A 57,671-nucleotide genomic window follows, 5' to 3' on the forward strand; every position below is an offset into this window, starting at 1 on the left:
AGATTCCGCCCTTGGGTGCGTCGGGGTTCACGTAATCGAAGTGTTTGAAGTCGGCGGGGTATTTCGGCGGCTCGTTGTACAGGGTCACGGCGTGTTGCGGGGCGGCACAAGCCAGCCCGGCGAACAGCAGACCGCTGGCCTGCACAAGCAGGGCGCGGATAGGCTTCATCGATCTTTCTCCGAAGATTTCAGCCACCACGCGCTCAGGCCCAGGGTGTAGGGCGGCGTGGTGACGAAGGCGAACCGGTTGCGGTACGCCAGACGGTGATAATTGAGGTACCAGTTGGGAATGCTGTAGTGCTGCCAGAGCAGCACGCGGTCCAGCGCCTTGCCGGCGGCGACTTGTTCGTCGCGGGTTTGCGCGGCGAGCAAGTGTTCAAGCAGATGATCGACCACCGGATTGGCGATGCCCGCGTAATTCTTGCTGCCCTTGACGTTTACCTGGCTGGAGTGGAAGTACTGCCATTGTTCCAGGCCCGGGCTTAAGGTCTGGCCTAGCGTCATCGAGATCATGTCGAAATCAAATTGATCGAGGCGCTGTTTGTACTGCGCGCGATCGACGGTGCGCAGGCGCGCCTCGATGCCGATACTGTTGAGGTTCTCGATGTACGGCTGATAGAGACGCTCCAGGCTGGGATTGACCAGCATTAGCTCGAAGCGCAGCGGCTGGCCGGCGGCGTTCTGCAGGCGCTGGCCGTTGAGCTTCCAGCCGGCGTCAGCCAGCAACGCCAGGGCTTTACGCATGGTTTCCCGGGGGATGCCGCGCCCGTCGGTCTGCGGCAGCGTGAACGGTTCGGTGAACAGACGCGCCGGCAGTTGATCCTTGTACGGCTTGAGCATCAGCCATTCATGGCCGACCGGCATGCCGACGGCGCTGAACTCGCTGTTGGGGTAGTAGCTGGTGGTGCGCTTGTAGGCCTCGCTGAACAAGGCGCGGTTGGTCCACTCGAAGTCGAACATCAGGCCGAGGGCTTCGCGGGTCTTGACGTCAGCGAAGGTCGCGCGCCGGGTGTTCATGAACAGACCCTGGCTCTGGGTCGGGATCTGGTGCGGGATCTGCGCCTTGATCACGTCGCCACGGCGCACGGCCGGGAAGTTGTAGCCATTGGCCCAGTTCTTCGCCTGATGCTCGATATAGATGTCGAACTCGCCGGCCTTGAACGCTTCGAAGGCCACATCGCTGTCGCGGTAGAACTCGACTTCCATGCGATCGAAGTTGTATTTGCCGCGATTGACTGGCAGGTCCTTGCCCCAGTAGTCCTTGACCCGCTCGAAAATCAACTGCCGGCCCGGTGTGACCGAGGTGATGCGGTACGGCCCGCTGCCCAGTGGGGGCTCGAAGGTGGTGGCCTTGAAGTCGCGGCCCTTCCAGTAATGCTGGGGCAGCACCGGCAATTCGCCCAGACGCAGGATCAGCAACGGATTGCCGCTGCGCTTAAGCACAAACCGGATGCGCTGCGGGTTGAGGATGTCGACGCGCAGCACTTCCTGAAGGGCGGTGCGGTACAGGGGATGACCCTCCTTGAGCAGCAAGCGGTAGGAGAACGCCACATCGTAAGCGGTGATCGGCGTGCCGTCGTGGAAGCGCGCTTGCGGGCGCAGGTTGAACACCACCCAGCTGCGATCTTCGCTGTACTCCACCGACTGGGCGATCAAACCGTAACTGGACGCCGGTTCGTCACCGGACGGCGCGTATTGCCCGGTGCCGACCATCAGCGGCTCGTTCAACTCGTTGATGCCGTATTGCAGGAAATTCGCCGTGGTGACCGGGCTGGTGCCCTTGAACGTGTAGGGGTTGAGCGTATCGAAGGTGCCAAACGCCATCACCCGCAACGTACCGCCCTTGGGCGCTTGCGGGTTGACCCAGTCGAAGTGGGTAAATCTGGCCGGGTACTTGAGCGTGCCGAACTGCGCATAACCGTGGCTTTCGGTGATCGTCGCGCTGACGGGGGAGCTCAAGGCCAGGCTGATCAGGAGCAGGAGGAGGGGACGCTTCAAGTCAGATCCGATCCAGGCGGCTTGGGCTTTGTGGGCCGTACAGTAACAGCTTGTATGGACAGGAAAAAGACAGAGGTTAATGTGGGGTTAATCGGCAAGGCCAAGAGCCCCTCACCCTAGCCCTCTCCCGGAGGGAGAGGGAACTGACGGCGATGTCTTGCGTGATACATCGACCTGAAAAACCGAGTCGATTATGGATTCAAAGCAAGTCGTTCAAGTCGGCGTAGATCTCCAATATCCCCGGATCGGTCCCCTCTCCCTCCGGGAGAGGGCTAGGGTGAGGGAAGGCTTTTGATCCAGGCGAAAAAAAGCCCCTGAAATTCAGGGGCTCCTGGTCAGTGCGGCTGGTAGACCGTGAGCATCTGCCCAGGCTTGAGCGCCTTGCCGGCGCCCGGGTTCCAGCGCTTGAGGTGCTGCATCTCGACGTTGAAACGCTTGGCTACCACGTACAGCGTGTCGCCGCGTTTAACCTTGTACTGGGTCTGTTTACCGTCGTCCTTTTCTCTGGTCTTGCTGCTGGTCTTGCTGTTGGCCGCGATGACCGTGTTGATGCGCCCTCCACTGCTGCGCGCCGGCGTGCGCTTGCTGGTGTCCTGCATGACCAGGGTCTGGCCGACCTTGAGGTTCTTGCCGGTGAGCTTGTTCCAGCGTTGCAGGTCCTTGACCTCGACCTTGTTGGCCTTGGCGATGGAGCCGAGGTTGTCGCCACGCTTGACCCGATAGGCACGCTTGGCCTGGGCGATCTCGCTCGGATCGGCGCCTTCGAACACCGGTTTAAGCGAGCGCGGGCTGATCAGTTCGTCAGGGCGCATGGTCTGCAGGCTGGCGGTCAGCAGCTGCGCCTTCGAGGTCGGCACCAGCAGGTGCTGCGGGCCGTCGATGGTGGTGCGCTGCTTGAAGGCGGGGTTGAGCTGGAACAGCTCGTCTTCGTCGATGTTGGCCACCGCCGCGACCTTGGACAGGTCCATGCGCTGATTGATTTCGACGACCTGGAAATACGGTTCGTTGGCGATCGGGTTGAGGTTCACGCCATAGGCTTCAGGCGTCAGGACCACTTGCGAGAGCGCCAGCAGTTTCGGCACGTAGGCTTGGGTTTCCGCTGGCAGCGGCAGGTTCCAGTAGTCGGTCGGCAGGCCCAGCTTTTCGTTGCGCTCGATGGCGCGGCTGACCGTGCCTTCGCCGGCGTTGTACGCGGCCAGTGCCAGCAACCAGTCACCGTTGAACATGTCGTGCAGGCGGGTCAGGTAGTCCATCGCTGCCGTGGTCGAGGCAGTAATGTCGCGACGGCCATCGTAGAAACGGGTCTGACGCAGGTTGAAATAGCGCCCGGTGGACGGGATGAACTGCCAGAGGCCCACCGCGTCGGCCCGGGAATAGGCCATCGGGTTGTAGGCGCTTTCGATGACCGGCAGCAGCGCCAGTTCCAGCGGCATGTTGCGTTCTTCGAGGCGCTCGACGATGTAATGAATGTAGAGGCTGCCGCGTTCGCCGGCGTTCTCGAGGAAGGAAGGGTTACTGGCGAACCACAGGCGCTGTTGCTCGATGCGCGGGTTCACGCCCAGACCTTCCTGCAGCTGGAAGCCGCCGCGCATGCGTTCCCAGATGTCCTGAGGCACCTGCGGGCTGGGCTTTTCCGACAACCAGATGGGCTTCTGCTTGGCTCGCGCAGCAATGTTCGGCGTATGTGTCGCTTCAGTCTGCGGAGCATGGCTGGAACAGCCCGCCAGTGTGGCGGACACAGCCACCGCGATGGCCTGCGCCAGGCGGGTCAATGCATCTGAATTGACGGACTTACGTATGGATGACGACATTGGCTGGAAGTAAGTTCCGGGCAAAAATGTCGGGCGATTCTAGAAAGCGCACCCCCTGCGGTCAACCATTCAGAATTTTTGTACCAGGCAGGGAGCCACTTAGAACGTATCTTTCCATGCCCGCAGAGCCGCAAAAACCTCACTCGGCGCCCGGTTTTGAGGGCCGTTCCGTTCGTCCACTTTTTGTGTAACCAATATTTCACCGGTGCGCAAAAACGGGTTTGTGAGCTTTTCCAGCGCAAGGGTCGAGGGCAGCGTCATCACGCCATTCGCACGTTGCTGGCTGACTTTTTCCAGACGGGCGGCGATGTCCCGGTTGCCCGGCTCCACGGCGGCGGCGAATTTCAGGTTGCTCAGGGTGTACTCGTGGGTGCAGTAGACCAGGGTGTCTTCCGGCAGCGCCGCCAGACGGCTCAACGACTGGTACATCTGTTGCGGCGTGCCTTCGAACAAACGGCCGCAGCCGGCAGCGAACAGGGTGTCGCCACAGAACAGCAGGCCATGATGGTAGTAGGCGATGTGTCCCAGGGTGTGGCCGGGCACGGCATGGACGTCGAAGTCCCAGCCGAGTACGCGCACCGTGTCGTTGTCCTTGAGGGCCACGTCGCGCCCCGGAATACTTTCGCTGGCCGGTCCGTAGACCGTGGCACCGGTGGCCTTTTTCAGCGTCTCGACGCCGCCGACATGGTCGTGGTGATGGTGAGTGATGAGGATGTCGCCGAGCACCCAGCCCGGATGCGCGTCGAGCCACGCCTGCACGGGGGCGGCATCCCCCGGATCGACCACCGCGCAACGCTGGGTGGCATGATCCTGTAACAACCAGATGTAGTTGTCGGTGAAGGCGGGCAGGGCACTGATCTGTATCATCGTCGAATTCGCCAAGCGGGTAACATTGGCGCATCTTAGAGGTTCCTGGCGTGTTGGAGAATGCAATGATCGATAAAGCGTTCGCTCAGGCCGATCCTGACTGGCTCGCGCTGATCGGTGCAGCCCGTGAATGGCTGTCCGGCCCCCTCGGGCAATTTCTGCTGGACGAAGAACGGCGCATGCTCGAAGACGAGCTGGGCCGGTTCTTCGGTGGCTATCTGGTGCATTACGGCCCGTCCGCCGAAACGCCGCCGTCGGCGCCGCAGGTGCAGCGCAACGTGCGGCTGGGCGCGCCCTTGCCGGGCGTGGAGATCGTCTGCGAAGAACAGGCCTGGCCGTTGAGCGAGCACGCCGCCGATGTGGTGGTGTTGCAGCACGGCCTGGATTTCTGTCTGTCGCCCCACGGTCTTCTGCGCGAAGCGGCCAGCAGCGTGCGCCCCGGCGGGCATCTGTTGATTGTCGGCATCAACCCCTGGAGCACCTGGGGGCTGCGCCACGTGTTCGCCCATGACGCCTTGCATCAGGCGCGCTGTATCTCGCCGTCGCGTGTGGCGGACTGGCTTAACCTGCTGGGCTTCGCGCTGGAGAAACGCCGCTTCGGGTGCTATCGTCCGCCGCTCGCGTCACCCAAGTGGCAGGCCCGTCTGGCCGGCTGGGAACGCAAGGCCGGCGATTGGCAACTGTCGGGCGGCGGCTTCTATTTACTGGTCGCGCGCAAGATCGTGGTCGGCCTGCGTCCGGTGCGTCAGGAACGCCGCGAGCCGATGGGCAAGCTGATTCCGCTGCCGATGGCCAAGGTCAACCGCCGGCGCATCGAACCGTAAACCTTCTTTTATTTATGGCCGGGTATATCCCGGCCTTGGCCATCGTCGATCCGTGATCGGCGAGGCCACGCATTTTTTCTGGATAGACTGGCATGAGCGAAAGCGTCGATAGCGTAGAACTGTTCACTGACGGCGCCTGTAAAGGCAACCCCGGCCCCGGCGGCTGGGGCGCCTTGCTGGTGTGCAAGGGTGTTGAAAAGGAACTGTGGGGCGGCGAAGCCAACACCACCAACAACCGCATGGAGTTGCTCGGCGCGATTCGCGGCCTCGAAGCCCTCAAGCGTCCGTGCGAAGTGCTGCTGGTCACCGACTCGCAATATGTGATGAAAGGCATCAACGAGTGGATGGCCAACTGGAAGAAACGCGGCTGGAAAACCGCTGCCAAGGAGCCAGTCAAAAACGCTGACCTGTGGAAGGAGCTGGATGAGCAGGTCAACCGCCACAAGGTCACCTGGAAATGGGTCCGCGGCCACATCGGCCACCACGGCAACGAACGGGCTGACCAGTTGGCCAACCGTGGGGTGGATGAGGTCCGCGGTTACAAGCAGGATTGATCAAAGCATCAAAATGGCCGTGGCCAGTTGCAGGTCGGTATAGGGCTGACCTGGCAGCAGGCTGCGAATTCGCGTCAGCGCCGCTTCCATCTGTGCGCCACGAATGTCCCCGTCGCTGGCAACGAACGCCGCGGCGTCATCCTTGGCCGCCAACACGATCTTGTCGTCCTTGAACGAACCGCTGGTGCCTTTGCTGGAGCTGAGCGTAAGGCTCATGGTGATGTCGGTGCTGATGACGAAACTGGTAGCCTGCGCTTCGGCCGCCACCAGGCAGCCGCCGAGCATTAAAACGTATGCAGTCTTCATGACGCGCTCAAATCCGCTGGAAACAAGCCGCGCACGCTAACAAGGCGGTTTGCCGCCGACTTTATGAACATTGCTAATGATTGTTAAAAACTGCATGAGCGCCGGTCACCTGACGGCGCGCGACGCGTACCGCGAGCGTGTTAACATCGCCGCTTTTGCACGATTGACCCCGTTGAGAGCTGAACACTGATGGCCACCAGATCCGTTGTACTCGATACCGAAACCACCGGCATGCCAGTGACCGACGGCCACCGGATTATCGAAATCGGTTGTGTCGAGCTGATCGGTCGACGTCTGACGGGCCGGCACTTTCACGTTTACCTGCAACCGGATCGCGAGAGTGATGAAGGCGCGATCGCCGTTCACGGCATCACCAACGAATTCCTGGTCGGCAAGCCGCGCTTCGCCGAAGTGGCCGACGAATTTTTCGAGTTCATCAACGGCGCGCAGCTGATCATCCATAACGCGGCGTTCGACGTTGGCTTCATCAACAATGAATTCGCCCTGATGGGCCAGCAGGATCGCGCGGACATCACGCAGCACTGCACGATCCTCGACACCCTGATGATGGCCCGGGAACGTCACCCGGGTCAGCGCAACAGCCTCGATGCCCTGTGCAAACGCTACGGCGTCGACAACTCCGGCCGTGAGCTGCACGGCGCATTGCTCGACTCGGAGATTCTCGCCGACGTCTACCTGACCATGACCGGTGGCCAGACCAGCCTGTCGCTGGCCGGCAACGCCTCCGACGGCAATGGCACGGGCGAGGGCGCGGACAACTCGGCCACCGAAATCCGCCGTCTGCCGGCAGATCGCAAACCGGGGCGGATCATTCGCGCTACCGAAGCCGAGCTGGCCGAACACCAGGTGCGCCTGGAAATCATCGCCAAATCGGCCGGTGCCCCGGCGTTGTGGACTCAACTGCAGGAAGCCGAAGCTCAGGCGTAAGGCAAAAAAGGATCGCCCGAACATCCAGGCCGTGTTCAGGCGATCCTTTGTTTTTGGCAGTACTGACAACTGGCCACCCTCGCCACATCCGCTCCGACCCTCTACCCTGAGGACATTGGCAGATCACTCTCCGCCGCCTCAGGACACTGAGCCTCATGTACAAAGATTTGAAGTTCCCGGTGTTGATCGTCCACCGCGATATCAAGGCCGACACGGTTGCCGGTGAACGCATTCGCGGCATCGCCCGAGAGCTGGAGCTGGAAGGTTTCAGTATCGTTTCGGCTACGGACTACACCGAGGGCCGGCTGGTGGCGTCGACCCACCATGGTCTGGCGTGCATGCTGATCGCCGCCGAAGACGCCAGCACCAACTCCCACCTGTTGCAGAACATGGCCGAACTGATCGGTCTGGCCCGGGTGCGGGCGCCGGATCTGCCGATTTTTGCCCTCGGCGAGCAAGTCACCCTGGAAAACGCCCCGGCCGATGCCATGGCCGAGCTCAATCAGTTGCGCGGCATTCTCTACCTGTTCGAAGACACGGTGCCGTTTCTCGCCCGGCAAGTGGCGCGGGCGGCACGCAAGTACCTGGACGGCCTGCTGCCGCCATTCTTCAAGGCGCTGGTGCAGCACACCGCCGATTCCAATTATTCCTGGCATACCCCGGGCCATGGCGGCGGGGTGGCTTATCACAAGAGTCCGGTGGGGCAGGCGTTTCACCAGTTCTTCGGGGAAAACACCCTGCGCTCGGATCTGTCGGTCTCGGTGCCGGAGCTGGGCTCGTTACTCGACCACACCGGGCCGCTGGCCGAGGCGGAAGCGCGAGCCGCGCGCAATTTCGGCGCCGATCACACCTTTTTCGTGATCAACGGCACCTCGACCGCCAACAAGATCGTCTGGCACTCGATGGTCGGGCGCGATGATCTGGTGCTGGTGGATCGCAACTGCCACAAGTCGGTGTTGCACGCGATCATCATGACTGGCGCGATTCCGCTGTACCTGTGCCCGGAGCGCAACGAGCTGGGCATCATCGGCCCGATTCCGCTCAGTGAATTCAGTCGCGAATCGATCCAGGCCAAGATCGATGCCAGCCCGTTGACCAAGGGCCGCGAACCGAAAGTCAAACTGGCGGTGATCACCAACTCCACCTACGACGGCCTCTGCTACAACGCCGAGCTGATCAAGCAGAGCCTGGGCAACAGTGTCGAAGTCCTGCATTTCGACGAGGCCTGGTACGCCTACGCCGCGTTTCACGAATTTTTCGCCGGTCGTTACGGCATGGCCACCTCGCGCAGCGAGGACAGTCCGCTGGTGTTCACCACCCATTCCACCCATAAACTGCTGGCGGCGTTCAGTCAGGCTTCGATGATTCATGTGCAGGACGGCGGGGCGCGGCAGCTGGATCGCGACCGGTTCAACGAAGCGTTCATGATGCACATCTCGACGTCGCCGCAGTACAGCATCATTGCTTCGCTGGACGTGGCTTCGGCGATGATGGAGGGGCCGGCCGGACGTTCACTGCTGCAGGAAACCTTTGACGAAGCCCTGAGCTTTCGCCGGGCGCTGGCCAATCTGCGCCAGCACATTGCCGCCGACGACTGGTGGTTTTCGATCTGGCAGCCGCCGGGTGTCGAAGGCATCGACCGGGTGCAGACCGAGGACTGGCTGCTGCAACCCGACGCGGACTGGCACGGTTTCGGCGAGGTCAGCGACGACTACGTACTGCTCGACCCGATCAAGGTCACCCTGGTTATGCCGGGGCTGACCGCTGGCGGCGCTTTGAGCGACAAGGGCATCCCGGCGGCAGTGGTCAGCCGTTTCCTCTGGGAGCGCGGACTGGTGGTGGAGAAAACCGGCCTGTACTCATTTCTGGTGCTGTTCTCCATGGGCATCACCAAGGGCAAGTGGAGCACGCTGCTGACCGAACTGCTGGAGTTCAAGCGCAGCTACGACGCCAACGTCAGTCTCGACACCTGCCTGAAGTGTGTCGCCCAGGAAGATCCTGTGCGTTATCGCGGCATGGGCCTGCGCGATCTGTGCGATCAACTCCACGCCTGCTATCGCAGTAACGCCACCGCCAAACACCTCAAGCGCATGTACACCGTGCTGCCGGAAATCGCCATGAAACCGGCCCACGCTTACGATCAATTGGTGCGTGGTGAAGTCGAGGCGGTGCCGATCGATGAACTGGAAGGCCGGGTGGCGGCGGTGATGCTGGTGCCGTACCCGCCGGGCATTCCGCTGATCATGCCTGGCGAACGTTTTACCGAATCCACGCGCTCGATCATTGAATACCTCAGGTTTGCCCGAACCTTCGACGCAACTTTTCCGGGGTTTGTGGTCGATGTGCACGGTCTGCAACACGAAGATGAGGGCAATGGACGGCAATACACCGTCGATTGCGTCAAGGAATGAGGGCTTTTCCGAGTATGCAACCGGTCATGAATCCGAAATACCCAGGGTTGTCGGTGCGAGTCGCCGACGACGGTTTTGCCGCTTACATCTGGGGCAGCGATTTCAGCTTCGAGGTGGCCGCCTACGGCACGGCCGAAATCGGCAAACCCGTGGCGCAATGGGCCGTGACGCCCATCGTGCCGTATCGCAAGTGCTACGGCATCGATCCGGAGGAGTTCAGCAGTTTTCGCGATGCTGCCGACAGCGCGATTTTCATGGCGTACCTGGAGGATGAGCCGGTCGGGCACCTGGTGATCAGTACCAACTGGAACGGCTTCGCTCATATCGATGAACTGGCGGTGCACGCCCCGGCGCGGCGCCATGGGGTGGCCAAGGCCCTGCTCGACGTGGCGCAGTTCTGGAGCCGCAAGAAAAAGCTGCCGGGAATCATGCTGGAAACCCAGAACAACAACCTCGGCGCCTGCCGCCTATATGAGCGTTGCGGGTATGTGATCGGCGGCATCGACCACTTGCGTTATCGCGGCATCGATCCGAACACCGCCGAAGTGGCGTTGTTCTGGTATCGATTGTTCGATAACCCGCTGGAGCATCCGATCAGTTCGCCAGCATCGCCTCGGCTTGTTCCGTGACGATCCCGAGCAGCGTCTGAATCGCCGCTGACGGCGTGGCGTGTTTGAAGGTCAGGGCATAGAGGCTGATCGGCACCGCCGGCGACAACGGGCAGACATCGAGACCGCCCGCCCGCGCACCAATGGCGGTGAACGGGTCGACGATCGCCAGGCCTTCGCCGGCCTCGACCATGCTGCGCATCATCTGGTGGGTCTGCACCCGGGTCTGGATAGTCGGCGCCGGGCGCAGGGCCTGGAGCTTGTTTTCCAGGGCCGGGCTCAGCGGGTCCTGGCCTTCGAGGCCGACCATCGCCTGGCCGGCCAGATCCTGCAGGGAAATGTATTTCTGCTTCGGTTGCAGCCAGCCGTGGGGCGCAAGCAATTGCAACTTGCCCTGAGCCAGCGGCTGGCAATGGATATCGGGGTGTTGTGGATCGTGCAGGCTCAGGCCCAGATCGCTGTCGCGCAGCAGCAGATGTCGGACGATGTCGCGGGTCGGTTCGCTGAGCAGGGTGCAGGGCACGTCGGGCAGGCGCCGACGCAGGGCGGCGAGGCTTTGCGGCAGCAGTTGCTGGGCCAGCGGCGGGGTGCCGATGATCCGCAAGGGTGGGGCGAGATATTGCTTGAGGCTGCTGGCCAGCCGTTGCACCGGTTCCAGCGCTTCATAGATGTGGCCGATCTCGACTTGCAGCGCCCGGGCCTCCGGGGTCGGCTGAAGTCGTCCGCGTACGCTGGCGAACAGCATGAAACCGAGCTGACTCTCGGCTTCGCGCAAACGCTCCTCGACCTCGGGTGCCGCTAGTTGCAGCCATTCGGCGGCGGTGCCCACGTGACCGGTCTGCAAAAGCGCCTGAATCACTTCGATATGACGTAAACGCATGCGTGAAGTCCATGTCCGGCCGTTGGGGTCAGTGGCTGAATCCTACCCCAACTCGGCGCGGATGACTTCTGCTCATAACGATCGGTTATGAAGCGACCGATGGCTCGGGTTCGCGGATCAGGGTGATGCCCGATTGAACCAGCAAAAACTCGTTGTCGTCGATCTTGTTGACGCGGTCGCCAATCGCCAGCTTGTAGGTGGTAACGGGCTCCGTGCCGGTGAAGCCGTCTGCCGACGGGTTGGATTCCTGGAACTCATGCACGGAATAAACGCGGCCTTCCGCATCTCTTGCATGGAACTGACCGACGAGTACTGCTGCCATCTGCTTAGAACCTCTGGAGATAAAACGCTTGATTTGCGGCTTGGTAGACCGTCATCGAGCTTGGTAAGTTTTCCTACAGGAAAAAAATATTCCAGACGCGGGAAATAACCTTCGGCGTCTGGTGGAATCGTCATCGGATCATCTATAACTACTGGCTCCTCCCACGGACAGTCGAGAGTCTTCCAATGAGCAATGTCTATAACGTCGCAGTAGTGGTCGGCAGCCTGCGCAAGGCGTCCATCAACCGCAAGGTCGCCCTGGCGCTGGCGGAACTGGCACCGGCCAATCTCAAGCTGAACATTGTCGAAATTGGCGATCTGCCACTCTACAACGAAGACATCGACGGCGATTCACCGCCGGCAGCCTACAGCACTTTCCGGCAAAAAGTGGGTTCATCCGACGCTCTGCTGTTTGTCACCCCGGAGTACAACCGCTCGGTGCCGGCGCCTTTGAAGAACGCGATCGACGTCGGTTCGCGGCCCTATGGCAAGAGTGTCTGGAGCGGCAAGCCGGGGGCGGTGATCAGCGTTTCGCCAGGTGCCATCGGCGGTTTTGGCGCCAACCAGCATCTGCGTCAGTCCTTTGTTTTCCTCAACGTGCCTTGCATGCAGCAGCCGGAAGCCTACCTGGGCGGCGCGGGCACGGCGTTCGATGAAGCGGGCAAGCTTAACGAGTCGGTGAAGCCGTTTCTGCAAAGCTTCATCAATGCGTTTGGTGAGTGGGTGGCGCAGCACAAGAAGTGATTCGCTGAATTTTCTGACAAGATATTGCCCCTGTGGGAGCGAGCCTGCTCGCGATCTCGGTGTATCAGCTGGCACATCAGTTGAATGACACACCGCCATCGCGAGCAGGCTCGCTCCCACAGGTTTTGTGGTGTGGCTCAATTTTTCCCTTTTATTGAAGGCTGTCGCGAATGCTCGCTGCGTCACTGATTTTCCTGCTGACCATTACCCTGGTGATCTGGCAACCCAAAGGCCTCGGGGTCGGCTGGAGTGCAACGTTCGGCGCCATCATCGCGCTGATTTTCGGCGTGGTGCACCTGAGCGACATCCCGTTGGTGTGGCAAATCATCTGGAACGCCACCGGCACGTTCGTGGCGCTGATCATCATCAGTCTGCTGCTCGATGAAGCCGGTTTTTTCGCTTGGGCGGCCTTGCACGTGGCGCGCTGGGGGCGGGGCAGCGGGCGCAAGCTGTTTGCCTTTATGGTGCTGCTCGGCGCGCTGGTGTCGGCGCTGTTCGCCAATGACGGTGCGGCGCTGATCCTCACGCCTATCGTGATTTCCATGCTGCTGGCCCTGCGTTTTTCCCCGGCGACGACTTTGGCGTTCGTCATGGGCGCGGGGTTCATTGCCGACACCGCGAGCCTGCCGCTGGTGGTGTCGAACCTGGTGAATATCGTCTCGGCCGATTTCTTTCACATCGGATTCAACCGGTATGCGGCGGTGATGGTGCCGGTCAACTTTGTCAGCGTCGCTGCCACGCTGGGCATGTTGCTGTGGTTCTTCCGCCGCGACATTCCCAAGGCCTACGACCCGGAACAGCTTGAACACCCGCAAACCGCCATCCACGACAAAGCCACGTTCTACGCCGGTTGGGCGGTGCTGGTGATTCTGCTGATCGGCTGTTTCGCGCTGGAGCCGCTGGGCATTCCGATCAGTGCGATCTCGGCGGTGTGCGCGGCGCTGTTGCTGGCGATTGCCGCGCGCGGGCACAAGATCTCCACGCGCAAGGTGATGAAAGAGGCGCCGTGGCAGATCGTGATTTTCTCGCTGGGCATGTATTTGGTGGTCTACGGGCTGCGCAATGCCGGGCTCACCGATTATCTGGCCGGGTGGCTCAATGTATTCGGCGATTACGGTGTATGGGGAGCGGCGATGGGCACCGGGGTGCTGACGGCCTTGTTGTCCTCGATCATGAACAACCTGCCGACGGTGCTGGTCGGTCTGCTGTCGATCGATGCCAGCCAGGCCAGCGGTGTGGTGAAGGAGGCGATGATCTACGCCAACGTGATCGGCAGCGACCTGGGGCCGAAAATCACCCCGATCGGCAGTCTGGCGACCTTGCTCTGGCTGCATGTGCTGGAGCGCAAGAACATCAAGATCGGCTGGGGGTATTACTTCAAGGTCGGGATCGTGCTGACGGTGCCGGTTCTGTTGGTGACCTTGGCGGCACTCGCCGTGAGACTTTCCATTTAGACCGAGTCGGCTCAATCGCTGCGGTGCGACGACTCGACTTGCCAGCGAAGGGGCCGGATCAGACGGCACAGAAATCAGGATTGGCCCGGCACATTCGGCCACAGGTCCGACACCAGAAACAGCCGCTCGGCTTCTTCCCACTCGCCCCGGGCATTTTCGGTCAGGCGCACCATCAGTTGCGCCGGGGCCAGCGGTTCGAGTTCATCGAGCCAGGCCTGCAAGTGCCCGTTGCTCCAGGTCTGCTCCGCCGGGTAGTGCGCCGGCGCCAGCCAGGCGTGGCGGGGCAGGGGTTGCCAGCGTCCGGCCGGGCGCTGGGCGACAAACGCCGGCCAGTCTTTCTGATGCAGCCAACTGCCACGCAAATGCTGAGGATGGGCGCCGCTGGGTGGCACCGACTGGCCGGGCCACGGATACAGCAAGTATCCGCCCAGCCACAGTTGCGCACTGAACGACCCGACATCCAGCGCCGCCAGCACTTCGCGGCTTTCCGGGCGCGCGGAGATCGGCAGCTGATGTTCGCTCAAATGCGCCAGTTTGCGATCCAGTCGATCATGACAGCCCGGCCCCAGCCACGACGCCGGATCATGCCCGTCGCCGTTCTGTGGGCCGAGGTAGAGCTTGATCGCCAGTTCCAGGTGATGCACGCCGTCGCGGTCGCGCAGCAGCATGTCCAGCTCGCCGAGGGTGTGACCGTCGCGGCGGATCGGCAGGTTGGCGGCGATCAGCTCAATGCCCGGCGCGTGTTCCACCGCAAATTGCCACAACCGCTCGTAATACAGGCCCAGGCGCCGGGTACGGGCCTGGGACAGCCAGTGCAGCAGGCCGTAACTGTCGCGATCAAGCTGGCGCAACCAGTGTTCCAGCCGCTCGGGGTCGCTGACCCAGTCGCTGCCCGCCAGCGGATGGCGCTGCGGCCACGGGGTGGCGGCGAGCATCGGCGGGGCGAGGATCACCCACGCCAGATCACGCACCTCGGGGTGGCGTAACTGGTGGGGCAACTGCAGCAAATCGGGAAATAGGATCATCTTGCGAGCATAGCCTCAAACACCGGTGCAGCCTCGGGGCTGAAAGGATTTTGTCTATCCGGCGCTTTCGCCCATAATCGTGCTTTTCGCCGTCTCAGTCCCCCGCAGGAGTCCCATGGAGCAATTTCGTAATATCGGCATCATCGGTCGCCTGGGCAGCTCCCAGGTGCTGGATACCGTCCGCCGACTGAAACGCTTCCTGCTCGATCGTCACCTGCATGTGATTCTCGAAGACACCATCGCCGAAGTCCTGCCGGGCCATGGCCTGCAAACTTCGTCACGCAAGATGCTCGGCGAAGTCTGCGACATGGTGATCGTGGTCGGCGGTGACGGCAGCCTGCTCGGCGCGGCGCGGGCACTGGCCAAACACAATATTCCGGTACTCGGGATCAACCGTGGCAGCCTCGGCTTTCTCACCGATATTCGCCCCGACGAGCTGGAAATCAAGGTCGCCGAAGTGCTCGACGGCCATTATCTGGTGGAAAACCGCTTCCTGCTGCAGGCCGAAGTCCGTCGTCACGCCGAGGCCATCGGCCAGGGCGATGCGCTGAACGACGTGGTGCTGCACCCGGGCAAATCGACGCGGATGATCGAGTTCGAACTGTACATCGACGGCCAGTTCGTCTGCAGCCAGAAGGCCGACGGCCTGATCGTCGCCACTCCGACCGGTTCCACCGCGTACGCACTGTCCGCCGGTGGCCCGATCATGCATCCCAAGCTTGACGCTATTGTGATTGTGCCGATGTACCCCCATACCTTGTCGGGCAGACCGATCGTGGTCGATGGCAACAGTGAGCTGAAAATCGTCGTGTCCAAAGATATGCAGATCTACCCGCAGGTCTCCTGCGACGGGCAGAACCACTTCACCTGCGCGCCGGGCGACACCATCACCGTCAGCAAGAAAGCGCAGAAGCTGCGGCTGATCCATCCGCTCGACCACAACTACTACGAAGTCTGCCGGACCAAGCTCGGCTGGGGCAGCAAGTTGGGTGGTGGAGGCGACTGATGCTCGATCCCGCGCGCAGTTATGACCTGATTGGTGACGTGCACGGATGCGCCCTGACCCTGGAACACCTGCTGGACCGTCTCGGTTACCACAAGCAGGGCGGAGTCTGGCGGCATCCGTCGCGCATGGCCGTGTTTGTCGGCGACATCATCGACCGCGGCCCGCGGATTCGCGAGGCGCTGCACATCGTCCACGATATGGTCGAGGCCGGTCAGGCGTTGTGCATCATGGGCAACCACGAATTCAACGCGCTCGGCTGGAGCACTCCGGCACCACCGGGCAGCGGCAAGCAGTTCGTCCGTGAACACACCCCGCGCCATGCCCGCCTGCTGCATGAAACCCTGACCCAGTTCGAAAACCATCCGGGCGACTGGCACGATTTCCAGCAATGGTTCTACCAACTGCCGCTGTTCGTCGACGCCGGACGTTTCCGCGTGGTGCATGCCTGTTGGGATGCCGGCCTGATCGAGCCGCTGCGCGCGCTGTTCCCCGATGGCTGCATCGATGAACACTTCCTCCAGGCATCGGCCGTACCGGGCAGTTTCGCCTGCACCGTGTTCGATCGCCTGCTGCGCGGCACCGACATGCGCCTGCCGGATGGCCTGACCATGACCAGCGGCGATGGCCTGGTGCGTTCGTTCTTCCGCACCAAGTTCTGGGAAGACGACCCGCAGACCTACGGCGACATCGTGTTCCAGCCAGATGCGCTGCCGGAGCCGGTGGCGCAGAAGCCGCTGACTTCCAGCGAAAAGAATTCCCTGCTGCGCTACGGCGTCGATGAGCCGTTGCTGTTCGTCGGTCATTACTGGCGCAGCGGCAAACCGGCGCCGATCCGGCCGAACCTCGCGTGCCTGGATTACAGCGCGGTGCTCTACGGCAAACTGGTGGCCTATCGTCTGGATCAGGAAACCCGCCTCGATCCGCATAAATTTGTCTGGGTCGACGTCGAGCGGCCGGAGGTGCTGCGATGAGTGCCATAGCGGTCTTGCGTGTGCCGTTGGCGGCGGACCTGAGTGGGTTCGTCAAACTGCTGCAACGCATGCAAGTGCCCCATCGTGTCAGCGAAGAGGCGGGCGAGCAGGTGTTGTGGGTGCCCTCGGAAATCAGCGACGACGTGCGCTCGCTGTACGAGCGTTTCCCGGCGGGCGACCCGGATCAGCAGCTGGAAATTCCGTCGGCGCCGACGCTCAAGCGCCCGAGCTTCGCCGAGCAACTGAAACATGCCAAAGCCACCGGGTTCATCCTGCTGCTGAGCCTGATCGTCGGCGGGTTGACCTTCCTTGGCGATAACCTCGACACCATGCGTTGGCTGACCTTCCTCGATTTTCGCGTGGTCGGCGACTACATCCACTTCACACCACTGGCCGACAGCCTGGCAGCGGGGCAGTGGTGGCGCCTGTTTACGCCGATGCTGATCCACTTCGGCATCCTGCACCTGGCCATGAACGGCATGTGGTACTGGGAGCTGGGGCGGCGCATCGAGTCGCGCCAGGGCAGCGTCAACCTGATCGGTCTGACGCTGCTGTTCGGCCTGGTTTCCAACTATGCGCAGTTCGCATGGGGCGGCCCGAGCCTGTTCGGCGGCCTGTCCGGCGTACTTTACGGATTGCTCGGTCACTGCTGGATCTTCCAGTTGCTGGCGCCGAACCCGGCCTATCGCCTGCCGCGCGGCGTGCTGGCAATGATGCTGGTGTGGTTGCTGGTGTGCATGTCCGGGCTGATCTCGATGATCGGTTTCGGCGAAATCGCCAACGCTGCCCACGTCAGCGGGTTACTCATCGGATGCTTAACCGGTTTGTTGGGCGGTTTGTACAACCGCCGTAAACTGGCCGCCTGAATTTTTTGAATAAAGAGCACGGAGACCCTGATGTCCTCTTTTAACGATTTGATCAAGAACATCACCCCGGACATCTACCAGAGCCTGAAACTGGCGGTAGAGATCGGCAAATGGTCCGACGGCGGCAAACTCACCGCCGAGCAGCGCGAGCTGTCGTTGCAGGCAATGATCGCCTGGGAAATGCAGAACCTGCCCGAGGAAGAGCGCACCGGTTACATGGGCCCGCAGGAATGCGCGTCGAAGTCGATCGAAGTGCCGAACATCCTGTTCAAGTCGGACGCCCTCCATTGATCGAGATCGGCCGCGGTGCAATCAGCAAAATGTCGGCGCGCCTGGACGGGCCGAACGTGCAGTACGCGTTTCGTCTGGATGACGTCGAGGTGCCGGTCAACCCGTTGATCGGCAGCACGGTGCGTCTGGAATACCTGGGGGCGATTCACTGCACCCATTGCGGGCGCAGGACCAAGACCAGTTTCAGTCAAGGCTACTGCTACCCGTGCATGACCAAACTCGCCCAGTGCGACATTTGCATCATGAGCCCGGAGCGCTGCCACTTCGAGGCCGGCACCTGCCGTGAGCCGGAGTGGGGCGAGAAGTTCTGCATGACCGACCACATCGTCTACCTGGCCAATTCGTCGGGGATCAAGGTCGGCATCACTCGCGCCACCCAGTTGCCGACCCGCTGGCTCGACCAGGGCGCCAGTCAGGCGCTGCCGATCATGCGCGTTTCGACGCGGCAGCAGTCGGGCTTCGTCGAAGACCTGTTCCGCAGCCAGGTGGCGGACAAGACCAACTGGCGCGCCTTGCTCAAGGGCGACGCGGCGGCGGTGGATCTGGCGCAGGTGCGCGATCAACTGTTCGAAAGCTGCGCCCCGGGTCTGCAAGGTTTGCAGGAGCGATTCGGTCTCCAGGCGATTCAGACCATCGCCGATGTCGAGCCGCTGGAAATCCGCTACCCGGTCGAGCAGTACCCGGCCAAGATCGTCAGCTTCAACCTGGACAAGAACCCGATTGCCGAAGGCACGCTGCTGGGGATCAAGGGCCAGTACCTGATCTTCGACACCGGCGTGATCAACATTCGTAAATACACGGCCTACCAGCTCGCCGTGCATCAATAAGGACTTCAGCATGCGCACCGAACAACCGAAGATGATTTACCTGAAGGACTATCAGGCGCCCGAGTACCTGATCGACGAAACACACCTGACCTTCGAGTTGTTCGAGGACCACAGTCTGGTCCACGCGCAACTGGTGATGCGCCGCAACCCGGCCCGTGGCCCGGGCCTGCCGCCGCTGGTGCTCGATGGCCAGCAGCTGGAGTTGCTCTCGGTGACCCTGGCCGACCAGGAACTGAGCGCCGCCGACTACCAGCTGACGGAAAATCACCTGACCCTGCAACCGGCCAGCGAAACCTTCACGGTCGACACCAGCGTCAAGATCCACCCGGAAACAAACACCGCACTGGAAGGCCTGTACAAGTCCGGCACGATGTTCTGCACCCAGTGCGAGGCCGAAGGTTTCCGCAAGATCACCTATTACCTCGACCGCCCGGATGTGATGAGCAAGTTCACCACCACCGTGGTCGCCGAGCAGCACAGCTATCCGGTGCTGCTGTCCAACGGCAACCCGATCGCCAGCGGCCCCGGCGAAGACGGCCGGCACTGGGCGACCTGGGAAGACCCGTTCATGAAACCGGCGTACCTGTTTGCGCTGGTGGCCGGTGACCTGTGGTGCGTTGAAGACTCCTTCACCACCATGACCAACCGCAATGTGGCGCTGCGCATCTATGTCGAGCCGGAAAACATCGACAAGTGCCAGCACGCCATGAACAGCCTGAAGAAGTCGATGCGCTGGGACGAAGAGGTCTACGGTCGCGAGTACGATCTGGACATCTTCATGATCGTCGCCGTGAACGACTTCAACATGGGCGCGATGGAGAACAAGGGTCTCAACATCTTCAACTCCAGCGCCGTGCTGGCCCGCGCCGAAACCGCCACCGACGCCGCGCATCAGCGGGTCGAAGCGATTGTTGCCCACGAGTACTTCCACAACTGGTCGGGCAACCGCGTGACGTGCCGCGACTGGTTCCAGCTGTCGCTGAAGGAAGGCTTCACGGTGTTCCGCGATGCCGGTTTCTCCTCTGACATGAACTCGGCCACGGTCAAGCGCATTCAGGACGTGGCGTACCTGCGTACCCACCAGTTCGCCGAAGATGCAGGTCCCATGGCCCACGCCGTGCGCCCGGACAGCTTCATCGAGATTTCCAACTTCTACACCCTGACCGTGTACGAAAAGGGCTCGGAAGTGGTCGGCATGATCCACACCCTGCTGGGCGCCGAAGGCTTCCGCAAGGGCAGCGATCTGTACTTCGAACGCCACGACGGCCAGGCCGTGACCTGCGATGACTTCATCAAGGCCATGGAAGATGCCAACGGCGTCGACCTGACTCAGTTCAAGCGCTGGTACAGCCAGGCCGGCACACCGCGTCTGGCGGTGAGCGAGTCTTACGACGCCGCCGCGAAAACCTACAGCCTGACCTTCCGCCAGAGCTGCCCGGAAACCCCGGACAAGGTTGAAAAGCTGCCGTTCGTGATTCCGGTCGAACTGGGCCTGCTCGACAGCCAGGGCAACGAGATTGCCCTGCGTCTGGCCGGCGAAGACTCGGCTCAAGGCACCACCCGGGTGATTTCGGTGACCGAAGCCGAGCAGACCTTCACCTTCGTCGACATCGCCGAACAACCGCTGCCGTCCTTGCTGCGTGGCTTCTCGGCGCCGGTGAAACTGAGCTTCCCGTACAACCGCGATCAGCTGATGTTCCTGATGCAGCACGACACCGATGGTTTCAATCGTTGGGATGCCGGCCAGCAACTGTCGGTGCAGGTGCTGCAAGAGTTGATCGGCCAGCAGCAGAAGGGCGAAAGCCTGGTGCTCGACCCGCGTCTGGTTTCCGCGCTGCGCACCGTGCTGTCGGACGAGTCGCTGGATCAGGCGATGGTCGCGGAAATGCTCTCGCTTCCAAGCGAAGCCTATCTGACCGAAATCAGCGAAATCGCCGACGTGGACGCGATCCACACCGCCCGCGAGTTCGCCCGTCAGCAACTGGCGGAGAACCTGTTCGAACCACTGTGGCTGCGTTATCAGGCCAATCGCGACCTGTCGAAGCAAACCCCGTACGTGGCCGAAGCCGAGCATTTCGCCCGTCGCGCATTGCAGAACATCGCGCTGTCGTATCTCATGCTCAGCGGCAAGCCGGAAGTGCTGGCAGCAACCCTGGAACAGTTCGACAGCTGCGACAACATGACCGAACGCCTGACCGCGCTGGCGGTGCTGGTCAACTCGCCGTTCGACGAGCAGAAAGCCACCGCACTGGCCAGTTTCGCCGAGCACTTCAAGGACAATCCGCTGGTCATGGATCAGTGGTTCAGCGTCCAGGCCGGCAGCACCTTGCCGGGCGGTCTGGAGCGGGTGAAAGCGCTGATGCAGCACCCGGCGTTCAACATCAAGAACCCGAACAAGGTGCGTGCGCTGGTCGGTGCGTTCGCCGGGCAGAACCTGATCAACTTCCACGCGGCGGATGGCTCTGGTTATCGCTTCCTCGCCGATTTGGTGATTGAGCTGAACGGCTTCAACCCGCAAATCGCTTCGCGTCAATTGGCGCCGCTGACCCGCTGGCGCAAGTATGACGGCGCTCGTCAGGCGCTGATGAAGGCGGAACTGGAGCGGATTTTGGCTTCGGGGCAGCTGTCCAGTGATGTGTATGAGGTGGTTAGCAAAAGCCTTGCCTGACGCTGGTTCAGGGCAATAAAAAACGCCGCTCGATGAGCGGCGTTCTTTGTGGATGGATGAAAAAGGTTTATTGGCGCAAATCAAACCGATCCAGATCCATCACCTTCGCCCACGCAGCAACGAAGTCGTTGACGAACTTTTCCTTCGCATCGGAGCTGGCATACACCTCGGCCAACGCCCGCAGTATCGCGTTGGAACCGAATACCAGATCGACCCGGGTCGCCGTCCATTTCACGCTGCCGGTTTTACGGTCGCGGCCTTCGAACTCGGTTTTCGACGTCGGTTTCCATTCCACACCCATGTCCAGCAGGTTGCGGAAGAAGTCGTTTGTGAGGGAGCCGGGTTTGTCGGTGAACACCCCGTGTTTCGTCTTGCCGACGTTGGTGTCCAGCACCCGCAGACCGCCGATCAGCACGGTCATTTCCGGGGCGGAAAGGGTCAGCAGTTGTGCCTTGTCGATCAGCAACGCTTCGGCCGGCACGCGATAGGTGTTGGCGGCGTAGTTGCGGAAGCCGTCGGTGTGCGGTTCGAGGAAGCCGAATGACTCGACATCGGTTTGCTCCTGAGTCGCATCGGTGCGCCCCGGATTGAACGGCACAGTCACCGTATGCCCGGCGTTTTGCGCCGCTTGCTCGACACCGGCGTTACCGGCCAGCACGATCAGGTCCGCCAGCGAGACTTGCTTGCCTGTCGCTCCAGTGTTGAACTCGTTTTGAATGCCCTCGAGGACTTTCAGCACCTTGTCCAGTTGCTCAGGCTGGTTGGCCTGCCAGAATTTCTGCGGTGCCAGACGCAGACGCCCGCCATTGGCGCCGCCGCGCTTGTCCGAACCCCGGAAGGTCGATGCGGCCGCCCAGGCGGTGGAAACCAGTTCCGAAACGGACAGCCCCGACGCCAGTATTTTGCCTTTCAGCGCCCTGATATCGCTGTCGTCCACCAGTGGATGCGTGGTCTCGGGAATCGGGTCTTGCCACAGCAGTTCTTCCTGCGGCAATTCCGGGCCGAGATAGCGTGACAGCGGGCCCATGTCGCGGTGAATCAGTTTGTACCAGGCGCGGGCGAAGGCATCGGCCAGTTGATCGGGATTGGCCAGGAAGCGCCGCGAAATCTTCTCGTAGGCCGGGTCGAAACGCAGGGCCAGGTCGGAGGTGAGCATGGTCGGGTCGATGCGTTTGTTCGGGTCGTGGGCGTGGGGAATGGTGCCGGCCCCGGCGCCGTTTTTCGGTTTCCACTGATGGGCGCCGGCGGGGCTCTTGGTCAGTTCCCACTCGAAGCCGAACAGGTTTTCCAGGTAGTTGTTGCTCCACTTGGTCGGGGTGGTGGTCCAGGTCACTTCCAGGCCGCTGGTAATGGTGTCGGCGCCCTTGCCGGTGCCGAAGCTGTTCTTCCAGCCCAGGCCTTGTTCTTCGAGGCCGGCGGCTTCCGGTTCCGGGCCAACGTTGTCGGCGGGGCCTGCGCCGTGGGTCTTGCCGAAGGCGTGACCACCGGCGATCAGGGCGACGGTTTCTTCGTCGTTCATGGCCATGCGGCCGAAGGTTTCGCGGATGTCCTTGGCCGAGGCCACCGGGTCGGGATTGCCTTCGGGGCCTTCCGGGTTCACGTAGATCAGGCCCATCTGCACCGCGGCCAGCGGGTTCTCGAGGTTGCGTTCGCCCTGATTGGTGCGGCTCTCTTCATTGCCGTGCTCGGCGGGTTCGGCCACCAGCGTGCCTTCGCCCGGCGGCTGCATGGATTCCGGATCCTTGCCGTAGCGGTTATCGCCGCCCAGCCATTTGTTTTCCGAGCCCCAGTACACGTCTTCGTCCGGTTCCCATACATCCGCGCGGCCACCGGAGAAACCGAAGGTCTTGAAGCCCATCGATTCCAGCGCGACGTTGCCGGTGAGCACGATCAGGTCGGCCCAGGAAATGTTGCGGCCATACTTTTGCTTGATCGGCCACAGCAGGCGGCGGGCCTTGTCGAGGCTGACGTTGTCCGGCCAGCTGTTGAGCGGGGCGAAGCGTTGCTGGCCGGAGCCTGCGCCGCCACGGCCGTCAGCGGTGCGATAGGTGCCGGCGCTGTGCCAGGCCATGCGGATGAAGAGCGGGCCGTAGTGGCCGAAGTCCGCTGGCCACCACTCCTGGGAGTCGGTCATCAGCGCCGTCAGATCGCGTTTGAGGGCCTGGAAATCCAGGCTCTTGAAAGCCTTGGCATAGTCGAAGTCCTTGCCCATCGGATCGGATGCGGGCGAGTGCTGACTCAGGATTTTCAGGTTCAGTTGATTCGGCCACCAATCGCGGTTCGTCGTGCCACCGCCGGCGGCGTGATTGAACGGGCATTTCGATTCATTTGCCATGTTCGGGATCCTTATCAGGTCTTCTGCGGCCGGCTCGTGCCGACTTCGGACTAGTAAGGCTAGACCCGACTTGGCAAGTCAGCTAATAGGCCGACTATTGGTGCCTGATAGGCATAGTCTCTCACGCGAAGTGTAGGGAACCTGCAGGGGCAGGGCGCTGAAATGCCCGTGCTTGAGCGCTGGTTTGCATGTGTCTGGGCGAAACGGGATAGTCATTGGAAATGTTATTGTATAACATAAAAATGATTTCATCTGATCGGTGCCGGTAATACACCCTGTGTAGCGCTGGCATTGATCCTCAATTTTCTGCCTGACGGATTCCTGAAATGCCTTCCCGCTTCCACACCTTCCAACCCCGCCTGACGCTCATGGCCTCGGCGCTGCTGATCGCTTCGCCCGCATTCGCCGCCGACCCGCTGGAACTGCAACCGCAAGTCATCACCGGCAATCCGCTGGGCAGTCAGACCCTGGCCTCGCCCTCGACCGTGTTGAGCGGCGATGACCTGACGCTGCAGCAAAAGGGCAGCCTCGGCGAAACCCTGAACAAGCAGCCGGGCGTGTCGTCGTCCTACTTCGGCCCGGGTGCCAGTCGGCCGATCATTCGCGGGCAGGACGGCGATCGCATTCGCATCCTGCGCAACGGCGTCGGCGCGCTGGACGCCTCGTCGTTGTCCTACGATCACGCAGTGCCGCTGGACCCGGTCAATGTCGAGCGCATCGAAATCGTCCGTGGCCCGGCGGCCTTGCTGTACGGCGGCAGCGCCATCGGCGGGGTGGTCAACACCTTCGACAACCGCATCCCGACCGAAGCCATCGACGGCATCCACGGTGCCGGCGAGTTGCGCTATGGCGGCGCCGACACCACCCGCAGCAGCGCCGGCAAGCTTGAAGCCGGTAACGGCCAGTTCGCCTTGCACCTGGACGCCAGCGCCCGCGAGTTCAATGACCTGAAAATCCCCGGCTACGCCAAAACCGGCCGTGAACGGGCGAATGACGATGGCGATTCGAAAAAGCATCGGCTGGCCAACAGCGACGGTCGTCAGGACGGCGGTGCGGTGGGCGGGTCGTACACCTGGGATGACGGTTACGCGGGGCTGTCGTACAGCAATTACGATTCGAACTACGGCTCGCCGGCCGAAGACGATGTGCGCATCCGCATGGAGCAGGAGCACTACGCGTTCGCCTCGGAAATCCGCAACCTCGACGGCCCGTTCAGCTCGGTGAAACTCGACGCTGGCTACACCGATTACCAGCACCGGGAAATCGAGGGCGGCGAAGTCGGCACCACGTTCAAGAACAAGGGCTACGAGGCGCGGGTCGAGGCCCGGCATCAGCCACTGGGTCCGTTCAACGGGGTGATTGGCGCGCAAGTCAGTCGCAACGAATTCTCGGCGCTGGGCGAAGAAGCCTTCGTGCCGCACACCGATACCGATGCCGGTGCACTGTTCATTCTCGAAGAGCTGCAAGCCACGGATCGTCTGCTGTTCACCCTCGGCGGACGCCTTGAGCACACCACGGTCGATCCGGACGCCAAAGGCAACGAGCGTTTCGCCAATGCCGATCGCTCCAGCAGTTTCACCGCCGGCAGCCTGTCATCCGGTGCGGTGTACACGCTGACGCCGATCTGGTCGGTCGCCGCCACGCTGGGCTACACCGAGCGCGCGCCGACGTTCTATGAGCTTTACGCCAACGGCGCCCACGTCGCCACCGGCACTTATGAAGTCGGGGACGCGGGACTGTCGAAAGAAAAAGCCGTCTCCAGCGACCTCGCCCTGCGTTTCGACAACGGTACGCACAAGGGCAGCGTCGGCGTGTTCTATAGCCATTTCTCCAACTACATTGGTCTGCTCGGGACGGGGCGCACGCTCAACGACGAAGGCGAGGAAGACGCCGACGGCATTCCTGAATACACCTACTCCGGCGTACGGGCGCGCTTCAGCGGTATCGAAGCGCAGGATCGCTGGACCCTTGGCGAAAACGCCTACGGCAAGTTTGCGCTGGAGCTGTCGGGCGACTACACCCGCGCCAAGAACCTCGACAACGGCCAGGACCTGCCGCGCATCGCGCCGCTGCGGTTAAACACTGGGTTGTTGTGGGAGCTGGATCGCTGGCAGGCGCGGATCGATGTGGAACACGCCAGTTCCCAGCACCGGGTGCCGGACAACGAAAGCAGCACCGACGGCTACACCACGCTGGGGGCCAATGTGGGTTATCACTTTGATGTTGGTCAGAGCAAGTGGCTGGCCTTCGTCAATGCCGAGAACCTGACCAACCAGACCGTGCGTTACGCCAGCTCAATCCTGCGGGATATTGCGCCGGCAGAAGGGCGCAGCATTCAGGTAGGGCTGCGCACCACGTTCTGATCGGTCACATCGGGCAGGCGCCAGCGTCGTTGCGACGCTGGCGTCGACCTCAACTCGATTGAGCGGTGTCTTCCTCCGGGATCTCGTCCAGCAGATCCTGTTGCCCCGGCAGTTCGGTGATCACGCTGAAATCACTGACTTCCACGGCGCCCAGCCCATACCCCAGCAAGTGAAACGAGAACGCCTTGCGCGGTTGCGGGTTGTCGAAGCTGAAATCCATCTCCAGCGGCTGATCCGCCGTGGCGACCATCTCGGTCGGCAGGCCCAGTTGCACGTCCTGTTCGAACTCCTTGGCCTTGAGCTGAATGTACGCTGCCTGCTGCGGATCGACCGAACGTACGGTCAGGCGCACGCGGGTATGGGAGCCCTTGGGCATTTCCAGATACTGCGCGCCGATCAGGTTGTCGGCCCAGTCGTCCTTGATCTGCGCTTGCAGCGGGATGACGTTGGCGCTGCCGAACTGATAACGCTGGTTGAGCGGGGTGCGCAGCAGCGACAGATCCAGGGCCGAGGCGCGGGCGGCGATGTCCCGGGCGTTCTGGCTGCTGGCGTTGCCCTTGAACGTGGCGCTTTCGGCGATGAAACCTTGGCTTGCGTAATTGCGGCAACGGCGCGGCATGTCGCATTCGGTCAGCAGGCCGCGACCGTCGTGGTAACGCAGCTTGCCGTTGGTGAACGACATGATTTCGCGGCCCGAATCGTAATCGCGAAACAACGAGCGACCGCTGAGGGCGGAGGGCACCGGAAAGTCGAAGTAATCCAGAATCGACGCGCTCAGATCGACGTGACCATAGACCCCGGCGTTCAGGCGCGGCAGTTGCGCCTGTTCCGGCGCGAGGGTCAGGTTGAAGCCCCAGGACGACGCGAGGCGTACGCCGTCGATGCCGTGGGATTCGTCCGAGGTGATCACCACCAGCGTGTCTTTCAGCACGCCCTGGCGTTCGAGGCCGCTGAGAAACTGTTCCAGTGCATCGTCCAGATAACCGACGGCGGCCTGCTTGGGCGTGTCGTAGCGTTGCAGGTAATCCTCCGGCGCGGAGTAGGGCTGGTGGGTGCCGACGGTCAGCAGCGTGAGCATCCACGGCTGTTTCTGCTTCTTCAGTTCGCCGACGTATTTCAGTGCGCCTTCGAAAAACGCCTTGTCATCCTTGCCCCACGGGAATTCCAGGTAGTTGGCGTTGGTGAACCATTCCAGGCCATGGGTCGCATCGAACCCGATGTGCGGCATGATCTTGTCTTTGGCCATGAACCGCAGCCCTGCGCCTTGCAGGTAGTGAGTGGCAAAGCCGTGCTGACGCAACTGGGCCGGCAGGCACGCCTGATTGCGCTCGTGCTGGGTCAGCATTTCCACGCCTTTGGGCGTGCCGTTGTCGAGCTTGTCGTAATCGCCACAGAGCATGGCGTACAGACCGCGAATGGTCTGGTGGGTGTGCAGCACGTAATCCGGGGTGTTCATGCCGCGCTCGGCCCAGCGGCTGAGGTTGGGCATCAGGTCTTCCTGATAATGGCTGCCGATGGCCTGGCGATTGGCGCCGATGTAAGCGCCGGGAATGCCTTCGAGGGCGACGATCAACACATTGCGCGCCTGGCCCTTGGCCGCCAGCAACGGGTGACCGTTCAGATCGACATCGGTGAGACCGGCCATCGGTGGGGGAGCGACCTGGGTGCCGCCGTCCAGCCATTCTTCAGCCTGCATCTGCATGTCGGCAACCTGCGCGGCCAGCAGTTGGTGCGGCAGGTTGTACAGACGCCACGGGTCGGCATCGCTCGGGTTTAAGTGCTGCGCGCCCCAATACGCGGAGAACAGCAGCACCGGCGTCGCCCAGGTTGCACGGGGCAGAGCGCGAACCGGTGTCGCACGTCGAGTCCAATGACTGAGCAGCCACAAGGCCAGAGCCAGCAGCAGCGCAACCGCCACGCCAGGATGGGCGAAGCCGCCGCCGGTGGAGTTCTCCACGAACTGCGGGTCGATCAGGTAATGCAGGTCCGCCACGGTCGGCAGGCGACCGACCGCGCTGACCAGTTCCGCGGTCGCCACCGCCAGCAATCCCCAGAACAGCAGCACCGGCAGCGCCAGCCACCAGGGGCGGCGGTGCAACACCACCACCAGCAGACTGCCGATGGCCAGGTCCGACAGGTAACCAAACAGGCTCGACCAGCCGAGTGCCGCCCGCAGGCACACCGGCACGATCAGTACCAGAAAAACCAGAGAGAGAAGGCGGGCATCCAGGCACCGCAGCCGTTGAAAAAGAGCGCTCACAAAAAAAGACCTTCCAGCCATTAAACCGTCATAAAAGTGTGGGCGATGATACCAAGGGTGGGCTGTCTGATCGCCTTTTTAAACGGCTGGGTGATCTGCTCCCCGGAGGGTGCTGTTAGCCACCCGGATGAGCCGGGGCCTTGATCGGCGACCGTCCTGGCGGTTTTCCGGTCTGAACGCGGTGGCGGTTTTATTGTTTCAGGCTGTTTAACCGGCATTCACCTGCGTGTGACATTGGCCTTCCGAAGCGGTCAGCTTAAAGATGTCGCCGAGCAGCTGGCTGCAGCGGTGTCGATGGCTAGGGCGCGGACTTGCGAGCGTTTCTGCAAGTCTGACGTTCAGGTGATATCAATATGCGATAACGGTATTTAAATTTCGTTTTTTATAGCGATAGAGTCCGGCCTCACAGATTTCTCTATAAATCGTTGCGAGGTTGTCATGGCCCTACCGTTCAAACGTTCTGCACTGACGCTGCTGGCGGCCTCGCTGGCCGGCGCGTTGCTCGGCAACACTGCACAAGCCGAAGGCAAGATCAGCATCGCCCAGCAATTCGGCATCGGTTATCTGATTCTGGATGTGGTGCGCGATCAGCAATTGATCGAGAAACACGGCAAGGCCCAGGGGCTGGACATCAAGGTCGACTGGAACAGCATTTCCGGCGCCACCGCCATGAATGAAGCGCTGCTCACCGGATCGCTGGACGTGGTCTCGGCGGGCGTGCCGCCGATGCTTACCGTGTGGGATCGCACCAAAGGCAAACAGAACGTCAAGGCCATCGCTTCGCTGGGCTCGATGCCCAACTACCTGTTGACCAATAACCCGAACGTCAAAACCCTCAAGGACTTCAGCGACAAGGATCGCATCGCCGTGCCGGCAGCGGGTGTGGGCTTCCAGTCACGCACGCTGCAGATCGAAACGGCCAAGGAATTCGGCAATGACCAGTACAAGAAATTCGACGACATCTCCGTCAGCCTGCCGCACCCGGATGCCACGGCTGCACTGATCGCTGGCGGCTCGGAAATCAACGCGCATTTCTCCAGCCCACCGTTCCAGTATCAGGCGCTGCAGAATCCCAACGTGCACAAAGTGCTGAGTTCCTACGACGTGCTCGGTGGCCAGGCCACGTTCAACGTGCTGTACACCACGGAAAAATTCCACGACGAAAACCCGAAAACCTACAAGGCGTTCTACGACGCCCTGGCCGAGGCCGAGAAGATCATCAAGGCCGACAAGCCTGCGGCGGCCCAAGCCTACATTCGTGTCGAGCAGTCGAAGTTGCCGCTGGCGCTGGTGGAGAAAATCGTCACCGATCCGGAAATCGATTTCACCGTGGTGCCGCAACGCACCTTTATCTATGCAGAGAAATTGCAGGAACTGGGTGTGCTGAAAAACAAGGCGGACAGCTGGAAGGATTATTTCTTTGAAGAGGCGCATGGTGGGGCGGGGAGTTGAACGGCCGTCATTTCTGAACAACCCGTACGTCCATTGCCCGAGTGAGCGACAAACCCGCGTCTATAGTGAGAGGGCTGTGTGAAACCGGTGGCGCACCTCAAGGCTGCGACGGGAGGCGCCGAGTGAACAATCTGCTGTTTTTCATTCAGGAGATCGCCATGAGTCAGATCGAAAAAGTGCTCTACACCGCGAAAACCCACACCACCGGCGGACGTGACGGCGCCTCGCGCAGTTCCGACGGGATCCTCGATGTAAAACTGTCGTCGCCCGGTTCCAGTGGCGGCGGGACCAATCCGGAGCAATTGTTTGCCGCAGGCTGGTCGGCGTGTTTCATCGGCGCGATGAAAGCGGTGGCGGGGCAGCAGAAAATCAGCCTGCCAGCGGACCTGGCGGTGGATGCCGAAGTGGACTTGGGTACCAACTCGGGAGGGTATCTGTTGCAGGCGCGACTGAATGTAAGCCTGCCGGGCATGGAGCGCGGCGCGGCGCAGCAGCTGGTGGATGCGGCGCATCAGGTGTGCCCGTACTCCAAGGCCACGCGCAACAATATCGAGGTCGAATTGAAACTGGTCTGACATCCAGATGCAAAAGGGGCGGCATGATCATCGATCATGCCGCCCCTGTTGTTTTTTTGAAGGCGTAAATCTGTCAGTCAGCGATCAATGCATCTTGCTGTGATCGTGGCCTTCCATGGTCAGCGCCTTGACCGGCGCTTTCACTTCCACGGTTTCCTTTTCGCCCTTGGCGTTTTCGACGGTCAGGGTCAGCGGCACGCTGTCGCCTTCCTTCAGTTGAGCGGTCAGGCCCATCAGCATTACGTGGTAGCCATTCGGATCGAAGTTGACGGCTTTGCCCGCCGGCAGGTCGACCGACTTCACCGGGCCCATGCTCATCACGTCGTTCTTCATGCTCATCTCATGAATCTGCACGTCCTTGGCCGCCGGCGAAGCAACGCTGAGCAGCTTGCTGTCGCTGTCGGCGGTGACGCTCATGAACGCGCCGCTGGCCGACTGGTTCGGCACGGTCGCACGCACCCAGGCGTCGTCGACCCTGGTCTGCGCCGATACCTGGAACGCCAGGCCCAGCAGGGACAGGCCCAGTGCGGCACGTTTGATGTGGTTCAGAAAGGGGTTCATCAGCAGACCTCCATGACGGTAAGCAAATCTTCCGTGCACTCTTGTGCAGAAAGCGATTGAGACAGACCCACGCGCAACGTGCCCCGGGTGTCGTAGACGTAGCTGGTGGCGGTGTGGGAAAGGGTATAGGTGTCGCCGGCCGGGACTTTTTCGTAGAACACGTCGAATTCCTTGGCGGTGGCCTTGGTTTCTTCGAGGGTGCCGTACAGCGCGACGAAGCTTGGATCGAAGGTCTTGACGTAGGCGTCGAGGATTTCCGGGGTGTCGCGTTCCGGGTCGAGGGTGATGAACACCACTTGCAGGATGTCACCGTCCTTGCCCATCAGCTTCTTGATTTTCGCGGCGCGGGCCAGCGTCGTCGGGCAGATCGCCGGGCACTGGGTGAAGCCGAAGAAGATCATCGGCATCAGGCCGCGAAAGCTCGACAGCGTCACGGTGTTGCCTTCGGTGTCCTTGAGCTTGAAGGTGCGTCCGAGGATCTTGTCGCTCAGATCCTTGCCGTACTTGTACGACAGTTCGCCGCGGGTGTCGCAGCCGGCGAGCAGGCCGAGACCGAGTACGCCCATTCCCGCAAGCACCTTGCGGCGAGTCAACAAAGCCGTCATTTCATACCGCCCTTTGGAGCCCGCCGGTCGGCAGGACAGGCGGGGGGTTAACCGTAAAAGCGGCGCATGATACCAAAATGATCCGGCAGGTCTGTTTTTGATCACCTGTCAATGTCGGAACAGGCGACAAAAGGTGTAAGAAAACATGACTCAAGGTGCTGGCGGTGGCGGCTCGACCGGGCTCCAGCCGCCGCCCAGCGCGGTGTACAGATTCACTTGCGCCACCAGCTGCGCCAACCGGTCGGTAATCAGCCCTTGCTGAGAACTGAACAACGAACGCTGGGCATCGAGGAACGTCAGGCTGCTGTCGACGCCGCTGCGATAGCGATGCTGCGCCATGTCGTAATAATCCTGGGTCGCCTGCACCAGATCGCGCTGGGCCTGGAGCTGTTGTTCGTAGGTCTGGCGCGCCGCGAGGCCGTCGGATACTTCCTGAAATGCCGTCTGAATGGTCCTTTCGTACTCGGCGACGCTGATCTCTTTTTGCAGCTTCGCGTAGTCCAGGCTGGCGCGCAGACTGCCGGCGTTGAAGATCGGCAGGTTGATCTGCGGCTGGAACGTCCAGGCCCCGGAGCCGCCCTTGAACAGCCCGGACAGGTCGCGGCTGGACGTCCCGGCATTGGCGGTCAGGCTGACACTCGGGAAAAACGCCGCCCGCGCCGCGCCGATGTTGGCATTGGCGGCGCGCAGCTTGTATTCGGCCTGGAGAATGTCCGGCCGACGTTGCAGCAGATCGGACGGCAACCCGGCCGGCACGGATGCCACCAGATCACTGTCCAGCGGACGCGCCGGCAGATGCTCGGGCACCGGCGCGCCCACCAGCAGCGTCAGGCTGTTCAAGTCCTGGGCGACCTGACGCTGATAACGAGCGAGGCTTGCGCGGGTGCTGTCGACGCTGGTCTGCGCCTGAATCTGGTCCAGCGCCGAGGACTTGCCGGCCTCGCGGTTGCTGGTGGTCAGGTGCAGGCTTCGTTCGTCGGCGGCCAGCGTCTCCCGGGCCAGCGCCAGCAACTCCTGATCGGCGCGCCAGGTCAGGTAAGCGTTGGCGACGTTGGCCACCAGACTCAATTGCGCACTGCGCCGGGCCTCTTCGGTGGACAGCCAGGTCAGCAATGCCTGCTCGCTGAGGCTGCGCACCCGGCCGAAGAAATCCAGTTCATAGGCGCTGATGCCCAGACTCACCGAGTAGGTCGAGGTGATCGCCGCTTGGGTGCGGGTCACGCGGGACGGCACCCGCTGACGCAGTTCGTTGGCGTTGGCCGACACCGCCGGCAGCAGATCGGCGCGCTGGATGCGGTATTGCGCCTGAAACGCCTCGACATTCAGCGCGGCCACCCGCAGATCGCGGTTGTTGACCAGCGCGCTTTCAATCAATTGCTGCAACGCCGGGTCATTAAACAGCGCACGCCAGTCCTCGGCGCGGGGTGTGACCGAGGACGGCGCAGCATACGCCGGACCTTGCGGATACTGCGCGGCACTCGGCGATGCCGGTCGCTGGTAATCGGGAATCAACGAACAACCGCCCAGCAGTATCACGGCGGACAGCAGGGAAATCGGCAATCTGAACATCAAACAGCCTCGTTCACGAATGAGGGCGGACGCCGGGCGCCCGGAATGAGAAAAATGCCGGATCAGGCCCCGGCCATCCATTTCGCCAGACCGTGTCGCCCGCTGACCCCAAGCTTGGCGGCCGCACGTTTGAGGTAGGTCTCGATCGAGCTGTTCTTGACCCGCAACTTTTCCGCCATCTGCGGCACGGTGCCGCCGGTCAGCAGGCCCAGGCAGACTTCTTTCTCGCGCACCGACAAGGTGATGTCGCCCAACGCCAGGCGTTCGTCGAACACCTGTTGCAACGGCGTCTGGGGGTGATCGGCTTGTGGCGCGCGGAGTTGACGGGCGGTGACTTGGCGACTGATGTGCGCGTGGCGCTCGATCAATGGCAACAAGGTGTCGGACAGGCGCTTGAGGAACGACAGTTCCGGCAGGGAAAACACCCGATGCGTGTGGGGGCGGTAAAACGAGATGACGCAACGGCGGTTGGACGTGCGCGATACCAGATTGCATTGGTGAACGCTGTGGTGCGGGTGTCGATGCTGGAGCGAGGCTTTCAATTGAATCAGTAGCGAGTCGTTCATCTCGATCATCTTTTGCAGCAGCGGGTGGTCGTCCGGGTGCTGCAACGGGGCCGGGGGCGGGAAGGTGTCCGGCAAACCGGCGCTGCCCAACGCCTTGATCTCGACCACGCTGGATTCCCGTTCGTCCAGGGTCCACTCACTGAGATCGACGCGATTGACCGGAACGAGGTTGTCGACCAGCTGGAACATGTTGGTGGCAAAACGCTCGTTGCCGGTGCTGGCGATCAGTTCACCCAGTTGCCAGTAAAAGTGCGGATTTTCCATGTTGCGAAGACTGCCGGTCAGATTCATATCCTTGTCATCCTTGATTTAGAGCCATTGCCGAATCGTCTGCCGTGCATGCACCCGTGAAACGCCCACCCAGTTGTTTCTCCTGAAAATCGATCTGGAACGGGATTTAAGCCTATGCATTTGTCCTACGTCTGTAGGGGAAAACAGGGACACAAAGTGCCACCATTTCCGAAAAAATGGCGTCACGTTTCTGTCAGATCAATGTGTAAGGACTCGTAGTTTGTGACTGTACGATCTAGTACGAACCCCGGATTCCGGGGTTCGGACCCCGGTGCCGCGCCATTGCGGGGCGCTAGCGGGTAGTCGAGTGTGGCGATTGTCCTACAGGATTTTCAGTCATTTCTTTCCGAACTTTTAGGGGATTAGCTGACTTCTCAGGCCCTGTTGGTTCGCACAACTGTACAAAGTGGGGAGTGTTGTCCGGGTTTTACGTGTCACGCGGGTTTCGGGGCCGATGCTTGAATACGCGCCAAATCACGTGAGATGGATCTTATGAACCAATTTGCTGCCGACGCGGCGGACGGTCTGTCCGCGATTTCCGAGGCCTTCCCGCTGACCGCTGCGCAGCGCGACATCTGGCTCGATCAATTGCGTCAGGGAAATTCGCCGATGTACAACATCGGTGGCTATGTCGAACTGACCGGGCCGCTGGATCCGGTGCTGATGCAGGCGGCGCTTGAAGGTCTCGTGGCCCGGCATGACGCGATGCGCACCAGCCTGCTGCCGGGGGCCGGCGAGGATGGGCTGCCGTTGCAGCGTTTTGCCCGTTCCATGCCGGTGCCGATGCCGGTGCACGATTTACGCAGCCAACCCGATCCATACGCCGCAGCGCGTCAACTGACGCAGGAAAACATCGAGCAACTGTTTACGCTGGATGGCGGGCCGTTGTTCCGGTTTCGTCTGCTCTGGCTCGATGACAACTGCCATTGGCTGTCACTCCAGGCCCACCACCTGATCGTCGATGGCTGGGGTTTCGGCGAGATGCTCAAATCCCTCGACGAGATCTACAACGCGCTGGCGCTCGGGCAATTGCCGCCCGATTCGGCGCCGTCCTATGTCGATTTCATCCGTGACGATGCGCGGTATTTTCAGTCCGACCGCTACGCCCGCGACCGGGCGTATTGGCTGGACAAATACCAGCATCGTCCCGAACCGCTGTTGCTGCCGCGCTATCAGGAACGCTTTGCCGGCGCTGCGGCACCGACGCGGATTTTCTCGCAGGTGTTTCCGGCTCGCTTGCACGAACGCATGAAACAGGTGGCCCGGGAGTACGGCGCATCGGCGTTTCATGTGCTGCTGGCAGCGATCCATGTGTATTTCAGCCGCAGCGCCCAGCGTGACGAATGGGTGGTGGGCGTGCCGCTGCTCAACCGCTCCGGCGCCCGGTTCAAATCGACCCTGGGGCTGTTCACCCAGGTCAGCGCGGTGCGCATGGGGTTTGGCCGCGAGTTGTCATTCAAGACGCTGGTCAAGGCGATTCACGACGAGTTGAAAAAAGACTTTCGCCATCAGCGTTTTCCCTTGAGCGAAATGAACCGTGCCCTCAGCTTGCTGCGCGAGGATCGCTCGCAGTTGTTCGAAGTGACCGTGTCCTATGAGCGCGATGCACATGAATACCGCTACGGCGAGGCGCAGGGACGGGTGGTCAAAGTGTCGAACCACGAAGAGGGCACGCCGTTGTCGGTGCACCTGCTGAGCAGCCGTGGTGACTACGAGGACAGTTTGTACATGGTGTACAACGAGGCCTACTTTGACGCCGATGAAATCGCGGCGCTGAGCGGCCGCTTGCTGTGGGTGCTGGAGCAGGGGCTTGAAGACCCGGCGCTGATGGTGGGTGATTTCAGCCTGAGCCTGCCGGCCGAATCGGCGCTCTTGCAGCAGTGGAACGACACACGCGCGCAATACCCTCAAAACCTGACCATCCACCAGCGCATCGAAGCGCAAGTGGCGATACGCCCGGATGCGGTAGCGGTCGAACTTCAGGGACAGCGGCTGACCTATGCCGAGCTGAACCGACAGGCCAACGCCCTGGCCCATCATTTGATCGGGCTCGGCGTACGACCCGACGCCCGCGTGGCGCTGGTCGCGCGCCGAGGGCTGGACACGCTGGTCGCGCTGCTGGCGATTCTCAAGTCCGGCGCCGGTTATGTGCCGGTCGATCCGGCTCATCCTGCGGAACGGCTGAGCTATTTATTGCGCGACAGTGCTCCGGCCGTGGTCCTGACCCGGCACGATCTGCGCGAACGTTTGCCGGTGTTCGACGTGCCGGTGATTGAAATCGACACGCGCGGCTGGCCGATCAACGATCTCAACCCCGACGTTTCGGGTCTGACCACTGCACATCTGGCCTACGTGATCTACACCTCTGGCTCCACCGGCCAGCCCAAGGGCGTGATGGTCGAGCATCACACGTTATCGAATCTGGTCGACTGGCATTGCGCGGCCTTCGATCTGTGTGCCGGTCGCCACACTTCGAGCCTCGCGGGATTTGGGTTCGACGCCATGGCCTGGGAAGTCTGGCCCGCGCTGTGTGCCGGCGCGACCCTGCACCTGGCGCCATCCCGTGACGGCGGCGAAGACATCGACGCGCTGCTCGACTGGTGGCGCGCGCAGCCGCTGGACGTGAGTTTCCTGCCGACCCCGATTGCCGAGTACGCCTTCAGCCGCCACCTCGAACACCCGACCTTGCGCACACTGCTGATCGGCGGCGATCGCCTGCGCCAGTTCAATCGCCAGCAGACGTTCGCGGTGGTCAACAACTATGGCCCGACCGAAGCGACAGTGGTCGCCACCTCGGGCCGAATCGAACCGGGCCGGACGCTGCACATCGGCAAACCCGTGAGCAATGCCACGGCCTATCTGCTGGATGACCGACAACGCCCGGTGCCGATTGGCGTGGCCGGTGAACTGTACGTCGGAGGCGCCGGGGTGGCGCGGGGTTACTTCAACCGTCCGGAGCTGACCGCCGAACGCTTTCTCGACGATCCTTTCAGCCGCCAGCCCAACGCCCGGATGTACCGCACCGGCGACCTCGCACGCTGGCGCCCGGACGGCACCCTCGAGTACCTGGGCCGCAACGACGATCAGGTGAAAATCCGTGGCGTGCGCATCGAGCCCGGTGAAATCGAAGCCGCGTTGAGCAGCCACGAATCGGTGCGCGATGCGGTGGTGCAGGTGCGCGACGGGCAGTTGCTGGCCTGGTTCACCGAACGCCAGCCGCTGGATATCACACAGCTGCATGCTCACCTCAAGACCCGTCTGCCCAGCGCGATGCTGCCATCGGCCTATGTGCGTTTGACGGCGTTGCCGCTGACGGCCAACGGCAAGCTGGATCGCCAGGCGTTGCCGGCGCCGGGGCCGGAGGCGTTGATCCGCCGTGAATATGAACCCCCGCAAGGCGATGTCGAAATCCTCCTGGCGCAGATCTGGGCCGACGTACTGCAAGTCGAAAAGGTCGGGCGTCACGATCACTTCTTCGAACTCGGCGGGCACTCGTTGCTGGCGGTCAACCTGATCGAGCGCATGCGTCAGCTCGGCATGAGCAGCGATGTACGCGTGCTGTTCGGCCAGCCGACCCTGGCGGCACTGGCCGCGTCAGTGGGCAGTGGCCGCGAGGTCGAAGTGCCGGCCAACCGCATTCCGCCAGGTTGCACGCAGATCACCCCGGACCTGTTGCCGCTGGTAGAACTGGATCAGGCCACCCTCTACCGGATCATCGCCACGGTGCCAGGCGGGGCGGCCAACGTGCAGGATATTTATCCGCTGGCGCCGTTGCAGGAAGGCATCCTTTATCACCACATCACCGCCGCGCAGGGCGATCCGTACCTGCTGCAATCGCAGCTGGCGTTCGACAGTGTCGAACGGGTCGAGGCCTATGCGGCGGCGCTGCGTCAGGTCATGGCGCGCCACGACATCCTGCGCACTGCGGTGGTCTGGGAAGGCTTGACCACTCCGGTTCAGGTGGTCTGGCGCGAAGCCGAACTGCCGGTGCAGGAAATCACCCTCGATCCGGCCGAGGGCGATGTCCTCACTCAATTGCACGAGCGCTTCGATGCTCGTCGCTATCGCATCGACGTCAGTCAGGCGCCGCTGATCCGGCTGATGTATGCCCGCGACCCGGCTCATGGGCGGATCGTGGCAATTCTGTTGTTCCATCATCTGGCGCTGGATCACATCGCGCTGGAAGTCCTGCGCCATGAAATGCGCGCCAACCTGTTGGGGCACGGCGAACCGCTGCCGCCAGCGGTGCCGTATCGCAATTACGTGGCCCAGACCCGGCTCGGTGTCAGCGAGCAGGAACATGAAGCGTTCTTCCGCGAGATGCTCGCCGATATCGACGAGCCGACTTTGCCGTTCGGCTTGCAGGATGTGCTGGGCGACGGGCGCGGCATCGATGAAGCCGTACGCACGCTTGCGCCGGAACTGGATCGGCGTTTGCGTGTTCAGGCGCGGCAGGCCGGCGTCAGCGTGGCCAGCCTGATTCACCTGGCTTGGGCCCAGGTGCTGGCGGCGACCTCGGGGCAGGAACATGTGGTGTTCGGCAGCGTTTTCATGGGCCGCATGCAGGGCGGCGAGGGCGCGGACCGGGCGCTCGGGGTGTTCATCAACACCTTGCCATTGCGGGTGGACATGGACCGTGGCGCGCGCGATGCGGTGCTGCTCACCCACGCCCGATTGACCGACTTGCTCGGGCACGAACATGCGTCGCTGGCGCTGGCCCAGCGTTGCAGCGGTGTCGCGTCACCGGCGCCGCTGTTCAGTGCGTTGCTCAACTATCGGCACACCGACCTTGAGGCGCAGGAATCGGCGTCGGACCCAGCCTGGCAAGGCATTCAGACCCTGGAAAATGAAGAGCGCACCAACTACCCGCTGACCCTGAGCGTCGATGATTTGGGCAGCGCCTTGCAGATCACCACGCGGACCCTGATGAGCATCGGTGCTCAACGTATCGGCGACTACGTGCAGACCGCGTTGCAGGCACTGGTCGATGCCCTGGAGCAGACTCCGCAACAGCCGCTGAATCGCTTGTCGATCCTGCCGACGGCGGAGCTAGAACAACTGCTGGTCGAGTTCAATGCCAGCGAAGTCGATTGTCCGCTCGATCAGCCGCTTCAGGTGTTGTTCGAGCAACAAGTACAGCGCAGACCCGACGCCATCGCATTGCAGGCTGGCGAGCAACAACTGACCTATCGCCAGCTGAACGAACAGGCCAACCGTCTGGCGCATCATCTACGCGAGCACGGCGTGCAACCCGATTTGCGGGTGGCGATCTGTGTCGAACGCAGCCTGGATCTGGTGATCGGCTTGCTCGGTATTCTCAAAGCGGGCGGTGCGTATGTGCCACTGGACCCGGACTATCCGCTGGATCGCCTGCATTACATGTTGCAGGACAGCGCGCCGGTTGCGGTGCTGGTGCATGACGCCACCCGCAATCTGTTGGGCGATCCGGGTGTGCCGGTCATCGATTTCGACCGCTGCACCTGGCAGGGCGCATCGACTGAAAACCTGCAAATACCGGGTTTGAGCGCTTCAAACCTGGCCTACATGATCTACACCTCGGGCTCCACCGGCACGCCGAAAGGCGTGATGATCGAGCACCGAAGCGCCTGCAACATGGTGCACTGGGGCTCGCAGATCAGCCCGCCGACCGAGCATGGTGCGCTGCTGCAGAAGGCGCCGTTCAGCTTCGACAGTTCGGTGTGGGAGATTTTCTGGCCGCTGTGTTGCGGCCTGCGGCTGGTGCTGGCGCGTCCCGATGGCAATCGCGATTCGGCCTATGTGACCCAGGTGATTCGCGAACGGCAGATCACCGTGGTCAAGTTCGTGCCGGCGCTGCTGCAACAGTTCATCGAACAGGACGATGTCAGCCAGTGCACCAGCCTGACCGACGTGCTCAACGGTGGCGGTGAGCTGACCGCCGTACTGGCCCGGCGCGTCCGCGAGCGCCTGCCGTGGGTGCGTCTGCACAATGTCTATGGCCCGACCGAAACCACCGTCGACAGCACCGGCTGGACGCTGGAGCCGGGTCAACCGGTGCCGGAGGCCGTGGTGCCAATCGGCAAGGCTTTGAGTAACACTCGGCTCTACGTTTTGGACGCCCACGATCAACCGGTGCCATTCGGTGTCAGCGGCCACCTGCACATCGGCGGGGCCGGGGTCGCGCGGGGTTATCTGGGGTTGCCGGAGATGCAGGCCGAACGCTTCATCGACAGCCCGTTCGTGGCCGGTGATCGCCTGTATCGCACCGGCGATCTGGTGCGCTACCGGGCGGACGGCAACCTCGAATTCCTCGGTCGCAACGACTTCCAGATCAAGCTGCGCGGCCTGCGTCTGGAACCGGGGGAAATCGAAGCACGGCTGATCGAGCATCCCGCCGTGCGTGAAGCGGTGGTGCTGGTGCGGGACGAGCGGCTGGTGGCGTATTTCACCGTGCGCGAAGGCTTTGCTGCACCAGCTATCGAAACCTTGCGTGCCCATGTGCTCGAGCGTTTGCCGGAGTACATGGCGCCGGGCGCCTATGTAAAACTCGACGCATTACCCCTGACCCCGAACGACAAGGTCGACCGCAAAGCCTTGCCGGCACCTGGGGCTGAGGCGGTGCTCAGTCGCCGCTACGAGGCGCCCGAGGGCGAAGTCGAAATCCGGCTGGCGCAGATCTGGGCCGAAGTGCTGCAACTGGAGCAGGTCGGGCGCAACGATCACTTCTTTGAGCTGGGTGGGCATTCGTTGCTGGCGGTCAGTCTGGTGGCGCGCATGCGTCAGGCCGGGCTACACGTCGATGCGCGAACGCTGTTCAGCCAGCCGACTCTGGCCGCGCTGGCGGCGCAAACCTCGGACCAGGCAAAACAGGTGGAAGTCCCACCAACCACCATACCGACGCTCAACCGCAAACGCCGGCTCTGAGCCGACACCGGCGTCGATTCGCGGTTCCCGCGGATCGACGCCATGACTGGCCGGTCACGGGTCTTGTCCCCGCTTCCCATGTCAGACACCCAGGCCCCGATGTTTTAGCTTTTCCAGGCTGCGCGCCGCCGTACGGACTCGCCGCTGCGCGCTCCTTTTTTCCGAATTTACAGCAGGTTACCCCCATGCAATTTCGCGAGCTGATGGCTGTTATTTCCACCCATGCGATCCGCCTTCAACAGGACGATGAAGACCTGGTCATTCTGGGCGATGACGACGCACTGGACGATGCGTTGTGGGACAGCCTCGCCAAACACAAGGCGCAGTTGCTGGAACTGGTGGCGAGCCACGGCGGCGACTGGTCGAGCCCGGCGTTGCGCATCACCCCGGACATGCTGCCGCTGGTGCAACTGGATCAGCCGGCTATCGACCGCATCGTCGCCACCGTGCCGGGCGGCGTGGCGAATGTGCAGGACATCTATCCGCTGGCGCCGCTGCAGGAGGGGCTGCTTTATCACCATCTCTCCGCGCCGGAGGGGGATCCCTATGTGTCGCAGGCGCGGTTCACGTTCGACAGTCGCGAACGGCTGGAGGCATTCACCGAAGCGTTGCGTCGGGTGATCGAGCGCCACGACATTTTGCGCACCTCCATCCTCTGGGAGCATCTGGACGAACCTGTGCAGGTGGTCTGGCGTGAAGCCCCGCTGGTCTGTGAGGAAGTCGATCTGAATGACCGTGAGGATGTACTCGCGCAATTGCTGGCACGCCACGACCCACAATATTTCCGCCTCGACCTGCAACAGGCCCCGTTGCTGCGGCTGGTGTTCGCCGAGGATCCGGTCAACGACCGGGTGGTCGCATTGTTGCTGTTCCATCACATGATCATGGATCACGTCGCGCTCGATGTGGTGCGCCGGGAAATTCAGGCCTACCTGTCCGGCCGCGATGCCGAAGTCGCGAGGGCGGTGCCGTTTCGCGACCACCTGGCGAGGGCACGTCTGGGGTCGGATGAGCAAGCGCATCAAGACTTTTTCCGCGAGATGCTCGGCGAAATCGACGAGCCGACACTGCCCGGTGGCTTGCACGATGTACAAGGTGACGGGCAGGGCATCGAGGAAGTCTCGTGCATGCTCGACAGCGATCTGAGCCAGCGCCTGCGTACCCACGCGCGACAATCGGGGGTGAGCGTGGCGAGCCTGATGCACCTGGCGATGGCGCGGGTGCTGGGTCAGCTGTGCGGGCGCTCGGCGGTGGTGTTCGGCACCGTTCTGTTGGGACGGATGAACGCGGCTGACGGTGTCGAACAGGCCTTGGGGATGTTCATCAATACCTTGCCTTTGCGGGTGGATGTCGGCGCGTCGAGCGTTCATGACGGCGTGCTGACGACGCACCGGCGCCTGACCGCGCTGCTCGCCCATGAGCAGGCGTCCCTGGCACTGGCCCAGCGTTGCAGCGCCGTGGCAGTCCCGACGCCGCTGTTCAGCGCCATGCTCAACTACCGCCACAGCAGCGTGGAGGAAGTTGCCGAGGTGATCGAGCTGTCACCGGGGGTGCACGTGTTGGGCGCCCGCGAGCGCACCAATTACCCGCTGACCGTCAACATCGATGACCTCGGTCAGGACTTGCGCATCACGGTGCTGGCCGATGTGACGCTTGGCGCCTCACGCATCGCCGGTTACCTGCGCACGGCACTGGACAGTCTCGTCGATGCGTTGCAGAACAACCCGCAAGCCGCATTGCACAGCCTCAACATCCTGCCGCCCGCCGAGCGTGAGCACTGGCTGTATGGCGTCAATTCACCGAGGGCGACGTTTCCCGACACGCCTTTGATCCATCAGCAGTTCGAAGCGCATGCGCACACCCGGCCCGAGGCGGTCGCGTTGCTGTTCGAGGGGCGTACTTACAGCTATGGAGCACTCAACCGACAGGCCAACCAGGTGGCCCATCGTTTGCTCGCCCTTGGCATCCGTCCGGATGACCGGGTAGCGATCTGCGTCGAGCGCGGCCCGCAAATGATCGCCGGCCTGCTCGGCGTGCTCAAGGCGGGTGCCGGATATGTGCCGATCGATCCGGCTTATCCGCTGGAGCGCATCACCTTCACCCTGCAAGACAGTGCGCCGGTGGCGGTGCTGATGCAGGCCGCGACTCTGGATCGGATTGCCGGGCTATCCGTGCAGCAGATCGATCTCGACGACCACGGATTGCACACCGAACCGGCGTTCAACCCGCAGATCCCGGACTTGAATCCGGCGCATCTGGCCTACGTGATCTACACCTCTGGCTCCACCGGGCTGCCCAAAGGCGTGATGGTCGAGCACCGCAACGTGGCACGCCTGTTTGGCGCGACCCACGATTGGTTCCGGTTCAACGGGCAAGACGTCTGGGCGTTGTTCCACTCGTTTGCCTTTGATTTCTCGGTCTGGGAAATCTGGGGCGCGCTGGCGTACGGCGGACAGTTGCTGGTGGTGCCGCAACACATCAGTCGCTCGCCGGACGAGTGTTACGCGTTGCTCTGCCGCTCGGGCGTCACCGTCCTCAACCAGACGCCAAGCGCGTTCCGGCAGTTGGTCGCCGCCCAGGGCCGCAGCCCGTTGCAGCATTCGCTGCGCGAAGTGATTTTTGGCGGTGAGGCGCTGGAGCCGGGATCGCTCAAGCCCTGGTATGCGCGGGTCGGCAACGCCGGCACCCGGCTGGTGAATATGTACGGCATCACCGAAACCACGGTGCATGTGACCTATCGCCCGCTGGTGGTGGCAGACGCGCAACTGACCGCCAGCAGCCCGATCGGCGTGCGCATTCCCGACCTGCAGCTGTACGTCCTCGATGCCCGGCGGGAACCCGTACCGGCCGGAGTGACCGGGGAGTTGTATGTGGGTGGCGCCGGGGTTGCCCGTGGGTATCTGAATCGTGAGGCGTTGACCGCCGAGCGCTTCATCGCCGACCCGTTCAGTGGGCATGCCGAAGCGCGTTTGTACAAGACCGGCGATCTGGCACGCTGGACGGTGGAGGGCGAACTCGAATACCTGGGACGCAACGATGATCAGGTGAAAATCCGTGGTTTCCGTATCGAACTTGGCGAGATCCAGGCACGTCTTGCCTCCTGCGAAGGTGTGCGCGATGCGCTGGTGATCGCCCGCGAGGACAGCCCCGGCGACACGCGTCTGGTGGCCTACTGGCTGGCCGCCGAAGGTGTCGAACCGAGCGTTGCGCAATTGCGCGATCACCTGCTGGCATCGCTGGCCGAGCATATGGTGCCGGGCGCGTTCGTGCGCCTCGATGCCTTCCCGCTGACGGCCAACGGCAAACTCGATCGCCGGGCGTTGCCGCAGCCGGACAACGAAGCCTTCGCCCGGCGGGCATTTGAAGCACCGCTTGGCGAAATCGAAACCCGCATCGCTGTGATCTGGCAGACCTTGCTCGGACTGGACCGGGTGGGCAGACATGACAATTTCTTCGAGCTGGGCGGTCATTCGCTGCTGGCGGTGAAGCTGATCGAACGCATGCGTCAGCAAAACATGCAGTGCGACGTCCGCGTGCTGTTCGGCCAGCCGAGCGTGGCGGCACTCGCGGCGACGCTCGGTGGGGTCTCCACGGTCAGCGTGCCGGCCAATCGCATCGAATCCGGTTGCACCCGCATCACCCCGGACATGCTGCCGCTGGCCACGCTGGATCAAGCGGCCATCGACCGTATTGTCGAGACCGTCGACGGCGGTATCGACAACGTGCAGGACATCTACGCCCTGGCACCGTTGCAGGCGGGAATCCTCTATCACCATCTGGCCATTGCCGACGGTGACCCATATGTGTTGCAAGCGCAGTTCGCCTTCGACGGACTGGCGCAGATCAAGGCGTTCGTCCGCGCATTGAACAGTGTCATCGTCCGGCACGACATCCTGCGTACCAGCGTGGTCAGGGAAAACCTCGACGAGCCAGTGCAAGTGGTGTGGCGTTCGGCGCCGCTGGCACTGGAGCGGGTGGATGCCGATCCGCAGGACGGTGATGTGTTAGAGCAAATGCAGGCGCGTTTCGATCCGCGACACTATCGCCTGGACTTGCAACGTGCGCCGTTGATGCGCTTTGCCTACACCGAGGACCCGTTGCAAAACCGCTGGGTCGGGATCCTGCTGTTGCACCATATCGTGCTCGATCACACCGCGCTTGAGGTGTTGGTGGCCGAGATGAGCGACGCACTTGACGGGCAAGTCGGCGTGCTGCCGCCGCCCGTGCAATACCGCAACTATGTTGCTCAGGCCCGTCTCGGTTCGAATGCCGAGGCCCATGAAGCATTCTTTCGCGAGATGCTCGGCGACATCGCTGAACCGACCCTGGCGTTCGGCCTGCGGGACGTACTTGGCGATGGCACAAACATCGTGGACAGCGAACTGGCACTGGATGAGCGTCTTGCCGGGCGCCTGCGCAAACAGGCCCGCACGCTGGGCATCAGCGTTGCGAGTCTGGTGCATCAGGCCTGGGGCCAGGTACTTGCCCAGGTCTGCGGGCGCGAGGAAGTGGTATTCGGCACGGTGTTGCTGGGGCGCATGCAGGGGGGAGAGGGCGCCGATCGTTCGTTGGGCATGTTCATCAACACCCTGCCGCTGCGGGTCCATGTCGGGGCAACGACCGTGGAGGCGGGTGTCAGGGCGACCCACGAGCGTCTGGCGCAACTGCTGGTGCATGAGCAAGCGCCGCTGATGCTCGCTCAACGTTGCAGTGGCGTGACGGGTTCGCAACCGCTGTTCAATACCTTGCTCAACTATCGCCACAGCGCGCAACAGACGGCGACGCCGGGCTGGGAAGGCATCCGGATTCTCGATTCTCGTGAGCGCAGCAACTATCCGCTGGTGGTCAGCGTCGACGACCTTGGACAGGGCTTCCGGCTTTCTGTGCAGGCAGTGCCCGAAGTGGATGGCGCGCGGGTCTGCGATTACCTGCAAACGGCACTGCACAATTTGCTGAGCGCGCTGGAACAGGATCGCCATGCGCCATTGAATCAGGTGTCGATTCTATCGGCGGCCGAACGCCAGCGCGTGCTGGTCGGTTTCAATGTCACCGGTCGCGACTTTGCCCACGGCCATGTTGTGCACCGATTGTTTGAAGCGCGAGCGGCGACCCAACCCGACTCTGTGGCAGTGGTGCAGGGCGGGCAAAGCCTGAGCTACGACGGCTTGAATCGCCGCGCCAACCGCCTGGCCCATCACCTGATCGGCCTCGGTGTGCAACCGGACGACCGCGTCGCGCTCTGTGTGCAGCGTGGTGCGCAGATGCTGATCGGGCTGCTGGCGATCCTCAAGGCTGGCGCCGGTTATGTCCCGGTCGATCCGGCACATCCGGCAGAACGGATCACTTATCTGTTGCAGGACAGCGATCCGGTGGCGGTGCTGGCACAGACGGCCACTCGCGACCTGCTGGGTGCCGTGCCGGTGATCAATCTTGACAGCGACGCCTGGCAGCATCTGCCGGACAGCAATCCACAGTTGCCGGACCTGACCCCCGAGCATCTGGCCTACGTGATCTACACCTCGGGCTCCACCGGCCAGCCAAAAGGCGTGATGGTCGAACACGCGACCCTGGAAAACCTTGTGCACTGGCACGCCGAAGCCTTCGACCTGCACGCCGGCAGCCACACCGCCAGCGTGGCCGGGTTCGGTTTCGATGCGATGGCCTGGGAAGTCTGGCCGGCGCTGTGCGTCGGCGCGACCTTGCACCTGCCGCCGGAAACGGTGAGCAACGAGCATCTGGACGAACTGCTCGACTGGTGGCGGGCGCAGCCGTTGCAGGTCAGCTTCCTGCCAACTCCAGTGGCCGAATATGCCTTCAGTCGCGGGCTGCAACACCCGACCTTGCGTACCTTGCTGATCGGCGGCGACAAGCTGCGGCAGTTCAACCGCGAACAGACTTTCGCGGTCATCAACAACTACGGCCCGACCGAAGCCACGGTGGTCGCCACCTCGGGTCCTGTCGAAGTCGGGCAAACGCTGCACATCGGTCGGCCGATGGCCAACGCCAGGGTTTACATTCTGGATGACCAGCAACGTCCGCTGCCGGTGGGCGTCACCGGCGAGTTGTACGTCGCCGGCGCCGGTGTCGCACGGGGTTACTTGAACCGTCCCGATCTGACCGCCGAACGCTTCCTGAATGATCCGTTCAACGAAGGGCGCATGTACCGCACCGGCGACCTTGCGCGCTGGCTGGCGGACGGCAATGTCGAGTACCTGGGCCGCAACGACGATCAGGTCAAACTGCGCGGCGTACGGGTTGAACTGGGGGAAATCGAAGCGGCGCTGGCCAGCCATCCGGCGGTGCAGGACGCGGTGGCGCTGGTGCGCGACGGCCAGTTGCTGGTGTGGTTCACCGAGCATGCGCCGACCGATATCGAAGCCCTGCGCAATCATCTGCAAACCCGTTTGCCGCAAGCCCTGATCCCGGCGGCTTACGTGCGCCTCGATGCCTTGCCGCTGACCGCCAACGGCAAACTCGACCGCAAGACCTTGCCGGAGCCGGATCAGAACGCCTGGCTCAGCCGCGAATACGAAGCCCCGCAAGGCCCGGTGGAAACCGCGCTGGCGCAGATCTGGGCCGACGTGTTGAAACTGGAGCAGGTCGGACGTCACGACAACTTCTTCGAACTGGGTGGTCACTCGTTGCTTGCCGTCAGCCTGATCGAACGCCTGCGCCAGATCGGCCTGAACACCGACGTGCGCGTGCTGTTCAGCCAGCCGACCCTGGCAGCCCTGGCGGCTGCGGTGGGCAGCGGTCGCGAAATCGAAGTGCCGGCCAATCGCATTTCTGCCGACTGCGCCCACATCACCCCGGAGCTGCTGAGCCTGACCGAACTGGATCAGGCCAGCATCGATGGGATCGTGGCCAGCGTGCCGGGTGGCGCCGCCAACGTGCAGGACATTTATCCGCTGGCGCCGTTGCAGGAGGGCATTCTTTATCACCATTTGAGCGCGGAGCAGGGCGACCCGTACCTGCTGCAATCATGTCTGGCCTTTGCCAGCGTCGAGCGCTTGCACGCTTTTGCCAACGCCTTGCAAAAGGTGATTGCGCGTCACGACATCCTGCGCACCAGTCTGGTGTGGGAAGGATTGCCGAGCCCGCAGCAAGTGGTATGGCGAGAGGCCGAGCTGGCGGTGCAATCGGTCGATTTGAGTCCGCTGGATGGCGATATCCTCCATCAGTTGCGCGCACGGTTCGATGCCCGGGATTATCGCCTCGACCTCGGTCAGGCACCGCTGATCCGTCTGGTATATGCCGAAGATCCGCTGCGTGACCGGGTGGCAGGTGTGCTGTTGTTCCATCACGTCGTGCTGGATCACACCGCACTGGAGGTGGTTCGCCGGGAAATGCAGTTGTATCTGCCGGGGCAGGTTGAGTCTTTGCCGCCCGCCGCCCCCTACCGCAACTACGTCCATCAGGCCCGCCAAGGCATCAGCGAGGACGAACACGAAACCTTCTTTCGCGAAATGCTCGGCGACATCGACGAACCGACCCTGCCATTCGACTTGCAGGACGTACAGGGCGACGGCCGCAACATCGAGGAGCACTCGCTGGCGCTGCCGGTGGAATTGAATCGGCACCTGCGCAGCCAGGCGCGGCAATACGGGGTCAGCGTCGCGAGCCTGTTTCATCTCGCCTGGGCGCGGGTGCTGGCGGCGACCTCCGGACGCCGGGACGTGGTGTTCGGCACCGTGCTGCTGGGGCGCATGCAAGGCGGCGAGGGCGCGGATCGGGCTTTGGGGATGTTCATCAACACCTTGCCGCTGCGCGTGGAGGTTGACGGGCAGAGTGTGAGTGAAGCGGTTCGCACGGTTCATGAGCGGCTGGCGGCTTTACTGGGACACGAACATGCGTCGCTGGCACTGGCTCAGCGTTGCAGCGCCGTGGCCGCGCCTTTGCCGCTGTTCAGCGCGGTACTCAACTATCGACACAGCGGCCACGACGATGCGCGAGAGCCTGTTGATCCGGTCTGGCAAGGCATCGAATTCCTGGCCCAGGACGGGCGCACGAATTATCCGTTGACCCTGAGCATCAATGACCGGGGCGATGGCTTCAGCCTGTCGGTGCTGACCCCGGATCATGTGGGGGCGCAGCGGGTCTGCGAGCTGATGCACACCGCTCTCACGGAGCTGGCGACAGCGTTGGCTGACAACCCCGGACAGGCCTTTGAACGTCTCAACGTCCTGTCAGCGGCGGCGCGCGAGCCGCTGCTTGGCGACTTCAATGCGAGCTCCGCCGTTTACCCGTCAGCGCAAGGTGTTCATCGTCTGTTCGAAGCGCAGGTTGCGCGCACGCCGGATGCCGTGGCGGTTCAGGCGGGCACGCAGCGCCTGACGTTCAGGCAATTGAACCAGCGCGCCAATCGCCTGGCCCATCATCTGCGGGGGCTGGGGGTCACTACCGAGACACGAGTGGCGATCTGTCTCAAACGCAGCCCGGAAATGCTGGTCGGGCTGTTGGCGATCCTCAAGGCCGGTGCCGCCTATGTACCGGTCGACCCGGCTTATCCGCCCGAGCGAATCGCTTACATGCTGGCCGACAGTGCGCCGAGGGTGGTACTGGTTCGCGACGTAGCTTTGCCGAATCAGGCTGGCATACCGGTGATTGATCTTGCCCATGAGGCCTGGCAAGACCTGTCGGTTGCTGATCCGCTGGTTGCCGAGTTTACGCCGGACGACCTGGCCTACGTGATCTACACCTCAGGCTCCACCGGCCAGCCGAAAGGCGTGATGGTCGAACACGCGACCCTGGAAAACCTTGTGCACTGGCACGCCGAAGCCTTCGACCTGCACGCCGGCAGTCACACCGCCAGCGTGGCCGGGTTCGGCTTCGATGCGATGGCCTGGGAAGTCTGGCCGGCGTTGTGCGTCGGCGCGACATTGCACCTGCCGCCGGAATCGGTGAGCAACGAGCACCTGGACGAACTGCTCGACTGGTGGCGCGCGCAGCCGTTGCAGGTCAGCTTCCTGCCGACCCCGGTGGCCGAATATGCCTTCAGCCGCGAACTGCAACATCCGACCCTGCGCACCTTGCTGATCGGCGGCGACAAGCTGCGGCAGTTCAATCGTGAGCAGAGCTTTGCGGTGATCAACAACTATGGCCCGACCGAAGCCACGGTGGTCGCCACCTCGGGTCCGGTTGAAGTCGGGCAACCGCTGCACATCGGCCGGCCGATTGCCAACGCCAAGGTCTATTTGCTGGATGAGCAGCAACGCCCCGTGCCAGTAGGTGTGGCGGGGGAGTTATACGTCGCCGGCGCCGGTGTCGCACGGGGCTACCTGAACCGTCCCGATCTGACCGCCGAGCGCTTCCTGAATGATCCGTTCAACGAAGGGCGCATGTACCGCACCGGCGACCTCGCACGCTGGTTGGCGGACGGCAATATCGAATACCTGGGCCGCAACGACGATCAGGTCAAACTGCGCGGCGTGCGGGTTGAACTGGGAGAAATCGAAGCCGCCCTGAGCAGCCATCCGGCAGTGCAGGACGCAGTAGCGCTGGTGCGCGACGGGCAATTGCTGGTGTGGTTCACCGAGCGAGCCCCGACCGATATCGAAGCCCTGCGCAATCATCTGCAAACGCGTCTACCGCAAGCGCTGATCCCGGCGGCTTACGTGCGCCTCGACGCCTTGCCGCTGACCGCCAACGGCAAACTCGACCGCAAGGCCTTGCCGGAGCCGGATCAGAACGCCTGGCTCAGCCGCGAATACGAAGCCCCGCAAGGCCCGGTGGAAACCGCGCTGGCGCAGATCTGGGCTGACGTTTTGAAACTGGAGCAGGTCGGACGCCACGACAACTTCTTCGAACTGGGTGGCCACTCGTTGCTGGCCGTAAGTCTGATCGAACGCCTGCGCCAGATCGGCCTCAACACCGACGTGCGCGTGCTGTTCAGCCAGCCGACCCTGGCCGCCCTGGCGGCTGCGGTGGGCAGCGGTCGCGAGATCGAAGTGCCGGCCAACCGCATTCCTGCCGACTGCACCCGCATCACCCCGGAGCTGCTGAGCCTGACCGAACTGGATCAGGCCAGCATCGACCAGATCGTGGCCAGCGTGCCGGGTGGTGCGGCGAACGTGCAGGACATTTATCCGCTGGCGCCGTTGCAGGAGGGCATTCTTTATCACCATTTGAGCGCGGAGCAGGGCGACCCGTACCTGCTGCAATCGCGGCTGACCTTCGACAGCCTCGAGCGTGTGGAAGCGTTCGCGGCAGCGCTGCGTCAGGTGATTGCGCGCCACGACATCCTGCGCACGGCGGTGATCTGGCAGAAGCTGGCCGAGCCGATGCAAGTGGTCTGGCGTCACGCAGACTTGCCGGTGCAGGAGATGGTGCTCGATCCGGCGGATGGCGACATCCTTGAGCAGTTGCACGAGCGTTTCGATGCCCGGCACTACCGCCTCGACATCAGTCAGGCACCGTTGCTGCGCCTGGTGTATGCCCGTGATCCGGCCCACGACCGGGTGGTCGCGATGTTGCTGTTCCACCATCTCGTGCTCGATCACACCGCGCTGGACGTGGTGCAACAGGAAATGCTCGCCTGCCTGCAAGGGCACGAAGCTTCGTTGGGCGCGGCCGTGCCTTACCGCAACTACGTGGCACAGGCGCGGCTGGGTGTCAGCGAGCAGGAGCACGAGGCGTTCTTCCGCGACATGCTCGGCGACATCGACGAGCCGACCCTGCCGTTCGGCTTGCAGGATGTGCAGGGAGACGGTCGCGACATCGAGGAAACGCAACAGGCCCTGACCGCCGCCACCGGCCAGCGTCTGCGCAGCCTCGCGCGGCAACTGGGCATCAGCGTGGCCAGCCTGTTCCACCTTGCGTGGGCGCAGGTGCTGGCCGCGACATCCGGGCAGGAGTGTGTAGTGTTCGGCACGGTGCTGATGGGGCGGATGCAGGGCGGCGACGGGGCCGATCGGGCGCTGGGGATGTTCATCAACACCTTGCCGCTGCGGGTCGATCTGGGGGCAACCCCGGTGCGCGAAGGGGCTCGGGCGACGCATGCGCGGCTCAGTGCGCTGCTCGGTCATGAACACGCTTCGCTGGCACTGGCCCAGCGTTGCAGCGGTGTGGCCGCGCCGTCACCGCTGTTCAGTTCGATGCTCAACTACCGGCACAGCGCCGACGCGGCGCAACAGCAAAAGTTGCGTCAGGCCTGGCAAGGCATCGAGACCCTGAGCAGCGAAGAACGCACCAACTATCCGCTGAATCTGGGGGTCGATGATCTGGGCAGCGGGTTCGTGCTCACCGCCATGACCCCGGCGAGCATCGGCTCGCAGCGGATCTGCGACTACATGCAGACCGCGCTGGAGCAACTGGCGGATGCTCTGGAGCAGGCTCCGGATCAGCCGCTGAACCGCTTGCCGATCCTTGACGGCGCAGAACGTCAGCGGGTGCTTTACGACCTTAACGTCACCGGCACCGCCGACGATCTGGAGCAAACCGTTCACGCCATGTTCGAGGCGCAAGTGCAACGCACGCCGCAAGCCATCGCGTTGCAGGCCGGTGAGCAGCGGCTGACCTACGCCGAACTCAACGCACAGGCCAATCGCCTGGCCCATTACCTGCGTGAGCTGGGCGTGGGGCCGGATTCGCGGGTGGCAATCTGCGTCGAGCGCGGGCTGGGGCTGATCGTCGGACTGCTCGGCATTCTCAAGGCGGGTGGTGCCTATGTGCCGCTGGACCCGGCGTACCCGGCGGAACGTCTGGATTACATGCTCAAGGACAGCGCGCCGGTAGCGGTGCTGGTGCATGGGGCGACTCGCGCCTTGCTCGACGAGAGCACTGCGCGGGTGATCGATCTGGATCAGGCGCAATGGACATCCAACCCGGAGGACAACCCGCAAGTACCGGGCCTGAGCGCTTCGAACCTGGCTTACGTGATCTACACCTCCGGTTCGACCGGTGCGCCGAAAGGCGTGATGGTCGAGCATCGCGGCGTCGGCAATTTGCTGCACTGGAGTTCGCAGCTGTGTCCCGTCGTGACGGACGGCGCCCTGTTGCAGAAGACCCCGTTCAGTTTCGACGCCTCGGTCTGGGAGCTGTTCTGGCCGTTGAGTGCCGGGTTGCGTCTGGTGCTGGCGCGTCCCGACGGACACCGTGAACCGGCGTATCTGGCGCGGGTGATTCGCGAACAGCGGATCAGCGTGATCCAGTTCGTGCCGGTGCTGTTGCAACAGTTCCTCGAGCAGGACGATGTCAGCCAGTGCAGCAGCCTTACCGACGTGTTCTGTGGCGGCGGCGACCTGACGCCGGCGCTGGCTCGCCGTGTGCGCGAGCGTTTGCCGCAAGTGCGCTTGCACAACGTTTACGGCCCGACCGAAGCCACGGTCGACAGCACGGCGTGGACGCTGGAACCGTCGATGCCGGTGCCGGACAGCGCGTTGCCGATCGGACGGCCGATCAACAACACCCGTCTATATGTCCTCGATGCCGCTCAGCGGCCGGTGCCGATGGGCGTGATCGGTCAGTTGTTCATTGGTGGTGCCGGGGTTGCGCGGGGTTATCTGGGCCTGCCGCAATTGATGGCCGAACGGTTTATCCCTAGCCCGTTTGTGGCCGGCGACCGGTTGTACGCCACGGGCGACCTTGTGCGCTACCGCGCCGATGGCCAGCTCGAATTCATCGGGCGCAACGACTTCCAGGTCAAGCTGCGTGGCCTGCGTCTGGAACCGGGTGAGATCGAAGCGCAACTGCTCAGCCATCCAGCGCTGCGCGAAGTCGTGGTGCTGGTGCGTGAGGAGCGTCTGGTGGCGTACTTCACCTGGCTTGCCGACGCCGGGCAACCGGGGATCGAGGCGTTGCGCGAACACTTGCTGGCACGCTTGCCCGATTACATGGTGCCGTCGGCATTCGTCGCGCTCGACAGCCTGCCGCTGAGCCCCAACGGCAAGGTCGATCGCAAGGCGCTGCCCGCACCGGATTCGGCTGCAGTCAGCATTCGCGAATACGAAGCGCCGGTCGGCGAGATGGAAATCCTCCTCGCGGGACTGTGGTGCGAATTGCTCAAGGTCGAGCGCGTCGGGCGACAAGACCATTTCTTTGAGCTGGGTGGGCATTCGTTGCTGGCGGTCAGTCTGATCGGGCGCCTGCAACAGGCAGGTATCGAAGCCGATGTCCGGACGTTGTTCGAGCAACCGACTCTGGCTGGTTACGCAGCTATCACGGAAAGAATGGAGATCGTCCTGTGAGCCTGAATGAACTGTTGGTGACGCTGAAGACAAAAGACATCCAGTTGGCAATCACGGACGGGCAATTACGGGTCAATGGCAACAAGCAGGCCCTGAGTGAACCGGCCTTGCTGGCCGCATTGCGCGAGAACAAGCCGGCATTGATCGAGCTGATCGAGGCGGGCGGTTACTCGCCCGCACGGGAAGGGCAGGTTGCAGTGCCGGTCAATGGCATTTCACCGGGCACAACACGGGTCACCCCGGCGATGCTGACAATGGTTGACCTGAACCAGGACACCCTCGATCAAATTGTCGCGCAGATCCCTGGCGGCGGCGCCAATGTCCAGGACATCTATCCACTGACGCCGTTGCAGGAGGGCATCCTCTACCACCACGCGAGCGCTGCACAGGGTGATCCGTATGTGATGCAGGCGAAATTCGCGTTCAGCGGGCCCGAGCGGTTTGAGGCATTCTTTCAGGCCCTGCAGACTGTCATCGAGCGCCACGACATTCTGCGCACCGCCATCGTCTGGGAAGGACTGGACACGCCGGTGCAGGTCGTCCTGCGAAGTGTCGAGTTGCCTTTGGAGAACGTGCAGCTTGATGCGGCTGAGGGCGATGTCCTTGAGCAGTTGCATGCGCGATTCGACGCCCGGCACTTTCGTCTCGACGTGACACGTGCGCCGCTATTGCGCCTGGCTCATGCCCGGGATGCAAAGGCCGGGCGTATCGTCGCGATATTGCTGTTTCACCACATGGCGATGGATCACTCGGCGCTCGCTGTGGTCAGCGAGGAAATGCAGGCGTGCCTGTCAGGACAGAGCACCAGACTGGGAGTGCCCGTACCGTTTCGCAATTATGTCGCCCAGGCGCGGCTAGGCATCAGCGAGTCCGAGCACGAGGCGTTTTTCCGCGAGATGCTCGGTGACATCGACGAGCCGACGTTGCCGTTCGGCCTGCAGGGCGTGCATGGCGACGGCAGCGACATCGAAGAGTGCGGTGTGCCACTTGACCCGTTGCTGGGGCAGCGCCTGCGAGCCAGTGCCCGCTCGCTCGGGGTGAGTGTCGCGAGTCTGTTCCATCTCGGCTGGGGGCAGGTCCTGAATGCACTCACCGGCAAGTCCGCCGTTGTGTTCGGTACCGTGCTGATGGGGCGGATGCAAGGGGCGGAGTCGACCGACCGCGCGCTGGGCATTTTCATCAACACCTTGCCGCTCCGGGTCGAGGTCAGCGCGCTGGCAGCGAGTGAGGCGGTGAAGGCCACCCAGGCACGTCTGACGAGCCTGATGCGCCATGAGCATGCCCCGCTGGTGCTGGCCCAGCGCTGCAGTGGGGTGGTCGGGTCATCGCCGCTATTCAGTTCGCTGCTCAACTACCGGCACAGCACCTCGAGTGCCAATGCCAGTGCCGAAGCGCTCTCAGCCTGGGAGGGGATCAGCGTCCTGCATGCGGAGGAACGCACCAATTACCCGCTGACCTTGAGCATCGATGACTTTGGCGATCACTTCAGCCTGACGCTGCTGGCCAGTCGTGAAGTCGAGGCGCAGCGGATCTGCGGCTATATGTTGTGTGCCATGGAAAACCTGTTGCAGGCGCTGGAGCACGCGGCGGATACGCCGCTGAGTCAACTGTCGGTGTTGCCCGCCCCGGAGCGCGAACAGCTGTTGACGGGGTTCAACGCCAGCGATGTCGAATACGTTCGCGGACAGACAATTCATCAACGCTTCGAGGCGCAGGTCGTCGCGCGACCGCAAGCGCTGGCGGCGGTGCATCTGGACAAGCAACTGACGTTCCACGAACTGAACCGCCAGGCCAACCTTCTGGCGCATCGCTTGATCGATCTGGGTGTGCAGCCGGATGACCGGGTAGCCATCGTCGCCCGGCGAGGGCTGGATACCCTGGCCGGATTGCTCGCAGTCCTCAAGGCAGGCGCCGGGTATGTGCCGATCGACCCCGCGCATCCGGCCGAACGCTTGAATTATCTGCTGAGCGATTGCGAGCCAGTGGCGATTCTGACCTCAAGTGACCTGCTCGCACGGCTGCCGGGACAGGAGCTGCCGGTACTCGATCTTGATCCGCGCACCTGGCGCTCAGGCAATGACGCAAACCCGGTGGTACCAGGTCTGTCCGAGGCGAACCTGGCTTACGTGATCTACACCTCCGGCTCCACCGGTTTGCCCAAGGGCGTGATGGTCGAACACCAGACACTGGCCAATCTGGTCGACTGGCACTGCAACGCGTTTGACCTGTGTGCCGGCCGCCATACGTCGAGTCTGGCCGGGTTCGGCTTCGACGCGATGGCATGGGAAGTCTGGCCAGCTCTGTGCGTCGGCGCGACCCTGCACCTGGCGCCTGCGCAGGACGGCGGCGAAGACGTCGATGGGCTGCTGGCCTGGTGGTGCGCGCAACCGCTGGACGTGAGTTTCCTGCCGACGCCCGTCGCCGAATACGCCTTCAGCCGGCATCTCGAGCACCCGACATTGCGTACCCTGCTGATCGGCGGCGATCGCTTGCGTCAGTTTTCGCGCAATCAGCATTTCGATGTGATCAACAACTATGGCCCGACCGAAGCCACCGTAGTCGCTACGTCTGGACGGATCGAGGCGAGGGAGGCGCTGCACATCGGCAAACCGGTGAGCAATACCTCGGTGTACCTGCTCGACGAGCAACAGCGTCCGGTGCCGATCGGGGTGTCCGGCGAGCTGTATATCGGTGGCCGAGGCGTGGCGCGTGGTTACTTGAACCGTGCGCAACTGACCGCCGAACGCTTTCTGCCGGACCCGTTCAGTCAACGCCCGAATGCGCGTCTGTATCGCACCGGCGACCTTGCCCGCTGGCGCCGGGACGGGACGATCGAATATCTGGGGCGCAACGATGATCAAGTGAAAATCCGCGGCATGCGCATCGAATTGGGGGAAATCGAAAGCCGTCTGCATCAGCTTCCCGGCATTCAGGAAGCGGTGCTGCTGGCCCGTGAAGACGAGCCCGGACAACCACGGCTGGTGGCCTATTTCACCGAGCAGGCGCAGGTGCAGCCACTGGCTGTGGCGCAACTGCGCGAGCATTTGCTGGGCCAGTTGCCCGAGTACATGGTGCCGGTCGCGTTCGTCAGACTCGACAGCCTGCCGCTGACCGCCAATGGCAAACTGGATCGCAAGGCCTTGCCGTTGCCGGAGCGCACGGCGCTGCTCACACGCGAGTACGAGGCGCCGCAAGGCGAGCTCGAATGCACGCTGGCGCAGATCTGGGCCGAGGTTCTGCAGGTCGAACGGATAGGGCGTCAGGATCATTTCTTTGAGTTGGGCGGCCATTCGTTGCTGGCCATGCGCATGGTCGCGCAAGTGCGTCAACGGCTGGGTGTGGAGCTTGCGCTCGGCGAGTTGTTCGCCAATGCCGAGCTGGCGTCGGTGGCGCAGTCGCTTGCCCAGGCCGGACGCTCGACGCAGCCGCCGATCCTGCCGGTGCCACGGGAAGGCGCATTGCCGCTGTCGTTTTCCCAGCAGCGCTTCTGGTTTCTGGCGCAGATGGAAGGTGCCAACACCGCTTACAACATTCCGATCGGTCTGCGTCTGCGCGGTGTGCTCGACGCCGATGCGCTACAGCGGGCACTGGCCCGGATTGTCGCCCGCCACGAAAGCCTGCGCAGCC

At 62.6% G+C, this 57,671-nt stretch carries 33 protein-coding genes (2 of these 33 only partly in view); 19 read left to right on the plus strand and 14 right to left on the minus strand.

Features of this window, described 5'->3' with window-relative positions; all coding sequences use genetic code 11:
* The 4 genes from K3819_RS12275 to gloB all read right to left on the minus strand — a co-directional run.
* Positions 1 to 169: the start of an extracellular solute-binding protein gene (locus K3819_RS12275; RefSeq protein WP_064595499.1), read on the minus strand. Its footprint begins 1,673 nt before the window's first position; 169 of the gene's 1,842 nt are visible here — the first part of the coding sequence; the start codon lies at positions 167 to 169; the stop codon falls past the left edge of the window.
* Positions 166 to 1,998, minus strand: a complete 1,833-nt coding sequence (locus K3819_RS12280) for an extracellular solute-binding protein (RefSeq protein WP_221399401.1) — start codon at positions 1,996 to 1,998, stop codon at positions 166 to 168. Before K3819_RS12280 ends, K3819_RS12275 begins: the two co-directional genes overlap by 4 nt.
* A gap of 335 nt (positions 1,999 to 2,333) precedes the next feature.
* Positions 2,334 to 3,809 carry a transglycosylase SLT domain-containing protein gene (locus K3819_RS12285; protein WP_064595503.1) on the minus strand — a complete coding sequence of 492 codons (1,476 nt, stop codon included), beginning with the start codon at positions 3,807 to 3,809 and terminating at the stop codon, positions 2,334 to 2,336.
* 99 nt (positions 3,810 to 3,908) lie between these two features.
* On the minus strand, positions 3,909 to 4,676 hold the full coding sequence (gene gloB / locus K3819_RS12290) for a hydroxyacylglutathione hydrolase (protein WP_221399402.1): 768 nt from the start codon (positions 4,674 to 4,676) through the stop codon (positions 3,909 to 3,911).
* A 65-nt stretch (positions 4,677 to 4,741) separates the two neighbouring features.
* On the opposite strand from gloB, the gene K3819_RS12295 reads away from it, so the two are divergent.
* Both K3819_RS12295 and rnhA read left to right on the plus strand, forming a co-directional pair.
* On the plus strand, positions 4,742 to 5,500 hold the full coding sequence (locus tag K3819_RS12295) for a methyltransferase domain-containing protein (RefSeq protein ID WP_011333614.1): 759 nt from the start codon (positions 4,742 to 4,744) through the stop codon (positions 5,498 to 5,500).
* Between the two features lie 92 nt (positions 5,501 to 5,592).
* The gene (rnhA, locus tag K3819_RS12300) at positions 5,593 to 6,054 is read left to right on the plus strand and encodes a ribonuclease HI (protein ID WP_039770807.1); all 462 of its coding nucleotides are present in this window, start codon (positions 5,593 to 5,595) and stop codon (positions 6,052 to 6,054) included.
* On the opposite strand, the gene K3819_RS12305 is transcribed toward rnhA, so the two are convergent.
* A complete protein-coding gene (locus tag K3819_RS12305; RefSeq protein ID WP_221399403.1) occupies positions 6,055 to 6,360 on the minus strand; it encodes a DUF2388 domain-containing protein in 306 nt (101 codons plus the stop codon).
* A 189-nt stretch (positions 6,361 to 6,549) separates the two neighbouring features.
* On the opposite strand from K3819_RS12305, the gene dnaQ reads away from it, so the two are divergent.
* From dnaQ to K3819_RS12320, 3 genes are all read left to right on the plus strand, one after another.
* Complete coding sequence (gene dnaQ / locus K3819_RS12310) at positions 6,550 to 7,308, plus strand: DNA polymerase III subunit epsilon (protein WP_085613071.1); 759 nt, start codon at positions 6,550 to 6,552, stop codon at positions 7,306 to 7,308.
* A 155-nt stretch (positions 7,309 to 7,463) separates the two neighbouring features.
* Positions 7,464 to 9,719 (plus strand): Orn/Lys/Arg decarboxylase N-terminal domain-containing protein, encoded by a 2,256-nt coding sequence (locus K3819_RS12315; protein WP_221399404.1) that lies wholly within the window; start codon positions 7,464 to 7,466, stop codon positions 9,717 to 9,719.
* Positions 9,720 to 9,733: 14 nt separating this feature from the next.
* Positions 9,734 to 10,348, plus strand: a complete 615-nt coding sequence (locus K3819_RS12320; protein ID WP_085648926.1) for a GNAT family N-acetyltransferase — start codon at positions 9,734 to 9,736, stop codon at positions 10,346 to 10,348.
* Here K3819_RS12320 and K3819_RS12325 read toward each other — a convergent pair.
* Both K3819_RS12325 and K3819_RS12330 read right to left on the minus strand, forming a co-directional pair.
* On the minus strand, positions 10,314 to 11,207 hold the full coding sequence (locus tag K3819_RS12325; protein WP_085613074.1) for a LysR family transcriptional regulator: 894 nt from the start codon (positions 11,205 to 11,207) through the stop codon (positions 10,314 to 10,316). The two genes, K3819_RS12320 and K3819_RS12325, sit on opposite strands and share 35 nt — an antisense overlap.
* Before the next feature lie 85 nt (positions 11,208 to 11,292).
* Positions 11,293 to 11,529: a hypothetical protein gene (locus K3819_RS12330; RefSeq protein ID WP_007956926.1), complete on the minus strand. Its 237-nt coding sequence runs from the start codon at positions 11,527 to 11,529 to the stop codon at positions 11,293 to 11,295.
* A 185-nt stretch (positions 11,530 to 11,714) separates the two neighbouring features.
* Here K3819_RS12330 and K3819_RS12335 point away from each other — a divergent pair, with 185 nt between their 5' ends.
* Positions 11,715 to 12,272 (plus strand): NADPH-dependent FMN reductase, encoded by a 558-nt coding sequence (locus tag K3819_RS12335; RefSeq protein ID WP_007956924.1) that lies wholly within the window; start codon positions 11,715 to 11,717, stop codon positions 12,270 to 12,272.
* Between the two features lie 170 nt (positions 12,273 to 12,442).
* Positions 12,443 to 13,726: an arsenic transporter gene (locus tag K3819_RS12340; RefSeq protein ID WP_221399405.1), complete on the plus strand. Its 1,284-nt coding sequence runs from the start codon at positions 12,443 to 12,445 to the stop codon at positions 13,724 to 13,726.
* Between the two features lie 74 nt (positions 13,727 to 13,800).
* Here the strand turns inward: K3819_RS12340 and K3819_RS12345 are convergent, their stop codons facing one another.
* On the minus strand, positions 13,801 to 14,751 hold the full coding sequence (locus tag K3819_RS12345; RefSeq protein ID WP_221399406.1) for a DUF1853 family protein: 951 nt from the start codon (positions 14,749 to 14,751) through the stop codon (positions 13,801 to 13,803).
* A gap of 115 nt (positions 14,752 to 14,866) precedes the next feature.
* Between K3819_RS12345 and K3819_RS12350 the strand changes: the two genes are divergently transcribed.
* Genes K3819_RS12350 through pepN form a run of 6 tightly spaced genes read left to right on the plus strand, consistent with a single transcriptional unit; the run spans position 14,867 to position 21,380 of the window.
* A complete protein-coding gene (locus tag K3819_RS12350) occupies positions 14,867 to 15,757 on the plus strand; it encodes an NAD(+) kinase (protein WP_011333623.1) in 891 nt (296 codons plus the stop codon).
* Complete coding sequence (locus K3819_RS12355; protein ID WP_172829526.1) at positions 15,754 to 16,728, plus strand: metallophosphoesterase; 975 nt, start codon at positions 15,754 to 15,756, stop codon at positions 16,726 to 16,728. The genes K3819_RS12350 and K3819_RS12355 overlap by 4 nt, the downstream gene beginning before the upstream one ends.
* Complete coding sequence (locus K3819_RS12360; protein WP_221399407.1) at positions 16,725 to 17,594, plus strand: rhomboid family intramembrane serine protease; 870 nt, start codon at positions 16,725 to 16,727, stop codon at positions 17,592 to 17,594. The genes K3819_RS12355 and K3819_RS12360 overlap by 4 nt, the downstream gene beginning before the upstream one ends.
* Before the next feature lie 30 nt (positions 17,595 to 17,624).
* Entirely contained in the window at positions 17,625 to 17,885 is a 261-nt protein-coding gene (locus K3819_RS12365; protein WP_011333626.1) for a YeaC family protein, read from the plus strand.
* Positions 17,882 to 18,712 carry a DUF2797 domain-containing protein gene (locus K3819_RS12370; protein ID WP_039770790.1) on the plus strand — a complete coding sequence of 277 codons (831 nt, stop codon included), beginning with the start codon at positions 17,882 to 17,884 and terminating at the stop codon, positions 18,710 to 18,712. The genes K3819_RS12365 and K3819_RS12370 overlap by 4 nt, the downstream gene beginning before the upstream one ends.
* A 10-nt stretch (positions 18,713 to 18,722) precedes the next feature.
* Positions 18,723 to 21,380: an aminopeptidase N gene (pepN, locus tag K3819_RS12375; protein ID WP_221399408.1), complete on the plus strand. Its 2,658-nt coding sequence runs from the start codon at positions 18,723 to 18,725 to the stop codon at positions 21,378 to 21,380.
* A 67-nt stretch (positions 21,381 to 21,447) separates the two neighbouring features.
* Here pepN and katG read toward each other — a convergent pair whose 3' ends face one another.
* Positions 21,448 to 23,715: a catalase/peroxidase HPI gene (katG, locus tag K3819_RS12380; RefSeq protein WP_085613079.1), complete on the minus strand. Its 2,268-nt coding sequence runs from the start codon at positions 23,713 to 23,715 to the stop codon at positions 21,448 to 21,450.
* A 326-nt stretch (positions 23,716 to 24,041) separates the two neighbouring features.
* Here katG and K3819_RS12385 point away from each other — a divergent pair, with 326 nt between their 5' ends.
* On the plus strand, positions 24,042 to 26,078 hold the full coding sequence (locus K3819_RS12385; RefSeq protein WP_221399409.1) for a TonB-dependent receptor: 2,037 nt from the start codon (positions 24,042 to 24,044) through the stop codon (positions 26,076 to 26,078).
* Positions 26,079 to 26,127: 49 nt separating this feature from the next.
* On the opposite strand, the gene K3819_RS12390 is transcribed toward K3819_RS12385, so the two are convergent.
* Positions 26,128 to 28,338, minus strand: a complete 2,211-nt coding sequence (locus tag K3819_RS12390; protein WP_221399410.1) for an LTA synthase family protein — start codon at positions 28,336 to 28,338, stop codon at positions 26,128 to 26,130.
* A 438-nt stretch (positions 28,339 to 28,776) separates the two neighbouring features.
* On the opposite strand from K3819_RS12390, the gene K3819_RS12395 reads away from it, so the two are divergent.
* On the plus strand, positions 28,777 to 29,790 hold the full coding sequence (locus K3819_RS12395) for an ABC transporter substrate-binding protein (RefSeq protein ID WP_085608945.1): 1,014 nt from the start codon (positions 28,777 to 28,779) through the stop codon (positions 29,788 to 29,790).
* A 158-nt stretch (positions 29,791 to 29,948) separates the two neighbouring features.
* Entirely contained in the window at positions 29,949 to 30,365 is a 417-nt protein-coding gene (locus tag K3819_RS12400) for an organic hydroperoxide resistance protein (RefSeq protein ID WP_007956881.1), read from the plus strand.
* A gap of 84 nt (positions 30,366 to 30,449) precedes the next feature.
* Here K3819_RS12400 and K3819_RS12405 read toward each other — a convergent pair whose 3' ends face one another.
* From K3819_RS12405 to K3819_RS12420, 4 genes are all read right to left on the minus strand, one after another.
* Complete coding sequence (locus tag K3819_RS12405) at positions 30,450 to 30,926, minus strand: copper chaperone PCu(A)C (RefSeq protein WP_221399411.1); 477 nt, start codon at positions 30,924 to 30,926, stop codon at positions 30,450 to 30,452.
* Positions 30,926 to 31,531 (minus strand): SCO family protein, encoded by a 606-nt coding sequence (locus K3819_RS12410; protein ID WP_039770777.1) that lies wholly within the window; start codon positions 31,529 to 31,531, stop codon positions 30,926 to 30,928. The genes K3819_RS12405 and K3819_RS12410 overlap by 1 nt, the downstream gene beginning before the upstream one ends.
* Positions 31,532 to 31,681: 150 nt before the next feature.
* Positions 31,682 to 33,100, minus strand: a complete 1,419-nt coding sequence (gene adeC, locus K3819_RS12415; RefSeq protein ID WP_221399412.1) for an AdeC/AdeK/OprM family multidrug efflux complex outer membrane factor — start codon at positions 33,098 to 33,100, stop codon at positions 31,682 to 31,684.
* 62 nt (positions 33,101 to 33,162) lie between these two features.
* Positions 33,163 to 33,957, minus strand: a complete 795-nt coding sequence (locus tag K3819_RS12420; protein ID WP_085613085.1) for a helix-turn-helix transcriptional regulator — start codon at positions 33,955 to 33,957, stop codon at positions 33,163 to 33,165.
* A 492-nt stretch (positions 33,958 to 34,449) separates the two neighbouring features.
* On the opposite strand from K3819_RS12420, the gene K3819_RS12425 reads away from it, so the two are divergent.
* From K3819_RS12425 to K3819_RS12435, 3 genes are all read left to right on the plus strand, one after another.
* A complete protein-coding gene (locus tag K3819_RS12425; protein ID WP_221399413.1) occupies positions 34,450 to 40,860 on the plus strand; it encodes a non-ribosomal peptide synthetase in 6,411 nt (2,136 codons plus the stop codon).
* A gap of 185 nt (positions 40,861 to 41,045) precedes the next feature.
* Positions 41,046 to 54,044 carry a non-ribosomal peptide synthetase gene (locus K3819_RS12430; protein WP_221399414.1) on the plus strand — a complete coding sequence of 4,333 codons (12,999 nt, stop codon included), beginning with the start codon at positions 41,046 to 41,048 and terminating at the stop codon, positions 54,042 to 54,044.
* Positions 54,041 to 57,671, plus strand: partial view of a non-ribosomal peptide synthetase gene (locus tag K3819_RS12435; protein WP_221399415.1) — the 5' end (the start) only. The gene runs 4,670 nt beyond the window's last position; the window shows 3,631 of its 8,301 coding nt (coding positions 1–3,631); it begins with the start codon at positions 54,041 to 54,043; its stop codon lies off the right edge, out of view. The genes K3819_RS12430 and K3819_RS12435 overlap by 4 nt, the downstream gene beginning before the upstream one ends.

The organism is Pseudomonas sp. 3-2 (genome assembly GCF_019710535.1).
GTDB classification, from domain to species: Bacteria; Pseudomonadota; Gammaproteobacteria; order Pseudomonadales; family Pseudomonadaceae; genus Aquipseudomonas; species Aquipseudomonas pharyngis.

Coding starts and splice junctions, on each gene's coding strand:
- K3819_RS12405 (WP_221399411.1), bottom strand. CDS start 30,926: ATGAACCCCTTTCTGAACCACATCAAACGTGCCGCACTGGGCCTGTCC.
- K3819_RS12410 (WP_039770777.1), bottom strand. CDS start 31,531: ATGACGGCTTTGTTGACTCGCCGCAAGGTGCTTGCGGGAATGGGCGTA.
- adeC (WP_221399412.1), bottom strand. CDS start 33,100: ATGTTCAGATTGCCGATTTCCCTGCTGTCCGCCGTGATACTGCTGGGC.
- K3819_RS12285 (WP_064595503.1), bottom strand. CDS start 3,809: ATGTCGTCATCCATACGTAAGTCCGTCAATTCAGATGCATTGACCCGC.
- dnaQ (WP_085613071.1), top strand. CDS start 6,550: ATGGCCACCAGATCCGTTGTACTCGATACCGAAACCACCGGCATGCCA.
- K3819_RS12295 (WP_011333614.1), top strand. CDS start 4,742: ATGATCGATAAAGCGTTCGCTCAGGCCGATCCTGACTGGCTCGCGCTG.
- K3819_RS12320 (WP_085648926.1), top strand. CDS start 9,734: ATGCAACCGGTCATGAATCCGAAATACCCAGGGTTGTCGGTGCGAGTC.
- K3819_RS12360 (WP_221399407.1), top strand. CDS start 16,725: ATGAGTGCCATAGCGGTCTTGCGTGTGCCGTTGGCGGCGGACCTGAGT.
- K3819_RS12425 (WP_221399413.1), top strand. CDS start 34,450: ATGAACCAATTTGCTGCCGACGCGGCGGACGGTCTGTCCGCGATTTCC.
- K3819_RS12385 (WP_221399409.1), top strand. CDS start 24,042: ATGCCTTCCCGCTTCCACACCTTCCAACCCCGCCTGACGCTCATGGCC.
- K3819_RS12365 (WP_011333626.1), top strand. CDS start 17,625: ATGTCCTCTTTTAACGATTTGATCAAGAACATCACCCCGGACATCTAC.
- K3819_RS12330 (WP_007956926.1), bottom strand. CDS start 11,529: ATGGCAGCAGTACTCGTCGGTCAGTTCCATGCAAGAGATGCGGAAGGC.
- K3819_RS12350 (WP_011333623.1), top strand. CDS start 14,867: ATGGAGCAATTTCGTAATATCGGCATCATCGGTCGCCTGGGCAGCTCC.
- K3819_RS12340 (WP_221399405.1), top strand. CDS start 12,443: ATGCTCGCTGCGTCACTGATTTTCCTGCTGACCATTACCCTGGTGATC.
- rnhA (WP_039770807.1), top strand. CDS start 5,593: ATGAGCGAAAGCGTCGATAGCGTAGAACTGTTCACTGACGGCGCCTGT.
- katG (WP_085613079.1), bottom strand. CDS start 23,715: ATGGCAAATGAATCGAAATGCCCGTTCAATCACGCCGCCGGCGGTGGC.
- K3819_RS12315 (WP_221399404.1), top strand. CDS start 7,464: ATGTACAAAGATTTGAAGTTCCCGGTGTTGATCGTCCACCGCGATATC.
- K3819_RS12400 (WP_007956881.1), top strand. CDS start 29,949: ATGAGTCAGATCGAAAAAGTGCTCTACACCGCGAAAACCCACACCACC.
- pepN (WP_221399408.1), top strand. CDS start 18,723: ATGCGCACCGAACAACCGAAGATGATTTACCTGAAGGACTATCAGGCG.
- K3819_RS12395 (WP_085608945.1), top strand. CDS start 28,777: ATGGCCCTACCGTTCAAACGTTCTGCACTGACGCTGCTGGCGGCCTCG.
- K3819_RS12335 (WP_007956924.1), top strand. CDS start 11,715: ATGAGCAATGTCTATAACGTCGCAGTAGTGGTCGGCAGCCTGCGCAAG.
- K3819_RS12420 (WP_085613085.1), bottom strand. CDS start 33,957: ATGAATCTGACCGGCAGTCTTCGCAACATGGAAAATCCGCACTTTTAC.
- K3819_RS12305 (WP_221399403.1), bottom strand. CDS start 6,360: ATGAAGACTGCATACGTTTTAATGCTCGGCGGCTGCCTGGTGGCGGCC.
- K3819_RS12325 (WP_085613074.1), bottom strand. CDS start 11,207: ATGCGTTTACGTCATATCGAAGTGATTCAGGCGCTTTTGCAGACCGGT.
- gloB (WP_221399402.1), bottom strand. CDS start 4,676: ATGATACAGATCAGTGCCCTGCCCGCCTTCACCGACAACTACATCTGG.
- K3819_RS12430 (WP_221399414.1), top strand. CDS start 41,046: ATGCAATTTCGCGAGCTGATGGCTGTTATTTCCACCCATGCGATCCGC.
- K3819_RS12345 (WP_221399406.1), bottom strand. CDS start 14,751: ATGATCCTATTTCCCGATTTGCTGCAGTTGCCCCACCAGTTACGCCAC.